Raw genomic sequence first — 55,552 nt, 5'->3', positions numbered from 1 at the left:
GCCTGCCGGGCATGGCCGCGCCACTGGCGCGCCTGCGGCAGGCCATGCTGGCAGCGCGCCCGGCCGTGGCGGCGCTGCCGCCGCACCTGCAATCGCTGGAGTCGCTGGCGCACGCCCTGCTGGCCGGCCCACCCGCGGGCGCCGGGCCTCCCGGCCTGATGCCATCGCTGCCGGCCCAGGCGCCACAGGTGCTGGCGCATGCACGTGCCCTCGCTTCGCGCCTGCGTCCGGCCGCGGCCCCCGCGCGCCAGCAGCGCTGGTGCATGGTCGACGCGTGGCTGGGCGAGCTGCGCACGCCGGCTACCCCCGCGCCTGCGCACGCCACGGCGGACGGCGCAGAGGATGCCTCTGGCACGACCCATGCTGCCCGTCTGGCGCGCCGTCCGCAGGTGCGCCAGGCGCTTCCCGATGAGGACGACGCGAACGGTCCCGGTGCATGGATGGTGCAGACCGCCCAGCCGCACGAGCAGGCCGCGGACCCCATGGGCATGCAGCGCCCGAGCGACCGCGACGCCAGCACGGCGGCGGAGGAGTTCGCCGATGCGCTGTCCGAACTGCCCGAGGCGCGCCTCGTGGCCACGCTCGGCCGTCCGAAGGAGGTGCTGCTGTCCGATGACCCGCCGGAGCATCTGGCGCGCCAGGCGCGGGCGGGCGGCGGTGCGGGCGCCGGGCCGGGCGTCGACGTTCTGTACTACCCCGAGTGGGACGGCGCCAGCGGCAGCTACTGCCGCCCCGGCGCCGCCGTATGGGTGCACGACGCAGCCCCGGGCGCGCCCGATTGGCTGGAAGCCACGCTGCATGAGCGCCGGGCCATGCTGCACGCCGTGCGCAGGCGGTTCGAGCTATTGCGCAGCCGCCGCGTGGCCGTGCGCCGCCAGCTCGACGGCGACGAGATCGACCTGGAGGCTTGCATCGAGGCGCGCGCAGACTTTGCCGCGGGCCTGCCGCTGCCCCAGCGCCTGTACCGCAGCGAGCGCCGCCTGCACCGCGACCTGGCGGTGCTGGTGCTCATGGATGTGAGCGGCTCCACCGACGGCTGGGTGGCGCCGGGCCGGCGGGTGGTTGACGTAGCGCGTGAGGCACTGCTGTTGGTGAGCATGGCGCTGGACGGCATGGGCGCGCCGTTTGCGGTGCAGGCGTTCTCCGGTGAGGGGCCGCAGGGGGTGGTGGTGCGCAACGTCAAGCGTTTTGACCAGCCCTACGGGCGAGACGCTGCGCTGCGCATCGCCGGTCTGGAGCCCGAGCACTACACGCGCGCCGGCGCCGCGCTGCGCCATGCCACCAGCACGCTGATGCGCCAGCCGGCCGCGCACCGCCTGCTGTTGCTGCTGTCCGATGGGAAGCCCAACGACATCGACGCCTATGAAGGCCGCTATGGACTGGAGGACATGCGCCAGGCCGTGACCGAGGCGCGGCTGCAAGGCATTGCGCCGTTTTGCCTGACCATCGATCGCCAGGCGGCCCGCTATCTGCCCACGGTGTTCGGTGCCCATCACTACGCGCTGCTGCCCCGGCCCGAGGAACTGCCGCAGGTGCTGCTGCAATGGCTGCGCCGGCTGGTGGTGGTGTGACTAATTGCTACTGTTTTAGTAGCTATTAGCGCTTGCTGGATGGGCGCTAGAGGCCTTAAACGTTCTGATTCTTCCGTCGGCGCATTTCGCCGCTGTGGCACGCACCAAGCCCGGGCGCGTGCCCTTAAAGCCCCAGCTTGGCCAGGCCGCCGCCACCTTCGCGCACCACGATGGGGTCGCCGCCGGTATTCATGGGCGTGAGGTCCAGTACCGTGGTGGGCTCCAGCGGGCAGCCGCCCGCGTCGAGGATGCCATCGAGCTGCTTTTCAAAGCGCTCGCGGATCTCCTGCGGGTCGTTCAGCGGCTCGCTTTCGCCCGCTGGGATCAGTGTGGTGGCCAGCAGCGGCGCGCCGTGCAGTTCCAGCAGCATCTGCAGGCCCTTGCGGTCGGGCACGCGCAGGCCGATGGTCTTGCGCTGCGGATGGCTCACGCGGCGCGGCACTTCCTTGGTGGCGTCCAGGATGAAGGTGTAAGGCCCGGGCGTGGCCAACTTCAGCAGGCGATATTGGCGGTTGTCCACATGCGCGTAATTGGCCAGCTCCGACAGGTCGCGGCACAGCAGCGTGAGGTGGTGCTTGTCGTTGATCTGCCGAATACGACGAATCCGGTCTACGGCGTCCTTGTCGTCCAGGCGGCAGACCAGCGCGTAGCTGGAGTCGGTGGGCACGGCCAGGATGCCGCCGCTCGACAGCAGCGTGGCGGCCTGCTTGAGCAGGCGCGGCTGCGGGTTGTCGGCGTAGATCTCGAAATATTGGGCCATGGAGGGGCGCGGCGGTCAGCCGGCAGTGGTGCGGGGGGCGCGCAGGATGCGATCGGACAACAGCTCCCACACGGGGGTGAGCTGGCCTGGCAAATCCGGCAGGGCGCCCAGGTCGGTGTGTGATTCGTTCGGGCTGTGGAAGTCGCTGCCGCGCGAGGCGGCCATGCCGAACTCCTGCGCCATGGCGGCGTACACGGGATATTCGGATGGCGTATGGCTGCCGGTCACCACTTCCACGCCCTGGCCGCCGTGCTGCTTGAACTCGGAAAACAAGGCGTATTCCTCATTCGCCGTGAATCGGTAGCGTGCAGGATGGGCGATCACGGCCATGCCGCCGGCCTCGCGGATCCAGCGCACCGCATTGCCCAGCGTGGCCCAGCGGTGGGGTACGTAGCCGGGGTTGCCCTCGGTGAGAAAGCGCCGGAACACTTCGGAGGTGTCGTGGCACACGCCAGTCTCCACGAGGAAGCGGGCAAAGTGCGTACGCGAGACCAGTTCGGGGTTGCCCGCGTAGCGCAACGCCCCTTCGAATGCGCCGCTGATACCCACGTGCGCGAGTTGCTGCGCCATCTCCTGTGCCCGTTCGCTGCGCCCGCCGCGCGTGGCCGCGAGGCCCTGGGCGAGTTGTGCATTGTCCGGGTCGAACCCCAGTCCCACGATATGCACCGTGGTGTCGGCGAAGGTGACCGAGATCTCTGTGCCCGTGAGGTAGTCCATGCCCAGCGCGTGCGCGGCGGCGGCGGCGCGGTGCTGGCCGCCGATCTCGTCATGATCCGTCAGCGCCCACAGCGCTACACCGTTGGCATGCGCACGGGCTGCCAGCGCTTCGGGGGTGAGGGTGCCGTCAGACACCACGGAGTGGCAGTGAAGGTCGGCGTTGAGGAGGATGGACACGATTTCATTTTAGGGGGAGCCCGCAGGGCATGTTGTCGTGGTGGTTACAACCGGGTGACAAAGGCGTTGCGACGCGTTGGCAACCGATGGTTTGTAATCAAATGTGTGTAAATGAGACAATATGAGGGTTTACCCCTGCTGCCGACCATCGCAGCATGGCCCTCAACAGCCCACGGCGCCTGGCGCCCTTGATTGCGTAGACCATGAACTTCAACCACTTGCCCGTTGCCCGCAAACTCTGGGGTCTCATCCTGGGGCTGCTGGTTTCCATGCTGCTCCTATTGGCAGGCCTGATGACCTACACCGCCCAGCTCGATGATGAGGCCGCGCGCATCGTGCAGGCCAATCAAGACCGCATGAGCCTGGCCCTGCGCTGGAAAGGGCTGACCATGCTGGCCGTGGACCAGTCCGTGAGCGCGCTGGCCTCGGCCGACGAGACCCTGGCGTCGGGCCTGCAGAAAAAAGCCAAGCAGGGGATTGAGGCCATCAACGTGGTGCAAAAGCAGGTCGAGGCGGCGGCTGTCACTGCTGAAGGCAAGGCGCAACTGGAGCGCATTGCAGCCGCCCGCAAGGTGGTGTTGGATGCGCTGGCGGAGGCCACCAAGGCCCGGGCCGAAGGCGACTTTGCCCGCACGCTGACCCTGGTGGACAGCAAACTGCTGCCCGCCGTGGAGCGCTACGTGGGCGAACAGGACGCCTATGTCCAACTGCAAGAACGTCAGCGTGACGCCGCCAAGCAAGAGGCCCAGGCCTTGCGCGAGCGCGCCATGTGGATGGGCGCGGGCATCGCCGCGGTGGTGGTGGTCTTGGGCCTGGTGTTGGCGAATCTGCTCGTGGGCTCCATCACGCATCCCCTGGAGCGGGCCGTGGGGCTGGCTGACGCGATTGCCGGTGGCGACTTGACGCAAGACGTGCACGATGACCGTCGTGACGAACTGGGCCACCTGCTGCGCTCGCTGTCGGCCATGGGAGCACGTCTGCGCGGCGTGGTGGGCGAAGTGCGCTCGGGCGTGGAATCGGTCTCGGCGGCGTCCAGCCAGATCGCCACGGGCAACCACGACCTGTCTGCGCGAACCGAGCAGACCGCGGCCAACCTCGAAGAGACGGCCGCCAGCATGGAAGAGCTCACCGCCACCGTCACCCAGTCGGCCGACACCGCGCGCCAGGCCAACCAACTCGCCGCCAACGCCGCGCAGGCCGCAGAGCGTGGCGGCGAAGTGGTGGGCCAGGTGGTCACCAGCATGCAGCAGATCACCGAATCCAGCCGCAAGATCGCCGACATCATCGGCGTGATCGATGGCATTGCCTTCCAGACCAACATCCTAGCGCTGAACGCCGCCGTGGAAGCCGCACGCGCGGGCGAGCAGGGCCGCGGCTTTGCCGTGGTGGCGGGTGAAGTGCGCAGCCTGGCGCAGCGCAGCGCCGAGGCCGCCAAGGAGATCAAGCAGCTCATCACCACCAGCGTGGACAACGTGCAATCGGGCTCGGCCCAGGTGGAGCAGGCCGGCCAGAGCATGCAGGACATCGTGCACAGCGTGCGCCGCGTGAGCGACCTGATCGGCGAGATCACCGCTTCGTCCACCGAGCAGCGCGACGGCATCGGCCAGGTGAACCAGGCCGTGGCGAACCTGGACCAAATGACGCAACAAAATGCCGCGCTGGTGGAAGAGTCCAGCGCCGCCGCCGCCGCCATGCATGAACAGGCGCAGCGCCTGGCGCAGGTAGTGGCCGTGTTCAACGTGGGCAATGGCGCCGTCGCGGCGCCCCGCAGCCCGGCCCGCGTGGCGCCGCCAGCGGTAGCGCCCGCCCCGGTCAAGACACCGGCCGCAACGCCGGCGCGCGCGACGCTGGCCAAGCCCACACCGACAAAGGCTGCCGCCAAGGTGTCCGCCCCCCAGATCGCGCCGGCCAAGACGCCTGCGGCATCGGATGCGGATGGCGAATGGGAGAGCTTCTAAGCTCTAAAAAATAGCGTTATTGGTACGTCCCGTCCCCAGTCGGGACAAAAAAAAGCGCGGCCTGTGCCGCGCCTTTCGCCATCCATACGCCGCTTAGGACGTTACGTGGTCATGGCTTGCTGTCTGCTCCGTACTTGGGAGAGCGAGGCCCATGCAGTAGTCCTCCCGGACGGCCGGCATACAGCAGTCGGCCGTTTGCGACCTCGGCGATCTGCACACTGCGGTCTGACAAGGTTTCCACAATCTGGTCAATGAGCGCAGACACCAGCATGCCCACCAAGCCACCGCTTGAACTCTTGTTTTCTGCACTCGAGGCTGTTGCCTCCCCGGACCACAGTTGCTCGCCCGTGCGCAGATCCATGAGTCGGGCGGCCAGCGTTACCCGGGTTTCACTGCTCACGATGGAGTACACCGAGCCGTACTGCCGCACGTCCAGGTAGAGCGCCGCATCCGCACCAAAAATTTCCCGCAACTTGGCCACGGGCAATTCCTGTGCGTCTTGGGCCGAAATGATGCCGTTGTTCCTGAAAGTCTCTTCGGTCACGGCCACTGGCAGCACGTAATAGCCGGACTCCGCCAGGGGGAGCGTGGCGCGTGAGAGCACGCCCGCCGGCGCAGTCACTTCGGGCGTCTGGTTCAATGGAGGGAGCACCAGAATGGACTGGGGCTTGGCTTGACGCAATGCCGAATAGTCGTAGGGCTGAGGGGTCGCGCAACCACTCAAAAGCAGGATGGCGGCGGCGCCGGCTGCCACGGCAGTGCGAACGCCAATACGGGAAATCATTGCGGGGCCTTTCCGGTGAGTGTGCGCAAAAGGAAGTCCATGAAAGACGCCGATTCGGGGAAGGTGGTCTTTTCCGCGGTAAGGGCCGCGACGCTTTTTTCGTCCTGCCCTGCCTTGGCGTACAGCATGCCCATATGGGCGCGATAGCCAGGGGGCAAGGCTTGGCCGCGCTGCTCTATTTTTTGCTGCGCTTCTTCCAGCTTGGCCACTTGCTGTTCAGCATCGGCATTGCCGCTGCTTTTGAGGTATTCGTACACCTGAGGCTGATAGCCGTCCCAGCCGTACAGGGGCTGATGGGATGTGGTGGCGCAGCCCGCCATGACCAACGCAGCTGCGATGGGAAGCGCCAAGCGGGTGGTGGTGTGGCGGCTCATTGTGCGGGTACCCATGCGCCAGATTCGACACCGCTCACGAGCTTGTCCACGGCTTCGCGGATGGCCAGGTCAAGCACTTTGCCGTTCAGGGTGGAGTCATACCCTGCGCGGCTGCCAAAACCTACAACCTCGCGGCTGGACAGGCTGTATTCGCCGGCCCCCTGGGCCGCAAAGACCACTTCACCGGTCTGTACGCGCACCACGTTCAGGCTGACTTTGGCGTAGGCCACCTGTTCCTTGCCGCGCCCCAGCACCCCGAACAGCTGCCGGTCACCGACTTCCTTGCGACCGAATTCGGTGACATCGCCCGTGATGACGAACTGCGCCCCCTTGAGTGTCTGGGCTTGCTTGAGGAGGGTGGCCTCTTGCTGCGTTTCCGACATATTGGTGCGGTCGAGCACGTTAAAGCGTCCGCTTTGCTGCAGGTGCGTCATCAAAATGGTTTGCGCCTGACCGCCGAGACGGTCCACACCATCGGAAAAGATTCCGCGTTGGAAGTTGGACCGGTTGGCGAACTTGCCAATGGAAATGGGGCTGCGCACCCCCTGGTACGCGCGCGCGGACGCCGTGGGCTTGGGGGTTTCGAGGGTGCGCGATTGCTCGGTGGTCACGCAGCCGGTAGTCAGGGCGGCGACTGCAATGACGAGGGCGTTGCAACGCCAGAGAGAACCATTCATGGGGAAAACCAATAAGAGTCCAAGAATGGCGCAGGATCATACGGTTGAATGCATACAAAATTCACATTTTGTTGCGTTTAGGTTGCTCCGAGCGTCACATTGCAGGCGACTCCAGTCCCTCCACCAGAAACTGCACCCGCCGCTCGCCCCGCCACTCGTTTACGTCCAGCCGGAAGGCCAGCAACGCCCGTTCGGGCAGCGGGTCGGTGTGGCCGAACCAGATGGCGTCCACCGGCTGACCCTGGTGCAGCAGCTTGATGGACAGATGGTTGCGCGCCTCGCCCACCAGGCGCTGGCTCAGCACCTGCACCTCCTCGCTGAAGGTGGGCGGGGCAAAGCCCTGGCCCCAGACCTCGCGGTGCAGCGTGTCCACCAGTTCCGCACGACAGTATTCCGGGGCCAGCGGGCCGTCGGTCTCCAGCCGGCGCGTGAGCGTCGCGGCATCCAGCCATTCCTGTGCGACCTGGGCGAAGGCCTGCTCGAAGAGGTCGAAATGCTCCTCGGCCACGGTGCAGCCGGCCGCCATGGCGTGGCCGCCGAACTTCAGGATCACGCCGGGGTGGCGCTTGGCTACCAGGTCCAGCGCGTCGCGCAGGTGAAAACCGGGGATGGACCGCCCCGAACCCTTCAGCTCATGCTCCTTGCCCGGCGCGCTGCTGGCAGCGAACACGAAGGTGGGGCGGTGCAACTTGTCCTTGAGGCGCGAGGCCACGATGCCCACCACGCCCTCGTGGAAGTCGGGGTCGAACACGCTGATGGCGGGCGGCGGCTCCTCGCCTTCGTCGAACAGGCTCTCGGCCAGCAGCAGGGCCTGCTCGCGCATGCCCCCTTCCAGTTCGCGCCGCTCGCGGTTGATGGCATCCAGTTGCCGGGCCAGGTCTGCGGCGCGCGCCGGGTCGTCGGTCAGCAGGCATTCGATGCCCAGCGTCATGTCGGCCAGGCGCCCCGCGGCATTGATGCGGGGCCCAAGGGCAAAGCCGAAGTCGAAGGTGGTGGCGACGGGGGCCTTGCGCCCGGCGGCGTCGAACAGGGCCTGGATGCCGGCCTGCATCTGGCCGGCGCGGATGCGCTTCAAGCCCTGCGCCACCAGGCGGCGGTTGTTGTTGTCCAGGCGCACCACATCGGCCACGGTGCCCAGGGCCACCAGCGGCAGCAGCGGCTCCAGCTTGGGTTGCGTGGCCTTGTCGAATACGCCGCGCGCGCGCAGCTCGGCGCGCAGCGCCATCAGTACATAGAACATCACGCCCACGCCGGCGATGGACTTGCTCTCGAAGCCGCAGCCGGGCTGGTTGGGGTTGACGATGGCGTCGGCCGCGGGCAGTTCGGAGCCTGGCAGGTGGTGGTCGGTGATGAGCACCGTCAGCCCCAGCGCCTTGGCGCGCGCCACGCCCTCGATGCTGGCGATGCCGTTGTCCACGGTGATGAGCACGTCGGCGCCGCGCTCGTGCACGCGCTGCGCGATGGAGGCGGTGAGGCCGTAGCCGTCCACCACGCGGTCGGGCACCAAATACTGAACATGGCGTGCGCCCAGCAGGCGCAGGCCGCGCACCCCCACCGCGCAGGCGGTGGCGCCGTCGCAGTCGTAGTCGGCCACGATGAGCAGGCGCCGGTCCTGGCTGATGGCATCGGCCAGCAGCGCCGCGGCCTGCCGCACGCCCATGAGGGTGTCCGGCGGTAGCAGGCGGGCGAGGGCGTCGTCCAGCTCCTCCTTGGCGCGGATGCCGCGCGCCGCGTACAGGCGTGCCAGCAGCGGGTGCACGCCGGCCTGCTCCAGCGCCCAGACCACGCGCGGCGGGATGTCTCTAGCTACTATTTTCATAGCTGCTCGCGCACGCTGGAAAAGCGCTGGGGCTTGAAAAGACTCTGAATGCGCTGGCCCAGGCTGCGCGGCGCCGTATGCCAGGACTGTGCACCGCGTTCGCCGCACAGCGTGAGGCGCGCCGCGCCGCCGCCCGCCACATGCGCGGCCAGGCGCGCCACCGGGCCAGCGTCCAGCGCGGCCCAGGCCTGGCGCCAGGCGTGCCAGTCCTCGCGCAGCGCAGCGTCCAGCAGGGTGGTGGGCATCTCGGGCGCCGGCACGGGGGCGGGTGGCTGGGGCAGGGCGCCTGCGCCGTGCACCCAGAAGGCATTGACTGGCGGCAGGCCCTGGGCCGCGCGTGCGTCGTTGAAGGGGTGGGTGTACAGCAGCATCTGCATCTCGCTGTGCAGGCGGTGCAGCAGGCGCGCGCGGGCGGGGTCGGGCATCCAGGCGCGCACGTCGCGCTGGATCACGCGGTCCAGCGACGCGGTGGGCAGGTTGTCGAACACTGCACCTTGCGCGATCCAGCGCGTCGGCTGGTCGTAGGTGAGCGTGATGCCGTCCTCGGCAAACCAGGGCGCCACAATGGCGAGCAGCGCGCGCGAGGCGGCCTCGTCCAGCTGCAGCCGCGCCGGGTCGCCCAGCGTGACATGGTCGGCACCGACCTGCCAGTGGCAAGGGGTGATGAAGGCCCAGGCGCTGGTGGCCGCATGGGGAGCGCTGACCTGCTGGTGCTGGTGCCACGCGGCCCAGGGCGTGGTGCCCTCGCTGGTGGCGGGCAGGCCGTGGTGGCGGGCCAGGGCGCGTTCGTGAGGCGGGGCGAAGTCCGTCTCGGCGCCAGCATCGAGGCCGGTGCTGGACAGGCGGGCCAACAGCCGGTCCAACTGGGGCAGTTCCAGGCCATGGAGGGCCTGCTGGCATCCTTCGGCCGGGCTGATGGCCAGCGGGATGAGTAAATGGGGCATGTCCGACATAGAGGTGTATTGTCCCGGATGCACCCGATGACGGTGGGCGCAAAACCACAGCGTCACGCAAGCGTCACAAGTGCAACAGAGACTGGATCGCTCACTTTTACGGCCAAGGATGCCCATGTCTTCTCACCGTCTTCCCCTGATCATCGCGATGAGTGCCTCCCTGCTGGCGACCGCCTGTGGCGGCGGCGACGACCCCGCACCGCTGCCGACGCTGAGCGGCCAGGCTCCGCTGGTGGTGGGGCACCGCGGCGCCTCGGGCTACCGCCCGGACCACACGCTGGAGAGCTATGCGCTGGCCATCCAGATGGGGGCGGATTTCATCGAGCCCGATTTGGTAGCCACCAAGGACGGCCACCTGGTGGCACGCCACGAACCCAACATCACCAGCACCACCGATGTGGCTAGCCGCCCCGAGTTCGCCAGCCGCAAGACCAAGCGCATGGTCGATGGCGTGGAAGAAGAAGGCTGGTTCGCCACCGACTTCACGCTGGCGGAACTGAAGACCCTGCGCGCCATCCAGCCGCTGGCCGAGCGCGACCAGTCCTATAACGGCAAGTTCCAGATCCCCACGCTGCGCGAGGTGCTGGACCTGGCCAAGACCGAGGGCGGCAAGGTGGGCCGCGTGATCGGCGTCTATCCCGAGACCAAGCACCCCACCTACCATGAAGATGCGGGCCTCAAGCTCGAAGACCGCCTGCTGGCCATCCTGGCCGAGTACGGCTACACCAAGAAGGATTCGCCGGTCATCCTGCAGTCGTTCGAGACGGCCAACCTCAAGTACCTGCGCACCAAGACGCAGGTGCGCCTCATCCAGCTGGTGGATGGCAACGACTACGACTTCAAGACCGGCGCGGTCACCTTCGAGGCGCCATATGACCGCCCCTACGACTGGACACGCGCGGGCCGCAAGGACCTGTTCGCTTCCATGGTCACGCCGGCGGGCCTGGCCGAGATCGCCAAGTACGCCGACGGCGTGGGCCCCTGGAAGCCCTACATCGTGCCGGTCAAGGGCACCTTTGGCGCCGACGGCAAGATGGTCGACGTGAACAAGGATGGCGTGGTCAACTACGCCGACGCTTCCAGCAGCACCCCCACCCGCCTGGTGGCCGACGCACACAAGCTGGGCCTGATGGTCCACACCTGGACCATGCGCAACGAAAGCCGCCGCCTGGCCTTCGACTACAAGGGCGACCCCCAGGCTGAGTACCTGCAGTTCTACCGCCTGGGCGTGGATGGTGTGTTCTCCGACTTCGCCGACACCGCGGTGGCTGCGCGCAAGGCCTATCTGACGGAAACGGGCCGCTGAGCCGCGGGCCGGCGCCGCGCAGGGCAGGCGGCCTTGGCGCGTCAGCTCCTGCGGCACCCGGCTTGCGCTGAGGCCGCCGCGCGTTGCTGCCGTGGGCCCGCGCCGCGGGCCCGGGTCGATGACACAATCGCGCTTCCATGCAAATTCCCTACGAACTGGCCCTGGGCTGGCGCTACACCCGGGCAGGCCGGGCCACGCGGCGCAACGGCTTCATCTCCTTCATCTCGGGCGTGTCCATGCTGGGCATATCGCTGGGGGTGGCGGCACTCATCATCGTTCTGTCCGTGATGAACGGCTTTCAGAAAGAGGTGCGCGACCGCATGCTCAGCGTGGTCTCGCACATCGAGATCTTCGCGCCGGGCGGTGCAGCGCTGCCCGACATGCCGCGCACGCTGGCCGAGGCGCGGGCCAATCCGAACGTGGTGGGCGCCGCGCCCTTCGTCGCCGCCCAGGCGCTGCTGGCGCGTGGTGAGGACATGAAGGGCGCGCTGGTGCGCGGCATCGACCCCGCGCACGAGGCCGAGGTGACCGACCTGGCCGCCGAGAATCTGGAGGGCCTGAAGGCCCTGGTGCCGGGCGAGTTCCGCGTGATCCTGGGCAGCGAGCTGGCGCGCCAGCTGGGCGTGCGCGCGGGTGACGCGGTCACGCTGATCGCCCCGGCCGGCCAGGTCACGCCTGCGGGCGTGGTGCCGCGCCTCAAGCAGATGACGGTGGCGGGCACCTTCAATTCGGGCCACTATGAATACGACTCTGCGCTGGTGATGCTGCACCACGAGGATGCCGAGCGCATCTTCCGCCTGGAAGGGCCGACTGGCGTGCGCCTGAAGCTCAAGAACCTGCATGACGCACCCGAAGTCACGCAGCAGCTGGCGCACAGCCTCTCGGGCAACCTGTTGATCCGCGACTGGACGCAGCAGAACCGCACCTGGTTCGCGGCCGTGCAGCTGGAAAAGCGCATGATGTTCATCATCCTCACGCTGATCGTTGCGGTGGCGGCATTCAACCTGGTGTCCACGCTGGTGATGACCGTGACCGACAAGCGCGCGGACATCGCCATCCTGCGCACGCTGGGCGCCAGCCCCGCCAGCATCATGGGCGTGTTCATGGTGCAGGGCGCCATGGTGGGCGTGATCGGCACGCTGGCCGGCCTGCTGCTGGGCCTGGGCGTGGCCTTCAACATCGACGTGATCGTGCCCGCCATCGAGCGGGCGCTGAACGCCAGCTTCCTGCCCAAGGACATCTACCTCATCAGCAAGATGCCCAGCGACCCGCAAAGCAGCGACATCGTGCCCATTGCCGTCATTTCCCTGATCCTGGCCTTCGTGGCCACCCTGTACCCGAGCTGGCGCGCCAGCCGCGTGAACCCCGCGGAGGCGCTGCGCTATGAGTAATGGGCAAGTGGTGCTGCAGGCGCAAGGCCTGACCAAACGCTTTACCGAGGGCCGGCTGGACGTCACCGTGCTCAAGGGCGTGGACCTGGCAGTGCACGCCGGCGAGACGCTGGCCATCGTGGGGGCGTCGGGCTCGGGCAAGAGCACGCTGCTGCATCTGCTGGGGGGGCTGGACGCGCCCAGCGCCGGCACCGTCACGCTCCAGGGGCAGGCGCTGCAGGCGCTACCGCCCGCGCAACAGGGGCGCCTGCGCAATGCGCACCTGGGCTTCATCTACCAGTTCCACCACCTGTTGCCCGAGTTCAGCGCCCAGGACAACGTGGCCATGCCGCTGCGCATCCGCCGCGAGCCCTACGCGCAGTGCATCGAACGGGCCGTGCGCATGCTCCAGGCCGTCGGCCTGGGCGAGCGTGTGCACCATCGCCCGGCGGAACTGTCGGGTGGCGAGCGCCAGCGCGTGGCCATTGCGCGGGCGCTGGTCACGCAGCCGGCCTGCGTGCTGGCCGACGAGCCCACCGGCAACCTGGACCGCGCGACCGCCGATGCCGTGTTCGCCCTCATGCTGCAGCTAGCGCGCGAGAAGGGCACTGCCTTCGTGATGGTCACGCACGATGAATCGCTGGCCGCGCGGTGCGACCGCGTCGTGCGCTTGGTCTCCGGTGTTTTGAGCTAAAACGGCCTCCAGCGCTTGTTGGGTAAGCGCTGGTAGCTATATTTTCGATAGTAAATCAGGCCGTCGCGGCGGGCGCTTGCGCGGGGGCGCACTCGTCGAACGCGGCCACGGCATTGGCTGCGTACATCAGGGCGGGGCCGCCGCCCATGTACACCGCAATGCCCAGCACCTCGTGCACCTCGGCGCGCGTGGCGCCCAGGCGTGCCAGGGCCTGGGTGTGAAAGCCGATGCAGCCATCGCAGCGCGCGGCCACGCCAATGCCCAGCGCGATCAGCTCCTTGGTCTTGGCGTCGATGGCGCCGCCCGCGAGAGCCGCCTTGCCCAGCGCGTTGAAACCTTGCATCACCTGCGGAACGCTGTTGCGCAGCTCGCTGACGTTGCTAGAGATTTCGCGCGTGAGGGCCTTGTAGTCGGTGGACGAGGTCATGGTGGAACTCCTGGTGGTGAAAGGGATGCGCCCGCTCGGCGCTGTTGACATGTTTATTAGTATCTACTAAATTAGCATACGTTAATTTAGATATTTATCAACAAGGAGTGCAGGTGGCCACTACCGCCGACCTGGAATTCATGCAGCAGGGCGCCGCGCGCGCCGCTGCGCTGCTGCGCGCGGTGGGCAACGAACACCGGCTGCTGGTGCTGTGCCTGCTGATCGAGCAGGGCGAGGCCTCCGTGGGCACGCTGCTGGAGCAAGTGCGCCTGAGCCAGTCCGCGCTGTCGCAGCACCTGGCGCGCATGCGCGATGAGGGGCTGGTGACCTTCCGCCGCGACGCGCAGACTCTGTACTACCGCATTGCCGACCCGGCGGCGGAAAAGCTCGTGGCTGCGCTCAAGGACATCTTCTGCCCCTGAGCGGCCGCGTCGCTGCGCAGAGGTACCGTTTTTTCGTCAACTAGGAGAAGTGTCATGAAACACAACGTTGGGGGTTGGGACCGCGGGCTGCGCATCGCGGTGGGTCTGGTGCTCATCGGCCTGGCGGCCACGGGCACCGTGGGCTGGTGGGGCTGGCTGGGCGTGGTGCCGCTGCTGACCGGCCTGGCGGGCACCTGCCCTGCGTACTCGCTGCTGGGCATGAACACCTGCCCGCTGAGCAAGAAGGGCTGATGGGGCACAGCAGCTCCGGCGGCGCCGATGCGCCGCCGACCGATCCGCAGGACATTGGCGCTGAAACGCACTGAGACACTGCGGACCGGCGCTGGGGGCGTGCGGTGGCATGATCCGGCGCATGGACGTCTGGATCGACACCCATTGCCACCTGGATGAATTTGCAGATCGCGGCGGCGCAGCGCTCGCAGATGCCGAGCGTGCACGCGCCGCGCAGGCCGGCGTGGCCCACTGCGTGCTGCCCGCGGTGGAACTCGCCAATCTGCAGGCCGTGCGGGACCTGGCGCACCGCCACGGCGACAGCTATGCGCTGGGCATCCATCCCCTGTTCACTCCCGTCGCCGGCGACGAAGACTTGCCCGCCCTGGCGCGCGCGCTGGAGCAGTACCAGGACGACCCGCGCCTGGTGGCCGTCGGCGAAATCGGGTTGGACCTCTTCGTGCCCCATCTGGACACGGGGCGCCAGCAGCACTTCTACCGGGCGCAGCTGCAGTTGGCGCGCCGGTTCGACCTGCCCGTGATCCTGCATGTGCGCCGCTCGGCGGACCAGTTGCTCAAGGCGCTGCGCGAGCTGCCGGTGCGCGGCGGCATCGCCCATGCCTTCAACGGCAGCCTGCAGCAGGCGCAGGCCTTCATCGATCTGGGCTTCAAGCTGGGCTTTGGCGGCGCGGTCACCTTCGACCGTGCGCTGCAGTTGCGCCGCCTGGCCACCGAACTGCCGCTGGACGCGCTGGTGGTGGAGACCGATGCGCCCGACATTCCGCCGCACTGGCTCTACGTGACCGCGGCCGAGCGCGCCGCTGGCCGCCCGCCCGCACGCAACACGCCTGCACAGTTACCGCGCATCGGTGCGGTGGTGGCGCAGCTGCGCGGCATCTCCAGCACAGAACTGGCCCATGCCACGCGCGCCAACGCTTGCGCAGCGTTGCCACGGCTGGCTGAACTGTTGGCATAGGTTTGAGTGCTTTCGGTCTCAAAGGCTTATGCAGCAAGCGCGAGCAGCTATACAAACAATAGTAATGGAGGGCCTGTGGCTGCGCAGAAAAAAACGGTAGTGCTGTCTGCCGGTCGTCTGGTCGGCCTGCCGCCCGTGGTGGGCTCCGGCACGCGGGTGCTGGTGCTGGGCAGCTTCCCCGGTGTGGCATCGCTCGCCGCGCAGCAGTATTACGGCCATCCGCAGAACCACTTCTGGCGCATCCTGGCGGCGCTGTGGCCGCAGCATCCGCTGCCTGGCCGCGACCAGTACGCCGCGCGCTGCGACTGGCTGCTGGCCCGCGGCCTGGGCCTGTGGGACGTGTATGCCGCCTGCGAGCGCGAGGGCAGCCTGGATACCAGCATCCGCAACGCGCAGGTCAACGACTTCGCCGGCCTGCATGCCCGCGCGCCGGGGCTGGCCGCCATCGCCCACAATGGCGGGGAAAGCTTCCGCCACGCCAAGGCCGTGCGCGCCAGCCTGGGGTTGAAGGCAGATGCGCCGATGCCATCGCTGCGCCTGCCATCCACCAGCCCGGCCAACGCGTCGTGGAGCTTCGAGAAAAAACTGCACGCCTGGGGCGAGGCCCTGGCGACTTTTGGATTGGTATAACGATTTGACCCGCAAGAAAACCGCCGCCACCGAACTGCCCGAGGTGAGCGTCTCCGATGATGGCGAAGTGCGCCATCTGCACCTGGGCACGCCGTGGATCCAGGGCTCCATGCGCATCGCGCAGCCGTTCGAGATCGAACTGGAATACGTGCAACGCATGATGGCCTGGCTGCTGTTCGTGGAGCCCGCCAGCGTGGCCAAGCGCCACGCGATGCAATTGGGCCTGGGGGCCGGTGCCATCACCAAGTTCTGCCGCAAGAAGCTGCGCATGTGCTGCACCGTGGTCGAGCTGAACCCGCGCGTGGAGGCCGTCTGCCGCGCCTGGTTCAAGCTGCCGCCCGACGGCCCTATGCAGCGTGTGGTGCTGGCCGACGCGGCCCAGGAAATCAAGAAGCCCGAATGGCATGGCACGGTGGACGCGCTGGCGGTGGACCTGTACGACCATGAGGCCGCCGCGCCGGTGCTGGACAGCGCAGAGTTCTATGCCGACTGCCGTGCGCTGTTGACGCTGGACGGCTGCCTCACGGTGAACCTGTTCGGCCGCGCCTCCAGCTACGAGCGCAGCCTGGACAAGCTCGCCGAGGCCTTTGGCGCCGACGCGCTCTGGGCCTTCAAGCCCACGCGCGAGGGCAATACCGTGGTGCTGGCCCAGCGCACGCCCACGCGGCCCAAACGTGCCGAGCTGCTGGCCCGCGCCGAAAGCGTGCAGGCCCGCTGGGACCTGCCGGCCACCAAGTGGCTGCGCGTTTTCAAACCGGTCGCCTGACCTCTGCCGCCACTCGCACCATGACTGCCGAAGCATTGCCCGCATCCCCCCCCACGGCCGCCGGCGGGCCCACCGGCCCGTTGCAGTGGCGGCTCATCGTCGATTGGCTGCGTGCCGATGGCGTGATCACCGCCGAGCAGGCGCAACGCACCATCGCACGCTGCTCGCAGGCCGAAAGCAGCCAGCACCCGCTGGTGCGGCTGGGCAACGTGGCCATGCTGCGCGCCAGCGACGGCAAGCCGCTGGACGTGGACATCCTCACCGAATACGTGGCCCAGCGCTGCGGCCTGGCGTTTCTGCGCATCGACCCGCTGAAGGTGGACGTGGGCCGTGTGGCCGACGCCATGAGCGCGAGCTACGCCGAGCGCCACAAGGTGCTGCCGGTGCAGGTGACCTCCAAGGAGGTGGTGGTGGCCACGGCCGAGCCCTTCCTGCATGACTGGGTGGCCGAGGTGGAGCGCCAGTCTCGGCGCACGGTGCGGCGCGTGCTGGCCAACCCCCAGCACATCACGCGCTACACGGCGGAGTTCTACGCGCTGGCCAAGTCGGTGCGCGAGGCGCAGAAGGCCGGCGGCGGCGCCGCGGGCAGCAGCTTCGAGCAGCTCGTGGAACTGGGCAAGACCAACAAGCAGCTGGACGCCAACGACCAGGGGGTGGTGCGCGTGGTGGACTGGCTGTGGCAGTACGCCTTCGACCAGCGCGCGAGCGACATCCACCTGGAGCCGCGCCGCGAGCAGGGCGTGATCCGCTTTCGCATCGACGGCGTGTTGCATGCCGTCTACCAGATGCCCATGGGCGTGCTCAATGCCATGGTGGCGCGCGTGAAGCTGCTGGGCCGCATGGACGTGGTGGAAAAGCGCCGCCCGCAGGACGGCCGCATCAAGACGCGCAACCCGCGTGGCGACGAGGTGGAAATGCGCCTGTCCACGCTGCCCACCGCTTTCGGCGAGAAGATGGTGATGCGCATCTTCGACCCCGACAACGCCGTGAAGGACCTGGACGCGCTGGGTTTCACTGCGCACGATGCGCAGCGCTGGGAGCAACTCGTCAAGCGCCCGCACGGCATCATCCTGGTGACCGGGCCCACGGGCTCGGGCAAGACCACCACGCTGTACTCCACCCTGAAGCGCGTGGCCACCGAGGAGGTGAACGTGAGCACGGTGGAGGACCCGATCGAGATGATCGAGCCCAGCTTCAACCAGACGCAGGTGCAGCCGCAGCTGGACTTCACCTTCGCCGAAGGGCTGCGTGCCCTCATGCGCCAGGACCCGGACGTGATCATGGTGGGCGAGATCCGTGACCTGGCCACGGCCGACATGGCCGTGCAGGCCGCGCTCACCGGCCACCTGGTGTTCTCCACCCTGCACACCAACGACGCGCCCAGTGCCGTCACGCGCCTCATGGAGCTGGGCGTGCCGCCGTACCTCATCAACGCCACGCTGCTGGGGGTACTGGCGCAGCGCCTGGTGCGCACGCTGTGCCGGCACTGCCGGCAGGTGGACGAGGCAGCCGACCCTGAGGCGCTGGCCGACATGATCCGCCCCTGGAAGATCAACGGGGGCTATCGCGCCTACAAGCCCGTGGGGTGCGTGGAGTGCCGCATGACGGGCTTTCGCGGTCGCATGGGGCTTTATGAACTGCTCACCGTGAGCGAGGCGCTCAAGACCCAGGTGAACCAATCGCCCTCCATCGACGCGCTGCGCCGCCAGGCCGTGCAGGACGGCATGCGCCCGCTGCGCCTGGCGGGCGCGCTGCGCGCGGCCGAAGGCGTGACCACGTTCGAGGAAGTCATCGCCGCCACCCCGCCGCTCGAGTAGCACCCACACCTCTGCCATCGCGGCGCAGCAGATGCGCCGTTCCGCCGCATGCATCAGGCGCGCCCATCCTTCACAACGCGGTGGAAGGCGGTATGTCCGCGCTCCTGCGGCGCAGGCCCGGCCTGACCAGGGCCCTCGCGCCACCTTCGACGCCGCGCAGTGGTCGGTGCCGTGCTGAGGGCAGTTCCGGGGGTGTGGCCTCTAGGGAAAACTTGTATCTACCGGTAGGTGGAATCCACATCGAGAAGCGCTGCCCGACACTCCACAATCGCCCGTCGCGTTCCTTTTGGGAGACATTCGTGAAAATCAAGAGTCAGAAAGATTTCTTTTCCGGCCTCATGTTCCTCGTCGTTGGCGGTGGTTTTGCCTGGGGCGCCACCACCTACAGCGTAGGAACCGGCGCCCGCATGGGCCCGGGCTACTTCCCCCTGATGCTGGGCATTCTGCTGGGCATCATCGGCGCCGCCATCATGTTCAAGGCCACCGTGGTCGAGACGGTGGACGGCGACAAGATCGGCAAGTGGGCGTGGAAGCAGATCTTCTTCATCATTTCCGCCAACCTGTTGTTCGGCGTGCTGCTGGCGGGCCTGCCCAGCTTCGGCGTGCCGGCCATGGGCCTGATCGTTGCCATCTACGGCCTGACTTTCGTGGCCAGCCTGGCGGGCAACCAGTTCCACTTCAAGGAAGTGTTCATCCTGGCCACCATTCTGGCCGTGGGCAGCTACGTAGCATTCATCTGGGGGCTGGCTCTGCAGTTCCCCGTCTGGCCTAGCTTCATCGTGGGTTGATTCGGAGATCTAGACCATGGAATTGTTTGAACACCTCTCGATGGGTTTTGGCGTCGCGTTTACGTTCCAGAACCTGATCTACTGCTTCATCGGCTGTCTGCTGGGCACGCTGATCGGCGTGCTGCCCGGCGTGGGCCCCGTGGCCACCATCGCCATGCTGCTGCCCGCCACCTATGCGCTGCCGCCCGTGGCCGCGCTGATCATGCTCGCTGGCATCTATTACGGCGCGCAGTACGGCGGCTCCACCACCGCCATCCTGGTGAACCTGCCGGGCGAGTCGTCCTCCGTGGTGACCGTGATCGACGGCTACCAGATGGCGCGCGCGGGCCGTGCGGGCCCGGCACTGGCGGCTGCCGGCATTGGCTCGTTCTTCGCAGGCTGCGTGGGTACGTTGATCCTGGCGGCCTTTGCACCCCCGCTGACGGAAGTGGCCTTCAAGTTCGGCCCCGCCGAGTACTTCTCGCTGATGGTGCTGGGCCTGATCGGTGCCGTGGTGCTGGCTTCGGGCTCGCTGCTCAAGGCCGTGGCCATGATCGTGCTGGGCCTGTTGATGGGCCTGGTGGGCACGGACGTGAACTCCGGCGTGGCCCGCTACAGCTTTGACATCCCCGAGCTGACCGACGGCATCAGTTTCACCGTGATCGCCATGGGCGTGTTCGGCTACGGCGAAATCATCGCCAACCTGTCCAAGCCCGACGACGAGCGCGAAGTGTTTGCCGCCAAGGTGCACGGCCTGTTCCCCACGGCACAGGACTTCAAGCGCATGCTCCCCGCCATGCTGCGCGGCACGGCCCTGGGGTCGTCCCTGGGCATCCTGCCCGGCGGCGGCGCGCTGCTGTCGGCCTTTGCGGCCTACACCATCGAGAAGAAGACCAAGCTCCATCCCGGTGAGGTTCCGTTCGGCAAGGGCAACATCCGCGGCGTGGCGGCTCCCGAGTCGGCCAACAACGCGGGTTCGCAGACCTCTTTCATCCCGCTGCTGACGCTGGGCATTCCGCCCAACGCCGTGATGGCGCTGATGGTGGGTGCCATGACCATCCACAACATCCAGCCCGGCCCGCAGGTGATGACCAGCAACCCCGAGTTGTTCTGGGGCCTGATCGCCTCGATGTGGATCGGCAACTTGATGCTGGTGATCCTGAACCTGCCGCTGATCGGCATGTGGATCAAGCTGCTCTCCGTGCCTTATCGCTGGCTGTTCCCGTCCATCGTGCTGTTCTGCGCGGTGGGGGTGTACTCCACCAACAACAACACGTTCGACGTGTGGCTGGTGGGCGGATTCGGTTTCATCGGCTACCTGTTCTACAAGCTGGGGGTGGAACCCGCTCCCTTGCTGCTGGGCTTCATCCTGGGCCCGATGATGGAAGAAAACCTGCGCCGGGCGCTGCTGCTGTCGCGTGGTGACTGGAGCGTTTTCGTGACGCGCCCCATCTCCGCCGGCCTGCTGGCGGCCGCGGCCCTGCTGCTGGTCATTGTGCTGCTGCCCGCGGTGAGCAAGAAGCGCGAGGAAGCGTTCGTCGAGGACTGACGCAGGTGGCCGCCCTGGCATGTGCCAGGGTACCCCTCGCAAGGCGCCCCTTTCCGGGGCGCTTTTTTTATGCGTGGCGGCAACGGGGTAGTGGCGCAGATGCTCCTACATGGGGCGCTGGTGGCGCTTGGGCGACAAGCGCTGGAAGGGTTGGGGATGCTTGGTGGAAGGGCGCATGCCGGCCTGTCGGCGAGCGCGGAGGTTCTGCCTCCAACGCAGCGGCCGGCCAAGTGGCCGTGTATCGCGCCGGCAACGGCCGCTCGGTGCCGCCCGCTGCGATGGCGCGGTCGCCGGTCTTCCTGGCGGGCGGTGCGGTGTATCTCGTCTACAGTGGCGGGCTGGTGCGGCGACGCATCGGGTGAAAACGCAGAAGGAGCAGGTACTGGACGCCAGCGCCGGCTGCCTGGGCGGCACCCGACGGCGCTGCAGCCGCTGCTCAGGCGCGCCTAAGAGAATCGCCTTCCAACACACGGGCCCTGGCATGGTGGCACACAGGAGCATGATCGGTGCAACACCCGTCATGGCCGCGCGCGTCTGACGGTTCGGTTGATGGTCATTCCCTGGGACGGAGGACGGGTTTTCGTGCCCCGCGCGGTGTTCGACGCGGGCGGTGGTCCTGATGCGGGTGTGGGCAGTGTCCACTATGATCGTTTCAAATTGTTTTGCAGGAACCGCCTCCGGCGGCGATGGAGCAAGGTATGGATCTGGGTATCGCGGGTAAATGGGCGCTGGTCTGCGGGGCCAGCAAGGGGTTGGGCCGCGGCTGCGCCGAGGCGCTGGTGCGCGAGGGCGTGAACGTGGTGATCAACGCCCGCAATGCCGGTGAATTGCAGCGCACTGCTTCTGATTTGATAGCTATTGGCGCAGAGGCATCGGGCGTTAGAGGCCAAAATGGTAACCAACCCAAGGTGCTGGCTGTGGCGGCCGACATCACCACGCCCGAGGGGCGCTCAGCCGTTTTTTCCATAGCTGGCGGGCCGGGCCGGGACTTCGACATCGTGGTCACCAACGCCGGCGGCCCCCCGCCCGGCGATTTCCGCGAGTGGGACCGCGATGCCTGGATGCGCGCGGTGGATGCCAACATGCTCACGCCCATCGAACTGATCCGCGCCACGGTGGACGGCATGGCGCAGCGGGGCTTTGGCCGCATCGTCAACATCACCTCCAGCGCAGTGAAGGCCCCCATCGACATCCTGGGCCTGTCCAATGGCGCGCGCAGCGGCTTGACCGGCTTTGTGGCCGGCGCGGCGCGCAGCGCCATTGCCGCGCAGGGCGTCACCATCAACAACCTGCTGCCGGGCAAGTTCGATACCGACCGGCTCGCGGGCACCCTCCAGGCCGCGGCCGGCAAGACCGGCAAGAGCCTCGATGAAGTGCGCCGCGCGCAACAAGGCGCCATCCCGGCGCGCCGTTTTGGTACGCCGCAGGAGTTCGGCGCAATCTGCGCCTTCCTGTGCAGCGTGCACGCGGGCTATATGACGGGGCAGAACGTATTGGCTGACGGCGGTGCCTTTCCCGGCACCTTCTGAGGAACGCGCCAGACCACAACGGGCGAGAACGCGCCGACCGACCGCCATGCCCCGCGCCGCGATGGGGGCGGGCGGCTGCAGGGCTCAGGTGCCGAAAGGGTGTTGCATGCAACTGCTGGGACGACGGATGCGCTGCCCCGCACTGCGCGGGCGGCTGGCCTTGTGGGGCGCTGCGCTGCTGTGCGCGGCCGCGCACGCTGGCGCGCCGGACACGCCCGCGGCCGATGCCGCGCCGTTGCGCCTGCGCGTGGTGGGAGGGCTGGCCGGCGTCACGCAGTACACGCAACTGGAGGCGCCCTTCTGGACGCGCGATTTGCCGCGCCTGAGCGAGGGCCGCTACCGCGCCGATATCGTGCCCTTCGACCGTGCCGGCGTTCCGGGCATGGAGATGCTGCGCCTGTTGCAACTGGGCGTGGTGCCCTTCGGCACGGTGCTCATGAGCTCCCTGTCGGCACAGTACCCCCAGTACACCGCCGTGGACCTGCCGGGGCTGAATCCGGACCTGGCGACGCTGCGCGCTTCGCTCGCGGCCTTCCGTCCGTACCTGGAGAAAGCCCTGCGCGAGGAGCATGGCGTGGAGCTGCTGGCGGTTTACGTTTACCCGGCGCAGGTGCTGTTCTGCAAGGACCCGCTGCTGGGCCTGGATGACCTGCGCGGGCGGCATGTGCGGGTGTCCTCGGCCGCGCAGGGCGACTTTTTTGCGGCACTGGGCGCCAAGCCCCAGCGCGTGCCGTTCGCACAGGTGGTCAAGAGCATGGAGACGGGCGCCAGCGAATGCGCCGTCACCGCCAGCATGTCGGGCAACATCCTTGGTCTGCACGCACATGCGGCCTATCTCTACCCCATGCCCATCAGCTGGGGCATGGCGGTGTTTGCGGCCAATCGCGCGGCCTGGCAGGCGCTGCCCGCCGATCTGCGCCAGCTGCTGCAGGCCGAGCTGCCCAAGCTGGAGACGGCCGTGTGGCTCAGTGCCCAGGGCGAGACCGAGCAGGGCCTGGCCTGCAATGTCGGGAGCCCCAGCTGCACCACGGGGCGCCAGGGCGCCATGGCGCTGGTGCCGGTGCGCGCGCAGGACGAGGCGCGGCGCGAGACCATCTTCAACACCGTGGTGCTGCCGCGCTGGGTCCGGCGCTGCGGAGCCCGCTGCCGTGATATCTGGGATCGCACCATCGGTCCTGCGCGCCGCATGAGTGCGCCGGTGCAGCCATGAAGCCCATGCCCGGCAGGCGCCTGCACCTGATCACCTGGGGGGTGGTGGCTGCGCTGCTCGCAGGGCTGGCGGTGGCGGTGGCCGTGCTGCTGTGGCATACGCGCGCGGACGCGCTGGACGTTGCCGAGGCGCGCGTCACCCGTTTCGCCGCGGGGGCGGAGGCGGGCATGAACCGCACGCTGCTCTCTTTCGACGTGCTGTTGGCGCATACGGAAGAGCTGCTGGCCCTGCGCGCACGCGACCGTGCGGGCCTTGACGTGGCGGCGGCCGACACGCTGCTGCGCGGCGTGGCGCGGCAGAACCTCCTGCTGCGCTACGTGGCGCTGCTCGATGCGCGGGGCGCCGTGCTGGCATCTTCGGCGTCCACCGGCGAACTGGACGGCGTGGAGCTGCCCGAAGGCTTCCTGGCGGCCGCCCTCGCGCCCGCGGTGGCCACGCTGTCCGTCAGCCAACCCGTGGTGAGTCCTACCAGTTCCGAGCGGGTGCTGTACATGGCGCGCCAGTTGCGCATGGGCGACGGCACGCCGCTGCTGGTCGTCGCGCAGGTGCCGACGGAAGCACTGGTGGCGGTGCTGATGCAGGGGCTGGAGGTTCCCGACATGGAAGTGACGCTGGAGCGCACGCAAGGCGTGCTGCTGCTGGGCGTGGAGGCGCCACAGGGGACCGTGGAGCGGCAGGAGCGCGCAGCGCCGGCCCTGCAGGAAGGCAGCGCGGACGATGGCGTGCACGCATGGCAGGCCAGCGCGCGGCTGTCGGGCAAACCGGCCATGGTGGTGGCGCGTCCGCTCATCTACCCCGATCTGTGGGCCACCGTCAGCCTGCCGCGCGACGCGGCGCTGGCGGGCTGGCGGCAGGAGGCGCTGACGGTGCTGTTCGGCGCGCTGCTGTTTGCGGCCACGGTGGTGGCCGCGGGAAGCGTGGTCGCCCTGTACCTGCGGCGCATGCACAGTGCGCGGCGGGTGGTGGCGCGCTCCAAGGCCACGCTGGACCAGGCGCTCGAAGCCATGGTGAGCGGCTTCGTGTTGCTGGACGCACAGCGCTGCGTGGTGCAGTGGAACCTGCGCTTCGAGGAGATGTTCCCCTGGCTCGTCAGCACCATCGGGGAGGGCGTGCCGTTTCGCCGCGTGCTGGAGACGACCGTGCACTACCACCTGCCCGGCGCCAGCGCGGAGGAAAAGCGCGCGTGGGTGGAGGAGCGCCTGCAGCAGCAGTGCACGCCGCGAGGCGGGGTGGAGCAGCTTTTGCCCAACGGCCATTACGTGCAGATCACCGAGCGCGCCACGGCCGATGGCGGCGTGGTCATCATCTACCACGACGTGACCGACCTGCGGCTGGCCACGGCCGAGGTGGAACACCTGGCGTTCTACGACCAGCTCACCGGCCTGCCCAACCGGCGCCTGCTGCTGGATCAGCTGGGCGATGCCAGCGCATCGGCGGTGCGTACGGGCACGCATGGCGCGGTGCTGTTCATCGACCTGGACCACTTCAAGACCCTCAACGACACCCTGGGCCACGAGATCGGGGACTACCTGCTGCAGCAGGTCGCCCGCCGCCTGGAAAGCGGCGTGCGCGTGGGCGACATCGTGGCGCGCCTGGGCGGGGACGAATTCGTGGTGCTGCTGGCCGGCCTGGCGACCGAGGCGGAACGCGCCCGCGAGCAGGTGCGCGCCGTGGCCGAGAAGGTCGTGCAACTGCTGGCGCAGCCCTATCCGATCGCGGGACAGAGCTACCACGGCAGCTGCAGCGTGGGCGCCGCGCTGTTCGGCAGCGTGCTGCAGACCGCGGCCGAAGTACTCAAGCAGGCGGACATCGCCATGTACCAGGTCAAGGCGCAGCGCGGCAACGCGGTGTGCTTCTTCGACCCTCGCATGCAGGTGGCGCTGAGCGCGCGTGCGCGGCTGGAGTCGGACCTGCAGGATGCGCTGCGCGAAGGGCAGTTCCTGCTGCACCTGCAGCCCCAGTTCACGCGCGACGGCGCCGTGGTGGGGGGCGAGGCGCTGCTGCGCTGGCAGCACCCGGAGCGCGGCCTGGTGCTGCCTGCGGAGTTCATCGGCGTGGCGGAGGACAGCGAGCTCATCGTGCCCCTGGGCCGCTGGGTGCTGGCCAGCGCCTGCGAGCTGCTGGCGCGCTGGCAGGCATCGCCGCGGCTGCGCGAACTGTCGCTGAGCGTGAATGTGAGCGCGCGCCAGTTCCGCAGCCCCGACTTCGTGGAGCAGCTGTCGCAACTCTTGCTGCGCAGCGGCGCACCGGCGCACCGGCTGGAGTTGGAACTTACCGAATCCCTGGTGCTGGAGGACGTGGAAGACTCCATCGCCAAAATGCACCAGCTGCGCACCAAGGGTGTGCGTTTCGCCGTGGACGATTTCGGCACGGGCTACTCTTCACTGGCCTACCTCACGCGGCTGCCCTTGCATCGGCTGAAGATCGACCGCACTTTCGTGCACCACCTGGGCGAGAGTCGCAGCGACGATGTGGTGGTGCAGACCATCCTGGGCATGGCGCGCAACCTGGATCTGGAAGTGGTGGCCGAGGGGGTTGAGACAGAGGAACAGCGCAGCTTTCTCGCGCTGCATGGCTGCGACGTGTACCAGGGCTACCTGCTGGCGCACCCCATGCCGGTGGAGGCGCTGCAAGCCCGCTACGGCGACGCGCCGCAGGCGCAACCCGCAGCAGCGCACTAACGCCTGTGCGCGCGCCGGCCTAGGCCCTGCGCGACGACACCACGATGCCACCCACGATCAGCGCGAACGCCAGGGCGTGGTACAGGTGCGGCGCTTCTCCGAGGAAGACCGTGGACAGCACTGCCGCGAACAGCGGTGTGAGGTTGATGAAAAATCCCCCCACCACCGGCCCCGCGCGCTGCGCCGCCACGCCCCAGAAGCGATAGGCCAGGATGGCCGGGCCCACGGCGATGAAGGCCAGGCCAGCAGCCAGCGGCCAGCCCCAGGTGATCTGCGTGGCGCCCAGTGACCATTCCACGCCCGCAAAGGCGCCCGACCAGCCCAGTCCGAAGATCATCTGCGCCATGAGGAAGGCCGCCCAGTCGCCGCGCAGTTCGCGCGGCTCGCTGGTGCGCACCAGCAGCCAGCTGTAGAACGACCAGGAGATGGTGGCCGCGACCATGTACAGGTCGCCCGGCACCAGGCGCAGTGCCAGCAACTGCTCCCAGCTGCCGCGGCTGAGCACCAGCACTACGCCGGCCACCGACAGCAGCACCCCCGCTATTTGCCTGCGCGAGGCCGGCACGCCGAAGCACAGCGCGCCGATGATGAGCATCCATACCGGCATGCCCGAGCCCACTAGCGTCACGTTCAGCGGCGTGGAGGTCTGCAGCGCCAGGTACTGCAGCGCGTTGTAGCTGCCGATGCCCAGCAGGCCCAGCAGCGCATAGCGGCGCCAGTGTGGCCACAGCGGGCTGCCGGGGCGCAGCACCTGCCAGGCCAGCGGCAGCAGCAGCGCAAACGCCAGCAGCCAGCGCACGAAGTTCAGGGTGATGGGCGGGATCAGCGTGTTCAGCGCGCGGCCAACCACGGCATTGCCGGCCCATAGCAGCGGCGCGGCCACGAGCATCGCAATCGTGCCCGGTGAGAGTCGTTGGGTCATAGGGGCAGCAACTGTAAGCGAAAGACGTGACAGTCGGCGTCCTCCCGTGTGTGTCCCGCGCACGGCAAGGGCTGGCAAATCATGGCAGCATCTGCGGCGTTCGCTTGCAATCATTCCAGGAGACCCATTCCCATGACCCTCGCCGTTCAGATCCGCCAGCACGGTGGCCCCGAAGAACTCCAGATCGTTGACGTGCAGGTCGGCGAGCCCGGCCCGGGTGAGGTGCGCATCCGCCACCGCGCGGTGGGCCTGAACTTCATCGACGTGTACCACCGCACCGGCCTGTACCCCTTGAACATGCCGGCCAGCATCGGCATGGAGGGCGCGGGCGTGATCGAGGCGGTGGGCGAGGGCGTCACGCACCTGCGCGTGGGCGACCGCGCGGCCTACGCCAGCCAGCCGCCCGGCAGCTACTGCGAAGTGCGCGTGATGCCCGCCAAGTGCGTGTGCAAGCTGCCCGATGCGATCAGCTTCGAGACCGGTGCGGCCATGATGCTCAAGGGCCTGACCGCCCAGTATCTGCTGAAGAAAACCCGCCCCGTCGAAGGGCTGGAGCCCGGCGACTTCGTACTGTTCCACGCGGCCGCGGGGGGCGTGGGCCTGATCGCCTGCCAGTGGGCCAAGGCCCTGGGCCTGCAGCTCATCGGCACCGCAGGATCGGACGCCAAGTGCCAGCTGGCGCTGGACAACGGCGCGGCCTATGCCATCAACTATGCCAAGGAAGACTTCGCCGCCCGGGTCAAGGAGATCACCGGCGGGCGCGGCGTGAAGGTGGTGTACGACTCCGTGGGCAAGGACACCTGGGACAAGTCGCTGGATTGCCTGCGTCCCTTCGGGTTGATGGCCAGCTTCGGCAACGCCTCGGGCCCCGTGGCGCCGTTCGCACCCGGCATGCTGGGCGCCAAGGGCTCGCTGTACGTCACGCGCCAGACGCTGTTCAGCCACATCACCACGCGCGAGGCCACGCAGGCCATGGCGGACGACCTGTTCGCCGTGGTGGCCAGCGGCCAGGTGAAGATCCACATTGCCCAGCGCTATGCGCTGCGCGACGTGCAGCAGGCGCACCGCGACCTGGAGGCGCGCAAGACCACGGGCTCCACCATCCTCACGCTGGAATGACGGCGCCCAGCCAGCCGGCGCCCGCCTGGGTGGCCGCCGCACGCCGGCAGGCGCAGTGCCCGCCAGTGGCACAGCGCGTGCCGCTGCTGTTGGGGCGCGAGTGCGTGGGGTCGGTGGATGCCGCGGTTTTTGACCAGATTGGCATTCAAAGGTTACTGGACAAGCGCTGGCAGCTATCACAAGTAGAGCATCAAGGGCAACCCGCGTGGGCCCTGCCGGCGCAGGAGGCCACGGCGGCGCTGAATGCGCTGGCCCTTGCGCTGCGCACGGCGGGCTGCTGCGGCCCCTGGCGCGACGAGCAACTGGCCGTGTGCACGCCCGATGGCCGGCGCCTGGCGACCGTGGAGCGCGGGGCCGTGCGCGTGCTGGGCCTGGCCACGCAGGCCGTGCACCTGGTGGGCTGCACGGCGGGGGGCGCCCTGTGGGTGCAGCAGCGCTCCTTCACCAAGCCCAACAACCCCGGCCAGTGGGACACGCTGATGGGCGGCATGGTGTCCGCGGCCGACAGCCTGCATGAAGCCCTGGCGCGCGAGACATGGGAGGAGGCCGGGCTGCGCCTGGAGCAATTGCAGGCCCTGGCAGCCGGCGGCCAGGTGCAGTTTGCGCAGCCCAGCAGCGAGGCGGGTGGCACCGGCTACATGGTGGAGCGCATCGACTGGTTCCACGCCACCGTGCCCGAGGGCGTGGTGCCGGTGAACCAGGATGGCGAAGTGGCGCGCTTCGAATGCCTGACCCATGGCGAGGTGCACGAGCGCCTGGCTCAAGGGGCGTTCACGCCGGAGGCGGCGCTGGTGCTGGCCGGTTTCTATGGTTGGTGATTTGCTATTAAAACAATAGCTGTTACCGCATAATGGACAAGCGTTAGACAGCGATTTCATTCGTTAGTGAAGCGCCGCCGCGGCGGTTGCCTGTGCAGCGGACTGGAGAACATGCGGCGCGCCGACGCCATAGGGGCACATGCCCGACAATCCAGGCCTCATGCCTGCGCCGGCAGGCTCGCCGCACTACGGCACGCTTTCTCCACCGCTCCTCGCACACCATGGCCCGTTCCCGTCTGCTGCCCGACAACTTCACCCTTGCCCTCGTGGCCACCGTCACGCTGGCCAGCCTGCTGCCTGCATCCGGCGCCGTGGGCGCGTTTTTCGAGAAGGCCACCGTGGGCGTGGTGGCGCTGTTGTTCTTCATGCATGGCGCCAAGCTGTCGCGCGAGGCCGTGATCGCAGGCATCGGCCACTGGCGATTGCACCTGCTGGTGGTGGCCAGCACCTTCATGCTGTTTCCGGTGCTGGGCCTGGTGCTGCGGCCGGTGCTGCAGCCGCTGGTGACGCCCGAGCTGTACACCGGCGTGCTGTTCTTGTGTGTGCTGCCGGCCACGGTGCAGTCGGCCATCGCGTTCACGGCGGTGGCCCGCGGCAACATGGCGGCGGCCATTTGCAGCGCTTCGGCCTCCACCCTGCTGGGTATCGTGATCACGCCGCTGTTGGTGGGCGTGGTGCTGCCGCAGGCCTCGGGCACGGTGCAGCAGGATGTGCTGGGCAGCATCGGTCGCATCATGCTGCAGCTGATGCTGCCCTTCGTTGCGGGGCACCTGCTGCGGCCGTGGATCGGCGGTTTCATTGGCCGCCACGCGGCGACGCTCAAGTACGTGGACCAGGGCTCGGTGCTGCTGGTGGTCTACACCGCATTCAGCGCAGCCGTGGTGGGCGGCCTGTGGCACGAGTTGCCGCTGCCTGCGCTGGCCGGCCTGCTGGTGGTGTGCGCGGTGATCTTGGGGCTGGCGCTCACCGCCACCACTTGGCTGGCGCGGCGCCTGGGTTTTTCCAAGGAGGATGAGATCACCATCGTGTTCTGTGGCTCCAAGAAGAGCCTGGTGAGCGGCGTACCCATGGCCAAGGTGCTGTTCCCCTCGGAGGCCGCAGGCGCCATCGTGCTGCCGCTGATGGTGTTCCACCAGATGCAGCTCATGGTGTGCGCGGTGCTGGCGCAGCGCTATGCACGCCGTCCCCAGGCGACAGCGCCTCAGGGGTGATCGTTCAGCGGCGCGGGCGCCGCGCGCAGGGCCTTGAGGCGGCTGGGGGCCAGCGCGCCGGCCGACTCCAGGATGGGGTAGGCGATGGAACAGATGTGCGAGTTGATGCGCTTGAGGTCGCTGATCAGGTCGATGTGCAGCGAGCTGGTCTCCATGGCCGGCACCGTGCCGTCCGACAGCCGTAGCAGGTGGCTGGCGGCGTAGGCGCGCTCCAGGTCGCGAAAGCGCACCTTCTCCTCCAGCAGGCGCTGCGCGTCGCGCAGGTTGCCGTTCAGGAACACGCTCATGCCCAGGCGCAGGTTGTCTATCAGGCGCTGGTGCAGTTCGGTGATCTCGGCCATGCCGGCCTCGGAGAAGTCGCGGCCCTTGCGGATCTTCTTGTCCTCGATGTCCTGCAGCACGCGCTCGATGATGTCGCCCACCTGCTCCATGTTGATGGTGAAGCTGATGATGTCGGCCCAGCGGCGGCTTTCCTCCTCGCCCAGGGCCTCGCGCGAGATCTTCGTCAGGTAGTACTTGATCGCGGAGTACAGCTCGTCCACCTCGTCGTCCATCTTGCGCAGGCGTTCGGCCAGGTCCTGGTCGTTGTGGCGTATGACCTGCAGCACGCCCAGCAACATGGTCTCCACCACGTCGGCCTGGTACAGGGCCTCGCGCGCCGCGCAGGAGATGGCCAGCGAGGGCGTGGACAGCGCGGACGGGTCCAGGTGCTGCGGGCGGCGGCGCTGCGCGCTTTCGGGCTTGGGCAGCAACCACGCCACGGCGCGCGCCACCCATTGCGTGAAGCCGATGAAGCCCACGCTGATGAGGATGTTGTAGGCCAGGTGGAACAGCACCACGCCCTGGGCCGTGCCGGGCATGTGCGGCTGCAGGTGCCGCAGCCACAGCCCGATGAACGGGGCCACCAGCAGCACGCCCAGGACCTTGAACACCAGGTTGCCCACGGTCACCTGGCGCACCTCCACGGCCGACTTGGCGGTGGTCAGTACCGCCACCAGGCCGCTACCCAGGTTGGCGCCCAGCACCAGGCCGAGGGCCACGTCCAGCGGCACCACGTGCGAGGCGGCCATGGCCGCGATCAGCAGCACGATGGCGAGACTGGAGTAGGCCAGCACGGCCAGCACCGTGCCCAGGATGATCTCCAGCGCAATGTCGCTGCGCACCGAGCCCAGCACCATCTTGATGACGGGCGAGGCCAGCATGGGGCCGCTGGCCTGCATCACCATCTCCAGCGCCAGCAGCATCAGCCCCAGGCCGATCAGCACGCGCCCCACGCGCCCGGCGGTGCCGGCCTGGCGCGCGATGAACAGCACCACGCCCACGAAGATGAACAGCGGCGACAGCCACGACAGGTCCAGCGAGAACAGCACGGACATGAGCGCGGTGCCCACGTCAGCGCCGCGCATCACGGCCAGCGCCGCGGGCAGCGTGATCAGCCCCTGGCCCACGAAGGACGAGGTCATGAGCGAGGTGGCGGTGCTGGACTGCACCAGTGCCGTCACGCCCATGCCCGAGAGCGCGGCGGAGAAGCGGTTGCCCATGCTGCGCGCCAGCATGGTGCGCAGATTGGCGCCGAACACGCGCAGCACGCCGGTGCGCACGAGGTGCGTGCCCCAGACCAGCAGGGCAATGGCGGCCAGCAGATTCAGCAGGTGTTTCATGGGTGGGCTTGGGCTCTTCCAACGGGTCGTCGTGCGACCATGAAACAGCGCAGCATACCCGCGAACGGGCGCCGTGGTGGCGCCCAGGCGGGCGTCAGCCGGTGCGGCGCACGCGCAGCAGCTCGTCCAGGATCAGGCAGGCCGCACCCACGGTGATGGCGCAGTCGGCCACGTTGAACGCGGGGAAGTGCCAGCCGCGCAGGTGAAAGTCCAGGAAGTCCACGACGTAGCCATGCTGCAGGCGGTCCACCACGTTGCCGATGGCACCGCCCAGGATGCTGGACAGCGCGAAGCAGAACAGCTTCTGCCCCGGGTGGGCGCGCAGCTGCCACAGGATGAAGACCGCCGTTGCCAGCGCAATGCCCGTGAACAGCCAGCGCTGCCATCCCCCGGCATCGGCCAGGAAGGAGAACGCCGCCCCGGTGTTGTGCGCCCGCACGATGTTGAAGAAGCTGGTCACGTAGGTCGCGTCGCCCAGGCGGTAGTAGCCCAGGATCAGCGTCTTGGTGAACTGGTCGGCAATGACGAGCAGCACGGCCCAGGCCAACCAGGGCCACAGGCTGGCGCTGCGGGATACGGCGGCGCGCGCCATCAGGCGTGCACCCGGTTTTCACCGGCGCCATGCAAGTTGCTGTCGCAGCGCCCGCAGAGCGTGGGGTGCTCGGGATTCTGGCCCACGTCGGCGCGGTAGTGCCAGCAGCGCTCGCACTTGGCATCGGAACTGGCTGCAACGCTGATCTGCAGGGCGCTGCCAGCTATCAAATATGTAGCTGAAACGATGAGCACGAACTTCAGGTCGTCGCCCAGGCTGGCCAGCAGCGCATGGTCTTCGGGCGCGGCAGTGAGCGTGACCACGGCCTGTAGCGACGAGCCCACGGTGCCGGCAGCGCGCACGGTCTCGATCTCCTTGTTCACCGCGTCGCGGATCTCACGTAGGCGTTCCCACTTGGCGGCCAGGCCTTCGTCGGCCGTGGGAATGGTCTGGTAGGTCTCCAGGTAGATGGTCTCGGACTGGCCGAACACCTTCCATGCCTCTTCGGCCGTGAAGGACAGGAACGGCGCCATCCAGCGCAGCATGGCATGGGTGATCTGGTACAGCGCCGTCTGCGCGCTGCGGCGCGCCAGGCTCTTGGGCGCCGTGGTGTACAGGCGGTCCTTGAGCACGTCGAGGTAAAAGCCCCCCAGGTCTTCCGAGCAGTACAGCTGCAGCTTGGCGACCACGGGGTGGAACTCGTACACCTTGTAGTGCGCCAGGATGTCCTGCTGCAGCTGCGCCGCGCGCGAGAGGGCGTAGCGGTCGATCTCCAGCATCTGCTCGAACGGCACGGCGTCCTGGGCCGGGTCGAAGTCGCTCACGTTGGCGAGCAAGAAGCGCAGCGTGTTGCGGATGCGGCGGTAGGCGTCCACCACGCGCGCCAGGATCTTGTCGTCGATCGCCAGGTCGCCCGAGTAGTCGGTGGCGGCACACCACAGGCGGATGATTTCGGCGCCCAGCTTGCCGCTCACCTCCTGCGGCGAGACGGTGTTGCCCAGCGACTTGCTCATCTTCTTGCCCTGGCCGTCCACCGTGAAGCCGTGCGTGAGCAGGCCGCGGTAGGGTGCGCGCCCGAAGATGGCGCTGGCCAGCAGCAGCGAGCTGTGGAACCAGCCGCGGTGCTGGTCATGGCCTTCGAGGTACAGGTCGGCCTCGGGACCCTCGTCATGGTGCATGGTGGGGTGGGTGCCGCGCATCACATGCCAGAAGGTGGAGCCGGAGTCGAACCACACTTCCAGGATGTCGGTGCTCTTGGTGTAGTGCTTGGCGTCCTCCGCGCCCAGGATCTCCTCGGCCGTCACACGGCTCCAGGCTTCGATGCCGCCCTGCTCGACGATCTCTGCGGCCTGGTCGATGATCTCCATGGTGCGCGGGTGCAGCTCGCCCGAGTCCTGGTGCAGGAAGAACGGGATCGGCACGCCCCAGCTGCGCTGGCGCGAAATGCACCAGTCGGGCCGTCCGGCAATCATGTCGCGCAGGCGGGCCTTGCCGTTGTCCGGGTAGAAGGCCGTGTGCTCGATGGCTTCCAGCGCGATCTGGCGCAGGGTTTGTGCGGGTTTCTGCGCCGGGTCGGTGAACACGCCCTCGCCCTCGTCCATGCGCACGAACCACTGCGCCGCGGCGCGGTAGATCACGGGCGTCTTGTGGCGCCAGCAGTGCGGGTAGCTGTGGGTGATGGTGGTGGTGTTCAGCAGGCGACCGGCGACCTTGAGTGCGTCGATGATGACGGGCACGGCCTTCCAGATGTGCTGGCCGCCGAACAGCGGAAAGTCCGCCGCGTAGGTGCCGTTGCCCTGCACGGGGTTCAGGATCTGGTCGTAGGCCATGCCGTGGGCGACGCAGGAGTTGAAGTCGTCCACGCCATAGGCGGGCGAGGAGTGCACCAGGCCCGTGCCATCGCTGGCAGTGGCGTAGTCGGCCAGGTACACGGGCGACAGGCGCCGGTAGCCCGCGTCCATGTCGTACAGCGGATGCTCGAACTCCAGGCCCGCGAGCTTTTCGCCGGGCACCACGGCCAGCACCTGGCCCGTGAGGCCCCAGCGCGTCATGCAGGCCTCGACCAGCGATTCGGCCACGATGAACAGGCCGCGCTCGGTGTCCACCAGCGCGTACGGCAGCTCGGGATTGAGGTTCAGTGCCTGGTTGGCGGGAATGGTCCAGGCGGTGGTGGTCCAGATGACCGCGAAGGCGTCCTTGGACAGGGCGGGCAGGCCGAAGGCAGCGGCCAGCTTGGCCGGCTCATGCGCCTTGAACGCCACGTCCAGCGTCTGGCTCTTCTTGTCCTGGTATTCGATCTCGAACTCCGCCAGCGACGAGGCGCAGTCGAAGCACCAGTACACGGGCTTCAAGCCACGGTACACGAAACCGCGCTCCATGACCTTTTTGAGCGCGCGGACCTCGCCGGCCTCGCTCGCAAAATTCATGGTCTTGTACGGGTTGTCCCAGTCGCCCAGCACGCCCAGGCGCTTGAAGTCCACCATCTGCTGCGCGATCTGCTCGGTGGCAAACGCGCGGCCCTTGGCCTGCATCTCGTCGCGCGGCAGGTTGCGGCCGTGCAGCTTTTCGATGGCGTTTTCGATCGGCAGGCCGTGGCAGTCCCAGCCCGGCACGTAGATCGCGTCAAAGCCCTCGAGCTGGCGCGCCTTGATGATCATGTCCTTCAGGATCTTGTTTACCGCGTGGCCGATGTGCAGCTGGCCGTTGGCGTACGGCGGGCCGTCGTGCAGGATGAACTTCGGCGCGCCGCTGCGGGCGTCGCGCAGCTTCTTGTAGATGCCCTTGTCGTCCCATTCCTTGACCCAGCCCGGCTCGCGCTTGGGCAGGTCGCCGCGCATGGGGAAGGGCGTGTCGGGCATGTTCAGCGTGCCGCGGTAGGCACTGGCGGGGGCGTTCTTGGGGTTGGAATCGGACATGGGAACCTTCAGGTCAAGGGCGTTCCGGGCGTGGCCCGAAAGGCAAACACGGGGGCAGGACAAGGGCGGGGCTGGCGCGGCCCGCCAAGCGCTGGCGGGGCGAAGGCGGCCCCGTCAAATTCGGTCGCGGGTGGTCTGGCGACGGGTCTCTGCGTGGGAGGATGCGAAGTACGCGCGGGCGTCATCGCAGTCCTTGGCGATGCCGGTTGTGAGGGCGCCAAGGCTGTCGTACTTCAGCTCGTCGTGCAGTTTGTGCAGGAGTTCCACGCGCACGATTTTACCGTAGGCCCCCTCGGCTCCCAGGTGAGCGGGCCACTGCAGGCAATGCGTCTCCAGCAGCACGCGCCCGCCGTTCACGTCGCTCGGGTCCAGCGACGGGCGCACGCCCAGGTTGGCCACACCGGGCAGGGGCTCGGCGTCCAGCCCGTGCACCAGTACCGCGAAGATGCCGCTGGCGGCCGGTTTCCAGTGCGCAAAGCGCAGGTTCAGCGTGCGAAAGCCGTCCTGGTGAGGCCCGCTGGCGGCGGAGCGGCCCAGCGACCGGCCCAGCTTGCGTCCATGCACCACGTGGCCAGAGATCGCGTACGGGCGCCCCAGCAGGCGAGTGGCTTCCTCCATGTCGCCGGCGCCCAGGGCGTCGCGCACGGCGGAGCTGGAAACACGCAGCCCGTGCACCTCGTAGCTGTTCATGCGCGCCACCTCGAAGCCGCGCTCGCGGCCGGCGGTGTCCAGCATGGCGTAGTCCCCCGCGCGCTGGGCGCCGAAGCGGAAATCGTCGCCCACCAGCAGGTAGCGCGCCCCCAGGCCGCCCACCACCACATCGTCGATGAAGGCCTGGGGTGCCTGGCGTGCCAGCTTTTCGTTGAACGGCAGCACGATGGTCTGCTGCACGCCGCAGCGCGCCAGCTCGGACAGCTTGTCGCGCAGCGTGCCGATGCGCGCGGGCGCGAGATCCGGGCGCTTGTGCACCCCGGCGAAGTAGTCGCGCGGATGCGGCTCGAAGGTCAGCACGCAGCTTTGCACGCCGCGGTGCTGCGCCTCGCTGTTCAGCAGGGCCAGCATGGCCTGGTGGCCGCGGTGCACGCCGTCGAAATTGCCGATGGTGAGGGCGCAGGCCGGTGCCACGTCCGGGTGATGGAAGCCGCGGAAGATCTTCATCGCAGTGCTTTTCTTTTGATAGCGGCTGGCGCAAGTCCATCAAGCGCTTGACGCCAATTTGTCATGAAAAAGAGTATATTGTGCGCTACCGGCTGCGCTGCACAGTGCGACCGGCGAGACATCAACGTTCCGATTCTTGTGTTCCATGGCAGGAGGCGTGTTGTGAAGGTCTTGAAGCTGTCGGCCCAGGGGCTGCCGCAATCCTGGATAACGCTGGAGCAGGCGGTCACGCACTACGCCGCGGGCGAGGTGCGCTGGGAGATCGGCGCGCAGGTCGCGCTGTTTCGCGGTGGCCATAACGCCATCACCGGCGAGCAGTCACAGATCGCGGTAAGCAGCATCATCGGTACGCGTGGCGTGCCGAACATCAACCCCTTTGACCTCTACCCCAGCCTCACCAACGCCAAGCTGTTCGCACGCGACCGCAACGTGTGCGCCTACTGCGGAGGGCATTTCCAGGAACAGGACCTGACCCGCGAGCACATCGTGCCGTTTGCCAGGAACGGCGTGGACCACTGGATGAACGTGGTCACCTCCTGCCGCCCCTGCAACCACCGCAAGGGCCCGCGTACGCCCGAGCAGGCGCATATGCCGCTGCTGTACACGCCTTACGTACCCAGCCTGTGGGAAGACTTCATCCTGCGCAACCGGCGCATCCTGGCCGACCAGATGGAGTTCCTCATGGCCCACGTGCCCAAGTCGTCGCGGCTGTTGAGCTGACGTTGGCGGTAAGAAAAAACGCGGCCTTGGCCGCGTTTTTTGATGAGGCCGGCTGGGCTTTCTTAAGCAGCCGCCTTGCGGGCCTTGACCAGGAAGCCTTGCACAGGCTCGCCGCCTTCGTAGCGCAGCGTCAGGTCTTCGATCTCCACCGATTCAAAGCCCGCTTGGCGGCACAGCGCCTGCACATGGCTGCGCTTGTGGGCATAGCGGCCATTGGACTGCAGCACGAGGTCGGCGCCTTCTTCCGGGGCGGCCTCGCAGGAGAAGTAAAAGTCCCCGGCCGGCAGCAGAATGCGGTGCGCGTTGGGAATGGTTTCCCCCAGCTCGCCGGTGTAAATGAAGACGTCCAGTGCGGTGATTACCTCATAGATGTCGCCCGGCGTCTCGCGCAGCGCATCCAGCAGGTTGACGGTGTGAAACCGGTCGTACACGCGGTGGCGATGGGCCTGCTCGATCATCTTGGTGGAAACATCCACGCCGATCAGGAATCCGTCGATGCGGCCCAAGCACACACCCAGCAGCCCCGTGCCGCAGCCCAGGTCCAGCACATTCAGGTGCTTATCGGGGTAGCGGGCCAGGATCTTGTCGGCCACGATTTTCGGCAGTTGGTACCGCAGACCGCGTACCGTGTGCTGGTCGTAGACCTCGGCCAGGCCATCAAACAGATGGCGGTTCAACTCGACAGGCTGGTGCGGCGGGGTAACGCCATGGGCCAGCGCGCTGTAATAGGCATACACGGAATCGCCGGGCGCCAACTCAAGCAACGTGGTGGTATCGGCCGCGGCCTGGGCGGGCTTGCCTGCCGCCAGCAGGGTCTTCACGCGGCCCAGCAGCGCCTGTTGGTCCTTGGGATCCTGCGCGATCAAGCCGTTCCATACATCCAGTGCTTCGGCGTGTTGCCCCAGGCCTTCCAGGTCGGCGGCCAGGAGGCGGCGCAACTGCACGTCGCCCGGCACCAGCTCCAGACCGCGACGCAGATGGCGCACGGCCATTTCAGCGTGGCCCGCACGGTGCGCAATGTCCACCACCCCGGCCAGCACCAACAGGTTCTTGGGCTCCAGCTTGGCCACCTTCTCGGCCGTCTCCACGGCTTCCTGGAACTGGTTCTGTCGCGCCAGCAGCAGCGCCAGCTCCAGCAGACCCGGGCCCCATGTAGGTGCCAGGGCGACGCTCTTGCGCAGGGCTTCGAAGGCGCCCTTGACGTTGCCTGCCTTCTCCGCCATCAGGCCGGCCAGCATGAAGACGCGCGCGTCGTTGGGCGACTTCTTCTGGGCCTTGTTCAGGGTCTCGGCAGCCTGGCGGAGTTCACCTTTGGCGATCTGGGTGCGGGCGGTCTCGAGGTACTGGCGGATGGGGTCAGCGTGGGGGGCAGTGGCGCTCATGGCAAAAAGGTGCTGCGCGTTAGGGCGCTAAACGGAAAACCCGTCATTATCCGGGAAGCGTGGAAGCCGCCGGCGGCGGAGCGTAAAGCGCGTTTCGCCGACGCCAATGCGGCCGCCTGCACGTCTGCGCGGTGCAGGTGGGCCATACGCTGTGCGGCTTCCTGGTTCAAGCCAAAAACTGCGCGCATGGCACTGGATTCGGCGGCGGTGTCCAGAAAGGCAGCGATCTTCGTGCCGTGCAAGGCACGCGTTCGTAGAGCGCTATGCACGCAAGCAGAGCATCCGCACACAGCAGCATCCCCGCAAGCGCTAAGCCAGCGGAGATGCTTCCGAGAAGCGCTGCTTGGGGCCCTTAGGCAAACACCCCCGCCGTGTCCTGCATGCGCGCGCCCACCTCGCCCAGGTGGTGCAGCGTGTCGCCCCACGACATCTCCAGCTGCGTGAGCGTCTTGAAGTAGTGGCTGATGATGTACTCGTCCGTCACGCCGATGCCGCCGTGCAACTGCACCGCCTGCTGGCCGACGAAGCGCATGGACTGGCCCAGTTGCACCTTGGCGCGGGCCAGGGCGCGGTGGCGCTCGCCGGCTTCCTCGCCCAGCTTCAGGCTGGCGTAGTAGCTCATGGAGCGCGCCAGCTCCAGCTGCATCTTCATGTCGGCGATGCGGTGGCGCAGCGCCTGGAAGCTGGCGATGGGCACGCCGAACTGCTTGCGCTGGTTCATGTAGTCGGCGGTGATGGCCAGGGTCTGCTCCATGGCGCCCACGGCGTAGGCGCAGGCGGCGGCAATGCCGGTGTCCACGGCCAGCTCCAGCGCGGCCAGGCCGTCGGCGGTGGCGAGTGTGGCGGGCGCCTGGGTCAGCGACAGTTCGGCGGCGCGGCTGCCGTCCTGCGTGAGGTAGCCGCGCGTGGCCACGCCGGCGGCGCTGCGTTCCACCAGGAACAGCGCGATGCGGCCATCGAGCTGTGCGGGCACGAGGAAGGCGTCCGCCTGGTCGCCCGCCGGAACTACGCTTTTAATAGCTGTGAGCGCATATCCACCGGGCGCTGCAGCCGCTTTTGCCTCGCAAACATCGAGGCGGTAGCGGGCCTTGCGCTCCTGGTGGGCCAGCACCACCAGGGCTTCGCCGCTGGCGATGCGCGGCAGCCAGGCGGACTGCACGTTGTCGTCGGCGCACTCGCTGAGCACGCGGGCCGCAATGAACGCATGCGCCAGCGGCTCCAGCACGATGCTGCGGCCCAGCTCTTCCATGGCCACCATGGCATCCGCGGCGCCCTGGCCCAGGCCGCCGTGGGCCTCGGGCACGGTGAGGGCCGTGAGGCCCAGTTCGGCCAACTCGTTGTAAGCGGCGCGGTCAAATCCACCTGCGGCCACGATGGCGCGCCGGCGCTCGAAACCGTAACCCTTGTCCACCCAGCGGCGCACGGCGTCGCGCAGTTGCTGCTGGTCGTCGGAGAAGTTGAAATCCATGGTCTTGTCTCCTTAACCCAGCACGGTCTGAGCGACGATATTGCGTTGCACTTCATTGCTGCCGCCGTAGATGGTGGTCTTGCGCAGGTTGAAGTAGGTGGAGGCGAGCGGGGCGTTGGCGGCCACGCCGCCAGGGAAGTCGCCCTGCCAGCCGGCTTCCATGGCTTCCTCGATGAAGGGCAGGGCGAACGGGCCGGCAGCCAGCATCATCAGCTCTGCATAGCGCTGCTGGATCTCGCTGCCGCGGATCTTCAGCAGGCCGGCGATGTCCAGCGGGTTCTTGCCGCTCTTTTCCATCGACAGCACGCGCAGCACCAGCATCTCCAGCGCGACGATGTCCACCTCCAGCAGCGCGATCTGGTCGCGAAAGCGCATGTCGTCCCACACGCCCTCGGCCTTGGCGATGCGCTTCAAGCGCTCCAGCTCGCGCTTGGCGCGGTTCACGTCGGCGATGTTGGTGCGCTCATGGCTGAGCAGGTGCTTGGCGTAGGTCCAGCCCTTGTTCTCCTCGCCGATGAGCTGGTCGGCAGGCACCTCGACGTTGTCGAAGAACACCTCGTTGACCTCGCACTCGCCATCCAGCAGCTTGATGGGCCGCACGGTGACGCCGGGCGACTTCATGTCCAGCAGCAGGAAGCTGATGCCCGTCTGCGGCTTGCCCTCCGTGCTGGTGCGCACCAGGTTGAACATCCAGTCGCCGTACTGGCCGAGCGTGGTCCAGGTCTTCTGGCCGTTGACGATGTACTTGTCGCCCACGCGCTCGGCGCGGGTCTTGAGGCTGGCCAGGTCCGAGCCCGAGCCCGGCTCGCTGTAGCCCTGGCTCCACCACACCTCGCCGCTGGCGATGCCGGGCAGGAAGCGCTGCTGCTGCTCCTTGCTGCCAAAGGCCATGATCACGGGCGCCACCATCACCGGCCCGAAGGGCACGATGCGCGGCGCGCCGGCGAGGGCGCATTCCTCTTCGAACAAGTGCTTTTGCACGGCATTCCAGCCGGGTCCGCCGAACTCCCGGGGCCAGCCGTAGCCCAGCCAGCCCTTGGCGCCGAGGATCTTGGCCCAGCGTTGCATGTCGTCCTTGGTCAGGCGCAGGGCGTTGTGCACCTTGTGTGCGATGTCCTGGGGCAGGTGGGTGCGCACCCAGGCGCGAATTTCCTCGCGGAATGCCTGCTCTTCGGGGGTGAATGCAAGGTCCATGTGCTGTCTCCTGTGAAGCCGCCGTTGTAGCACGGGCGTGCTTTTCAGCCCTGTCCGAACCGTGACAGGGGCGGGGTCTTGGCGAGGTCAGTGCTCGGCCACGCCCAGTTGCTCGCACAGGCGCTGCACGGTGGCGCGCAGCGCGGCCACCTCATCCTCCAGGGCCTGTACGCGCTGGGCCAGTGCGCCGTCTTCCTCGCTGCGTGACGCGGGCGATGCGCTGGCCATCTGGACGGGGCTGGCATCCACAGGGCCGCACAGCAGGTGAGCCCAGCGCGGCTCGCGCGCGCCCGGTGCGCGCGGCAGCAGCGTGACCAGCGGCCCGCCCTTGTCATCGGAGCGCGACTGCAGCTCGTCCAGGAAGGCCTCGACCGAGGAGATATCGGCAAACCGGTGCCAGCGCTCGGCATTGATGCGCAGCTCGCCCGCGGTCTGCGGGCCGCGCAGCATCAGCAGGCCCAGCAGCGCGGCGGACTGGTCGGGCACGCCCACGCCGCGGGTGAAGTTGTGCTCCCAGCGCGCCACGCGCGCGCCGCCGATCTCCAGCACCAGCGTTTGCTGGCGCAGATCATCCAGCGCCTGCTGCACCTCGCTCTCGGTGAGTTGCATGACCGGATCGCGGCTGCTCTTTTGGTTGCAGCCGGCCAGCAGGCTGTTGAGGGTGAGGGGATAGCTGTCGGGCACGGTGCGGGACTTTTCCAGCAGCGTGGCAAGCACGCGCGCTTGCGGCGCGGTCAGGGGGCGGGTGCGGGCGTCAAAGGGCATGGGCAGGGGATAATTTCCGTCAAATGAAGAACATCGTGATTTTGATCTCCGGCGGCGGCTCCAACATGGCGGCCATCGTGCGCACCGCGCAGCAGCAGGACTGGGCGGGCCGCCACGGCATCCGTGTGGCCGCGGTGCTGAGCAACAAGGCCGATGCCAAGGGCCTGGCGCTGGCGCGCGAACAGGGCATTGCCACCCAGGTGCTGGACCACAAGGCCTATCCCTCGCGCGAGGCGTTCGACACCGCGCTGGCCCAGGCCATCGACGCTTACGAGCCGTCCCTGGTGGTGCTTGCCGGCTTCATGCGCATCCTCACCCCGGGGTTCGTGGACCACTTCGCGGGCCGGCTGGTCAACATCCACCCCTCGCTGCTGCCGGCCTTCACGGGCCTGCACACGCACCAGCGCGCCATCGACGCGGGATGCAGGTTCGCCGGCTGCACGGTGCACGAGGTCACGGCAGAACTGGACGTGGGCCCCATCCTGGACCAGGCGGTGGTGCCCGTGTTGCCGGGTGATACGGCCGACGCGCTGGCCGCCCGCGTGCTCACGCAGGAACACCTGATCTACCCACGCGCCGTACTGGCGCATTTGCTCGCGAATCGATAGCTGTTAGCGCTGATGGGGTGTGCGCTGGAGCATGATTTGCTTGCAATCTGCCCGGCCGGCACGCTCACAGCGTGCGCGCCACCTGCGCGCCGCCGCCATCCTGCAGCAACGCGCGCGCCTGCCGTGTCTGCGCGGTGTGGGTCGGGTGCACCACCACCGCCCAGCGGCCCTGCTCCAGGGCTTCCCGCACCTCGGTGATCAGCCCCACGTGGTCGGGGCGCATGGTGACGAGGCCGCCGGCCAACAGGCCGAAGGTGGTGCAAAAGCCCACCACGGCGATGAAGGCCAGCAGTGGGCTGCTGAGGATCAGCGGGGTGCCCGAGCGCAGCAGCCACGCGTAGAGCAGCAGGCCGAATACGCCGCCCGCGAAACCGGTCACCACGTGGGCGCGGATCATCGTGCGGAAGATGCCACGCTGCTCCGGCTCCAGCGTGCGGCCGAAGTGCTCGGCATGGTCTTCCCGCGCATCCTCCGGCCCCAGCATGCGCACCTGGCCGGGCGCCATACCGGGCAGGCTTTGCAGCCGCGCCACCATCGCCTGTGCGTCGGCCCGGTCGTTGAACACGGCGGCCACCTTGGTCAGCGACCGCTCGCCAAACATTCCCTGTAGCAGATAGTCCATGAAAGGCTCCTTTCCGCGGCGCACGGCTCGCCTGCGCACGCCGCCGCTTGTCGTCCTGACTACACCGTAGTGCCCGCCTTTGGGCACCGGCGTAGGACAAGGGAGGGCAGGGGTGCCGGGCCGCGCGCGCAGCCAGTAGGTGGTATTTGCTATTGAAAGAGGAGCTGCTACCGCTTGATGGACAAGCGCAAGGGCCGTATTTGGCTTCAATCCTCGGGTGTGCCCGCGCACGCGGCGAAGCGCGGCTGCTCGCGGCCATCGACCACCACCGTCCCGTTGAACATGGCGGCCGGGCGCACCCACAGGCCCTGCTCGCCGTACAGCGCGCGGTACAGGGTCATGGGCTCCAGCGTCTCGCTGTGGCGTACCGTGCCGAGCACCTCGTACAGCCCGCCTTTGTAGTGGCGATAGCGGCCGGGGGGTGTGCAAACCAGGGGTGGCAGTTCATCGTTCATGGATAGCATTCGCGGTGGAAAAAATACGCATCACAACGGGAGGGCGGTTGATGGAGAAGGCGGACTTCATACACATGGTGCGCATGAGCGAGATGGCCAGCGCCGACGACAGCCGTGCCTACCGCCGCGGCGTGGCCGCCTTTGCGGCGCTGGGCTACGCCTGGGTGCTGGGCTGCCTGGCGCTGGCTGTGGGCATGCTGGTGTGGGTGGTGCCCCAACTCCTCCACGGCAAGTTCCGCTTCGCCTGGGTATGGATTGTGATGGCCGCGTGCGGCCTGTTATGGCTGAGCCTGCGTGCGCTGTGGGTGCCGCGCAGCCCGCCCCACGGCGTACAGATCACCGCGCGTGAGGCGCCGGCGCTGTTCGATGCGCTGGAGCGCATCCGCCGCAAGATCAAGGGGCCGCCCATCCACGAGGTGTATCTGGACGACGACTTCAACGCCAGCATCCGCCAGGAGCCTCGCTGGGGTGTGCTGGGCGGTGCGCGCAATCAGCTCACGCTCGGTCTGCCGCTGCTCATGGCGCTGGACAAAAAGCGCCTGCTGGCGGTGCTGGCCCACGAATACGGCCACCTGCGTGGCGACCACGGGCGCTTTGCGGCCTGGATCTACCGCACCCGCCTGAGCTGGCACCGCCTGCACGAGGGCATGCAGGACGATGCCGGCCCCATGGCCGTGGCCACGCGGGCGTTCCTGGACTGGTACTGGCCGCGCTTTGCCGCCAAGACCTTCGCCCTGGCCCGCCAGGACGAATACGAGGCCGACCGCATCGCCGCGCGCCTGCTGGGCCAGGATGAGGTGGCCGCCGCGCTCACCGAGGTCGAGATCAAGGGCGCCTGGCTGGGCGAGCAGTTCTGGCGCCAGCACTGGCAGGGCGCGCTGTCCCAACCGCTGCCCGCCGGGCCCTACGGCGCCCTGCAGCGCCTGCTGGCACTGCCGCCGGAGCCGGCCTTCGCCCAGATGGCGCTGCGCGACGCGGTACGGCGCCTGAGTGGCGTGGACGACACCCATCCCGTGCTGCGCGACCGGGTGGAGGCGCTCACGGGTGGGCGCCCCACGCTGCCGCCGTGGTCGCAGCGCGGGGCGCTGTCGCTGCTGGGGGCGCAGGCGCGCGGCTGGCTGGCGCACTTCGATGATCAGTGGTGCAAGGCCAACGCCACGGTGTGGAAGCAGCACCACGCCCGCCTGCAGCGGGCGCAGGAGCGCGTGCGCACCCTGCAGTCCACCCAGGCCGGCAACAGCGCCACCGAGACCGTGGAGCTGGCGCGGTTGATGCGCCGGCTGGACCCGCAGGCCGCCGTGCAGCCGCTGTACGAGCGCGTGCTGGCGCGCGAACCCGCCCATGTGGGTGCGCTGCTCGGGCTGGCCGACAGCCTGGCGCCACAGGACGTGGCAGGGCGCCTGCGCTGCTGTGAGGCGTTGTGGGACTGCAGTCCCACCCATCGCTGGGGTGCGGCCCGGGGCGCGGTGCAGGCGCTGGAGCAGCGTGCCGAGGCCGGTGGGGACTATGACGCCGAGGCCCTCAAGCGCTGGCGCGAGCGCGTGCGCCAGGCGGAGGAGGTGGAGGATGCCGCCCTGGAGGAGCTGTACGACACGCCCTTCTTCCAGCGCGTGACGCGCCACGATCTGAGCGCGTTCGAGCTCGGCGAGCTGCAGGCCGAATTGGCCCTGCACCGCGCGGTGGCGCGCGCCTGGCTGGTGTGCAAGCAACTGCGCGCCATGCCCCAGCGGCGCACCTACCTGCTGTTCGTGCAATTGCGCGGTCTGGATGCGCAGGCGCGCTTTGCCCTGTGCCGCCGTCTGGAGAGCGAGTTGGAACTGCCGGGACAGGTGCTGGTGCTCGCGGCCGGTGACACGGCGGCGCTGGAGGACATCGAGCGCCAGGCGTTCGAACCTGTGCACGCCGGGCCCGGAGGGGCTTGAGGCGGCGTCGGATGATGCGGGCGCGAGATGGGACAATCACGCCATGCATCCCAAAGCCCTTGTGGACGCCTGCGCGGAACTCGTCAGGCTGGTCCTTACTTTTGAACACCCGGCCGACGCCGTGGTCTCGCGCTACTTCCGCGAGCACCGCGGCCTGGGCCCGCGCGAGCGCGCCACGCTGGCCGAAACCGTCTACAACGTCCTGCGCAAGAAGCTGTTGTTCGAGCAACTCGCGCGCTCGGGCGCGGGCCCCAAGGAGCGGCGCCTGGCCATCCTGGGCTTTCACGGCCCGCGCGACTTCGTCAAGAGCGCACTGACCGAGCAGGAAAAGTCCTGGCTGGACCAGTGCGACGCCGTGCGTCCTGAAGACCTGCTGGCGCCGCACCGCCACAACCTGCCCGAGTGGCTGGTGGCGCCGCTCAAGGAGCAGCTGGGCGAGAGCGGCTTCTGGGCCCTGGCCGACAGCCTGGCGCAGCCTGCGCCATTGGACCTGCGCGTCAATGCCTTGAAGGAAAAACGCGACCAGGTGCAGAAGGAGCTTGCGCAAGCAGCTATCAAATCCGTAGTGACACCTTACTCTCCCTGGGGACTGCGCATCGCCGGCAAGCCTGCGCTCACCAAGCTGGACGCGTTCACGCGCGGCGCCATCGAGGTGCAGGACGAGGGCTCGCAGTTGCTCGCGCTGCTGCTGGACGCCAAGCGCGGCGAGATGGTGGTGGACTTCTGCGCCGGTGCCGGCGGCAAGACGCTGGCCATCGGCGCGGCCATGCGCAGCACGGGGCGGCTGTACGCCTTCGACGTGTCGGCCCACCGGCTGGAGGCGCTCAAGCCCCGCCTGGCGCGCTCGGGCCTGTCCAACGTGCACCCCGCGGCCATCGCCCACGAGCGCGACGAGCGCGTCAAACGCCTGGCCGGCAAGATCGACCGCGTGCTGGTGGATGCGCCCTGTTCGGGCCTGGGCACGCTGCGCCGCAACCCCGACCTGAAGTGGCGCCAATCGCCCGAGGCGCTGCGGGAGCTGGCCGGTAAGCAGACCGCCATCCTGGAAAGCGCGGCGCGCCTGGTCAAACCTGGCGGGCGGCTGGTCTATGCCACGTGCAGCGTGCTGCCGCAGGAAAACGAGGCCATCGCCGAAGCCTTCGGCGCGGCGCATGCCGATTTCGAGCCGCAGGACGCCGGCGCGCTGCTCACGCAGCTGAAGGTGCCCGATGCCGCACGCCTGTGCCATGGCGGCGCCAGCGGCACTGGATATCTGCGGCTGTGGCCTCATCTGCACCAGACGGACGGTTTCTTCGCTGCCGTCTGGATCCGCCGCGCGTAACTTTCCTACGCGCTGGCACGCAACGCGAAGCCATCCTGGCGGCCGGGCATGTTCCGGTCCGCGGAGACGGCGCCCGACAATGTGGAACGTCGCCGGCTGCGCGGCGGTATTGGATAGTGGATCGAGGTTTGTATGTTGTTTGATAGCGCCGCGTGGAATACCGCGCTCGACTGGCTGGCGCATGGCGCGTGGGACCTGGCCTGGTGGCAGATCGTGCTCTACACCCTGGCCACCACCCACATCACGATCGCGGCGGTGACGATCTTCCTGCACCGCTCGCAGGCGCACCGTGCGCTGGACCTGGGGCCCGTGCCTGCGCATTTCTTTCGCTTCTGGTTGTGGCTGGGCACGGGCATGGTCACCAAGGAATGGGTGGCCATCCACCGCAAGCACCACGCCAAATGCGAGACGCCCGATGACCCCCACAGCCCGCAGACGCGCGGCCTGCGCACCGTGATGTGGCGCGGGGCCGAGCTGTACCGTGCCGAGGCGGCCAACGCCGAGACGCTGAAGAAGTTCGGCCATGGCACGCCGGACGACTGGATGGAACGCAACGTCTACAGCCGCTTCACCTGGCAGGGCGTGGGGATAATGCTGGTCATCAACCTGGTGCTGTTCGGCGCCGTGGGCGCCGCCGTGTGGGCCGTGCAGATGGCGTGGATCCCGTTCTGGGCCGCGGGCGTGGTCAACGGCGTGGGCCACTACTGGGGTTACCGCAACTTCGAGGCGCAGGACGCCTCTACCAACCTCGTGCCCTGGGGCCTTGTGATCGGCGGTGAAGAACTGCACAACAACCACCACACCTATCCGACGGCCGCGAAGTTCTCGGTCAAGCCGTACGAGTTCGACGTGGGGTGGCTCTACATCAGCGCGCTGCAGCGCCTGGGCTGGGCCAAGGTCAAGAAGGTGCCGCCCAAGCTGCGCCTGGGCGCCGCGAAGCCGGTGGCCGACGAAAAGACGCTGGAGGCGCTCATCGCCAACCGCTACGAGGTCATGGCCGGCTATGCGCTCGGCGTGCGCCAAGCCTGCAAGGAAGAGATCGCCGCGCTCAAAGCGCGCAAGGCCGACGTGTCGGCCCTCAAGCGCGCCAAGCGCTGGCTGCACCGCGACGCCGAGAAGGTCCCTGCGCAGGCCCAGCCGACGCTGGCCGAAGTGCGTGCAGCGCACCCCGTACTCGACAAGATGGTCACCATGCGCGAGGAGTTGCGCCAGCTCTGGCTCAACACCTCGCAGTCGCGCGATCAGCTGACCGCAGACCTGCAGGCCTGGTGCCAGCGGGCCGAGGCCAGCGGCATCGCGGCGCTCAAGGAGTTCTCGCTGAAGCTGCGCGCGGCCCACGCCTGAGCGACGCGGCGGCTGGCTGTGACCGCAGTACCGCGGCAACCCGGAAGGGTGCCGCGGTTTTTTATGCCCACGCTGGACATGAAAAAAGCCGCCGGGCGCAACGCCGGGCGGCTTTTTGACAGGAGCCGGGCCGAATTACTTCAGCTTGGCTTCCTTGTACTCGACGTGCTTGCGAGCCTTGGGGTCGAACTTGATGATCGACATCTTCTCAGGCATCGTCTTCTTGTTCTTGGTGGTGGTGTAGAAGTGACCGGTTTCGGCCGTGGACACCAGCTTGATCTTTTCGCGTCCGCCTTTGGAAGCCATGGTTGTTCTCCTTGAGGAAATTAGGCTTGGCCACGGGCACGCATGTCTGCGAGCACGGAGTCGATACCGTTCTTGTCGATCAGGCGCAGAGCGGCGCTGGACACGCGCAGGCGCACCCAACGGTTCTCGCTTTCCACCCAGAAACGGCGGTACTGCAGGTTGGGCAGGAAACGGCGCTTGGTCTTGTTGTTGGCGTGGGAGACGTTGTTTCCCACCATGGGCTTCTTGCCCGTTACTTCACATACGCGTGCCATCAGGACACTCCGATAGTTGCAACGGCTGCCGGCGCTGAAGTCCCGCGAGAGCAGGAGCGTGCCGGTCAGCCTCACCTCGCCAGTTTGAACGGGTGGCGGTAACCCGGTCGCCGCAGCCTTTGCGCTGCAATTTGCAGGCACAGGATTTGGCAAAGCCGCGCATTATAGCCCGAATATCAAAAAACCCCTGCATGCCGAAACCTGCAGGAGCCGGGTGGGCAGGGCTTAGTGCGTTATTCCTGCTGTTCCAGGAAGCGCTGCGCGTCCAGCGCGGCCATGCAGCCCGTGCCGGCGCTGGTGATGGCCTGGCGGTACACATGGTCCTGCACGTCGCCGGCGGCGAACACGCCCGGCACGCTGGTCTGCGTGGCAAAGCCCTTGAGGCCGCCCTGGGTCACGATGTAGCCGTTTTCCATCGCCAGCTGGCCCTGGAAGATGTCGGTGTTGGGCGCATGGCCGATGGCGATGAAGCAGCCTTGCAGCGCGATGTCCTCGGTGTGGCCGTCTTCGGTGTGCTTGAGGCGGATGCCGGTCACGCCGGTGGCGTCGCCCAGCACTTCGTCCAGCGTGAAGAAGGTCTTGAGCTCGATCTTGCCGGCCGCCACCTTCTCCATGAGCTTATCGATCAGGATGGGCTCGGCGCGGAACTTGTCGCGGCGGTGCACCAGCGTCACCTTGCGGGCGATGTTGGACAGGTACAGCGCTTCCTCAACGGCGGTGTTGCCGCCACCGACCACGCACACGTCCTGTTCGCGATAGAAGAAGCCGTCGCAGGTGGCGCAGGCGGACACGCCCTTGCCCATGAAGGCTTCCTCGGAGGGCAGGCCCAGGTACTTGGCCGATGCACCCGTGGCGATGATGAGGGAGTCGCAGGTGTAGGTGCCGCTGTCGCCCGTAAGGGTGAAGGGGCGCTTGGACAGGTCCACCTGGCTGATGTGGTCGAACACGATCTGCGTTTTGAAGCGCTCGGCATGTTCCTGGAAGCGCTGCATCAGTTCGGGGCCCTGCACGCCGTGCACGTCGGCGGGCCAGTTGTCCACCTCGGTCGTGGTCATGAGCTGGCCGCCCTGGGCCAGGCCCGTGATGAGCACGGGGTTGAGGTTGGCACGGGCGGCATACACCGCGGCGGTGTAGCCCGCCGGGCCGGAGCCGAGGATCATGACTTTGGCGTGTTGGGTAGTGGACATGGCTGAAAAGTAAGGTTTTGTTATGCCGGGCGACCGGCGTGCCCCGTAAGAACCTGGGGCCGGGCCCCCCAGTATCAACCGGTCCGCGCGGGCGCCTGCGGTCGGGTTTTCAATCGCGGCCATTGTAAGAAGCCATGAATAACACGGCCGGGGCGGGCGTATCGGCCTTTGCGCTGGCGCAGCGCAGTGACAAAAAGGCGCGCAGCCGGCAGGCCTGGGGCGGGCTGCCGCACGCAGCGCACGGCGCACAGACGCGTCGTCGGCATGGGGTAAGCTTGCGCGCTCTTATCCCATGACGTACTCCCTCAACACCCTGAACGCTTCTTCCTCCAGCAAGTCGGCGCCACGCACCGGCGCGGCGCGCTTCGGCCATGAGATCGGCCTGGTGCTGGGCCTGCTGGGCCTGGTGTTCTGGCTGCTGGCCCTCGTGAGCTATTCCGCGCAGGATGCGGCCTGGTCCACATCGGGTGCGGGCAATGGACAGCCACTGTCCAATTGGGTGGGCAGGCTCGGGGCGTGGCTCGCCGACGGCAGCTACTTCGTGCTGGGCTTTTCCGTCTGGTGGTGCGTCGCCGCGGGCGTGCGCGCCTGGTTTGCGTCGCTGGCGCGCTGGATGCGCGGCGATGGCGCCGCAGGCCACGCGCCGTGGCAGCGCCGCGGCGTATTCTGGGGCGGACTGGCGCTGCTGCTGTGCGCCAGCACGGCACTGGAATGGTCGCGGCTGTACCGGTTCGAAGCCCTGCTGCCCGGCCATGCGGGCGGCATGCTGGGCTATATGACGGGGCCGCTGGCCGTGCGCTGGCTCGGGTTCACGGGCTCGGGCCTGGCTGGCGTGGTGGTGGTCGTGCTGGGCGCGGCGCTGGTGTTCCGTTTCTCCTGGGGGCATCTGGCCGAGCGCCTGGGTGGGCGCATCGATGCGCTGGTGCAGCGCGGCCGGGCGCGGCGCGAGAAGGCCAAGGACGTGGCCGTGGGACGGCGCGCCGCGCGCGAGCGCGAGGAAGTGGTGCAGGAAGAGCGCCACGAGATTGAGGTGCAGCACCCGCAGCCTGTCACCATCATCGAGCCCGTGCTGTCCGATGTGGCGCAGAGCACCCGCGTGGTGAAGGAGCGCCAGAAACCCCTGTTCAGCGAGATGCCCGACAGCAACCTGCCGCAGGTGGACCTGCTGGACGCCGCGCAGGCGCGCCAGGAGACGGTGTCGCCCGAGACGCTGGAGATGACCAGCCGCCTGATCGAGAAGAAGCTCAAGGACTTCGGCGTGGACGTCACCGTGGTGGCCGCCATGCCCGGCCCGGTGATCACGCGCTACGAGATCGAGCCCGCCACGGGCGTGAAGGGCTCGCAGATCGTGAACCTGGCCAAGGACCTGGCGCGTTCGCTGTCGCTGGTGTCTATCCGCGTGATCGAGACCATTCCTGGCAAGAACTTCATGGCGCTGGAACTGCCCAACGCCAAACGCCAGACCATCCGCCTGTCGGAGATCCTGGGCTCGCAGGTCTACCACGACGCCAAGAGCCTGCTGACCATGGGCCTGGGCAAGGACATCGTGGGCGCGCCCGTGGTGGCGGACTTGGCCAAGATGCCGCACGTGCTGGTGGCGGGCACGACGGGCTCGGGCAAGTCGGTGGGAATCAACGCCATGATCCTCTCGCTGCTCTACAAGGCCGAGGCACGCGACGTGCGCCTGCTGATGATCGACCCCAAGATGCTGGAAATGTCGGTCTACGAGGGCATCCCGCACCTGCTCGCGCCGGTGGTCACCGACATGAAGCAGGCCGCCCACGGGCTGAACTGGTGCGTGGCCGAAATGGAGCGCCGCTACAAGCTCATGAGCAAGCTGGGCGTGCGCAACCTCGCGGGCTACAACACGAAAATAGATGACGCCAAGGCGCGCGAGGAACACATCCCCAACCCCTTCAGCCTCACACCGGAGAGCCCGGAGCCGCTGGAGCGGCTGCCGCACATCGTGGTGGTGATCGACGAGCTGGCCGACCTGATGATGGTCGTGGGCAAGAAAATCGAGGAGCTCATCGCCCGCCTGGCGCAGAAGGCGCGCGCTGCCGGCATCCACCTGATCCTGGCCACGCAGCGCCCCAGCGTGGACGTGATCACCGGCCTGATCAAGGCCAACATCCCCACGCGTATCGCTTTCCAGGTCAGCAGCAAGATCGACAGCCGCACCATCCTGGACCAGATGGGCGCCGAGGCCTTGCTGGGCATGGGCGACATGCTCTACATGGCCAGCGGCACGGGCCTGCCCATCCGCGTGCACGGCGCCTTTGTCTCCGATGACGAGGTGCACCGCGTCGTCAGCTACTTGAAGGAACAAGGGGAGCCGGACTACATCGAAGGGGTGTTGGAAGGCGGTACCGTCGAGGGCGACGACAGCGGCTTCGGCTTTGGCGACAGCGAAGGCGGCGGCGAGAAGGACCCCATGTACGACCAGGCCGTGGAGGTGGTGCTGAAAGACCGCAAGGCCAGCATCTCCTACGTGCAGCGCAAGCTGCGCATTGGCTACAACCGATCCGCGCGCCTGCTCGAAGACATGGAGAAGGCCGGCCTGGTGAGCGCACTCACCGCCAGCGGCCAGCGCGAGGTGCTGGTGCCCGCGCGCAGCGAGTAAAGCTGCCTGGGCACGCTCCCTGGCCCGCTGTCCACGCAACCGCTTGCATGGAGAAATGGTGTTGAAGAAAATATTTGCTGCGATTTTGATAGCTGCTGGCGCTGGTTGCGCCTGGGCTGACGGCCTGAAAAGCCTTGAAACCTTCATGAAGTCCGCACAGAGCGGCCGGTCCGAGTTCACGCAGACCGTGACCTCGCCGCCCAAGGACGGCCAGGCGGGCCGCACCAAGACCTCCAGTGGCAGTTTTGAGTTCCAGCGTCCGGGGCGCTTCAAGTTCCATTACCGCAAGCCGTTCGAGCAGCTCATCGTGGCCGATGGGCAGACCCTGTGGCTGTACGACGCGGACTTGAACCAGGTGACCCAGCGCACGCAATCCAAGGCGCTGGGCAGCACGCCCGCGGCGCTGCTCGCGTCCGCGCCCGACCTGGCGGCGCTGCGCGCCGACTTCGCGCTGGAGTCGGCGCCCGAGCAGGACGGCCTGCAGTGGGTGCTGGCTACGCCCAAGGCCAAGGATGGCCAGCTCAAGAGCGTGCGCGTGGGCTTCGCGGGGGAGCAACTGGCGGCGCTGGACATCCTGGACAGCTTTGGGCAGCGCTCGCTGATCCGCTTCACCGGCATGCAGCTCAACCCGGCGCTGCCGGCAGGCACCTTCCAGTTCAAGCCGCCCGCGGGGGCGGATGTGCTCTCGCAGTAGATGCTTCTGTTTCGATAGCTGCTAACGCTTATGGGGTAAGCGCTAGAGCCCTGTTTTGCTCTAAACCGCCAGCACGGTCGCCACGCGTGCCCGCACCAGCGGCAGCAACTCGGACTCGAACCACGGGTGGCGCTTGAGCCAACCGTTGTTGCGCGGGCTGGGGTGCGGCAGGGCCAGGACGGGCGCATCCGGCAGGGTGCAGGTGCCGCGCACGGTTTCCCCCAGCGGCCGGCCACGGCAGGCGGCCAGATGCCAGGCCAGCGCGTATTGGCCCACGGCCACGGTCAGCGCGATGTTCGGCAGCCGCGCCAGCAGCGGCATGCGCCACGCGGGGGCGCATTCGGGACGGGGCGGTGCATCGCCCGAGGCGCCACGGCCCGGATAGCAAAAGCCCATCGGCACGATGGCCACGCGCGCCGGGTCATAGAAAGTCTCGCGCGTCAGCCCCAGCCACGTGCGCAGGCGCTCGCCGCTCGCGTCATCGAAGGGGATGCCCGAGGCATGCACCTTGCGCCCCGGTGCCTGCCCCACGATCAGCAGGCGCGCGCGTGCATCGGCCTGCAGCACGGGGCGTGGGCCCAGCGGCAGGTAGGGCGCGCAGATCGTGCAGGCGCGCACGCGGCGCAGCAGCGCATCCAGCGGCTCGTCGCGGCGTGTTTCGTCGCGCGGCAGTCCGTTGCGCGGCAATGCATGACCCGGCAATTCGTTGCGCGGTGGCTTCGCCATCAGTCCGCAATGCGTGCGCCGGCTTCGGACAGCAGCGCGCGCAACACCGAGCGGTGGCAGTGCGCCTCGTCCTCGCAGTAGCAGCCCACCGAGAAATTGTTGTGCTGCGACAGCGCGGCCAGCAGCGCGATAGTGTGGCGGTTCTCCGGCGTGGCCATCTCCTGGCGGAACTGCTGGGTGAAGGCGGCCCATTCCTTGGGCGTCTGCGCGGCCTGGGCGAGCTTGACGGTCTCGGGACTGGGCGAGAGGTTGGGGTACCACACGTCATACCAGTCCTGCGCCGCGAACTGCTCCTTGGGCACGCCGCGCGGCGGGCGGCGCACGGTGCCGATGCGCGTGCCTTCGTCGCGTGCGCGGGGAGTGCCGAGGCGGACGATGCGGATGGGCATGGTGGGTACAGATACGGGCGACAGGAAGAGCTAACACCTGAACTCAGCCGCGCTGCACAGTGGCGGCAACGCTGCTAGCGTAGCGCGTGCACGCGACCGCTGCCACGAACCAACGTCTGATACTCGCGGTAAGCCGCGCCGGATTGAGAAGCACGGAGGGCAGCCGCAAGCGGAGTTTGCCGGCGTCGGCTTGACCAATTGGTCAGGCAGCCCCAGCCATGCCAATTGTTAGGCATACGCTACCCAACCACGGAACGTAAGAGCGGCGTAGAACAAGGAAACGCGCTTGAAGCCGGCTTTGCGCATCAGTTCTTCGTCCTGCATCGGCGACAGGATTTCCAGCCGCTCACCTATTGCTCGCGCACCAGCTTGAGCCTTCGCAGGGTCTACGCCCGAAGAGGTCGCAAATGCTGCGTAGCGGGAAAGCCAGGCGTTTCGTAATTCGGGCTCTTGATCAAAGCTCAGATGCATGACAACCAGCGGCGCTCCTGGTTTCAAACGCCGGTGGATCTCTTGCAACGTTCTCAGCCGCTCTGGTGCTGATGTGAAATGCAGTGTCTGAAGACAGGATGCAGCGTCGAAGGGATCTTGGGGCGCAACATCAACATAACCCTCGTGCAGTCGGATGCGTGACATCAGTTCGCCAAGGGTTGATCGGGCCAGCTGAAGCATCTCCGAAGAGGGGTCGACGCCTTCGAAGTGCCAGCCTGGCTGGGCTTCGGCAAAACACTTGAGCTCTAAACCACCGCCTGCACCCACAACAAGAACTCTGCCGTTGAATGGCGTATGTTCTGCAAGCAGCAGCGCAGCCATACGCCGCATGTCCAATAGCCCAGGAACGAGGCGACACGTGTTTTGCGCGTAATCAGCAATGTTGTGCGGGTCAGCGTTGGTGGTCATATGCGGGTATTGAGGCGGCCTACGTTGGCGATGAAAGGCGGCGCCCGGTTTGCCGGGTGACGTTCTCTCCATTGAGGCTTAGAGCTCACTTGGCACGGCTGCTACTTCATCTGGGCAATAGCCCCATGAAGATCGGCGTTGCCCCAGTGCTCAACGTATTGGCCATTCTTT

General features: G+C 67.7%; 53 protein-coding genes (2 of these 53 only partly in view). 26 read left to right on the top strand and 27 right to left on the bottom strand.

Features of this window, described 5'->3' with window-relative positions; all coding sequences use genetic code 11:
- Positions 1-1,571 carry the 3' portion of a nitric oxide reductase activation protein NorD gene (locus QY917_RS10340; RefSeq protein WP_123676236.1) on the top strand. It extends 499 nt beyond the left edge of the window, so only the last 1,571 of its 2,070 coding nucleotides appear in the window; its start codon lies beyond the left edge, outside the window; its stop codon occupies positions 1,569-1,571.
- A gap of 124 nt (positions 1,572-1,695) precedes the next feature.
- Here the strand turns inward: QY917_RS10340 and QY917_RS10335 are convergent, their stop codons facing one another.
- Together QY917_RS10335 and QY917_RS10330 are read right to left on the bottom strand one after the other, a co-directional pair.
- Entirely contained in the window at positions 1,696-2,331 is a 636-nt protein-coding gene (locus tag QY917_RS10335; RefSeq protein ID WP_123676237.1) for an L-threonylcarbamoyladenylate synthase, read from the bottom strand.
- A 15-nt stretch (positions 2,332-2,346) separates the two neighbouring features.
- Entirely contained in the window at positions 2,347-3,225 is an 879-nt protein-coding gene (locus QY917_RS10330) for a 3',5'-nucleoside bisphosphate phosphatase (protein ID WP_123676238.1), read from the bottom strand.
- Positions 3,226-3,428: 203 nt separating this feature from the next.
- Between QY917_RS10330 and QY917_RS10325 the strand changes: the two genes are divergently transcribed.
- Positions 3,429-5,183 (top strand): methyl-accepting chemotaxis protein, encoded by a 1,755-nt coding sequence (locus QY917_RS10325; RefSeq protein WP_123676239.1) that lies wholly within the window; start codon positions 3,429-3,431, stop codon positions 5,181-5,183.
- Positions 5,184-5,292: 109 nt separating this feature from the next.
- Here QY917_RS10325 and QY917_RS10320 read toward each other — a convergent pair whose 3' ends face one another.
- The 5 genes from QY917_RS10320 to QY917_RS10300 form a co-directional block, all read right to left on the bottom strand.
- On the bottom strand, positions 5,293-5,967 hold the full coding sequence (locus QY917_RS10320) for a DUF799 domain-containing protein (RefSeq protein ID WP_015914081.1): 675 nt from the start codon (positions 5,965-5,967) through the stop codon (positions 5,293-5,295).
- Positions 5,964-6,341, bottom strand: coding sequence for a DUF4810 domain-containing protein (locus QY917_RS10315; RefSeq protein ID WP_123676240.1), 378 nt, complete (start codon positions 6,339-6,341; stop codon positions 5,964-5,966). The genes QY917_RS10320 and QY917_RS10315 overlap by 4 nt, the downstream gene beginning before the upstream one ends.
- On the bottom strand, positions 6,338-7,018 hold the full coding sequence (locus QY917_RS10310; protein WP_123676241.1) for a CsgG/HfaB family protein: 681 nt from the start codon (positions 7,016-7,018) through the stop codon (positions 6,338-6,340). The genes QY917_RS10315 and QY917_RS10310 overlap by 4 nt, the downstream gene beginning before the upstream one ends.
- A gap of 94 nt (positions 7,019-7,112) precedes the next feature.
- Positions 7,113-8,837: a single-stranded-DNA-specific exonuclease RecJ gene (recJ, locus tag QY917_RS10305; protein ID WP_123676242.1), complete on the bottom strand. Its 1,725-nt coding sequence runs from the start codon at positions 8,835-8,837 to the stop codon at positions 7,113-7,115.
- Complete coding sequence (locus QY917_RS10300) at positions 8,834-9,790, bottom strand: phosphoglycerate mutase (RefSeq protein WP_123676243.1); 957 nt, start codon at positions 9,788-9,790, stop codon at positions 8,834-8,836. The genes recJ and QY917_RS10300 overlap by 4 nt, the downstream gene beginning before the upstream one ends.
- A gap of 115 nt (positions 9,791-9,905) precedes the next feature.
- Here QY917_RS10300 and QY917_RS10295 point away from each other — a divergent pair, with 115 nt between their 5' ends.
- From QY917_RS10295 to lolD, 3 genes are all read left to right on the top strand, one after another.
- Entirely contained in the window at positions 9,906-11,096 is a 1,191-nt protein-coding gene (locus QY917_RS10295) for a glycerophosphodiester phosphodiesterase (protein WP_123676244.1), read from the top strand.
- Positions 11,097-11,233: 137 nt separating this feature from the next.
- Positions 11,234-12,487, top strand: a complete 1,254-nt coding sequence (locus QY917_RS10290; protein ID WP_015914075.1) for a lipoprotein-releasing ABC transporter permease subunit — start codon at positions 11,234-11,236, stop codon at positions 12,485-12,487.
- Positions 12,480-13,160, top strand: coding sequence for a lipoprotein-releasing ABC transporter ATP-binding protein LolD (lolD, locus tag QY917_RS10285; RefSeq protein WP_123676245.1), 681 nt, complete (start codon positions 12,480-12,482; stop codon positions 13,158-13,160). The genes QY917_RS10290 and lolD overlap by 8 nt, the downstream gene beginning before the upstream one ends.
- A 55-nt stretch (positions 13,161-13,215) precedes the next feature.
- Here lolD and QY917_RS10280 read toward each other — a convergent pair whose 3' ends face one another.
- A complete protein-coding gene (locus QY917_RS10280; protein WP_011806524.1) occupies positions 13,216-13,587 on the bottom strand; it encodes a carboxymuconolactone decarboxylase family protein in 372 nt (123 codons plus the stop codon).
- A 140-nt stretch (positions 13,588-13,727) separates the two neighbouring features.
- Between QY917_RS10280 and QY917_RS10275 the strand changes: the two genes are divergently transcribed.
- The 11 genes from QY917_RS10275 (at position 13,728) to QY917_RS10225 (ending at position 26,165) form a co-directional block, all read left to right on the top strand.
- Positions 13,728-14,009, top strand: a complete 282-nt coding sequence (locus QY917_RS10275) for a helix-turn-helix transcriptional regulator (protein WP_172209352.1) — start codon at positions 13,728-13,730, stop codon at positions 14,007-14,009.
- Between the two features lie 54 nt (positions 14,010-14,063).
- Positions 14,064-14,261, top strand: coding sequence for a DUF2892 domain-containing protein (locus QY917_RS10270; protein ID WP_011806522.1), 198 nt, complete (start codon positions 14,064-14,066; stop codon positions 14,259-14,261).
- Between the two features lie 121 nt (positions 14,262-14,382).
- Positions 14,383-15,216 (top strand): TatD family hydrolase, encoded by an 834-nt coding sequence (locus QY917_RS10265; protein WP_302076719.1) that lies wholly within the window; start codon positions 14,383-14,385, stop codon positions 15,214-15,216.
- A 99-nt stretch (positions 15,217-15,315) separates the two neighbouring features.
- Positions 15,316-15,846 carry a DNA-deoxyinosine glycosylase gene (locus QY917_RS10260; RefSeq protein ID WP_103737203.1) on the top strand — a complete coding sequence of 177 codons (531 nt, stop codon included), beginning with the start codon at positions 15,316-15,318 and terminating at the stop codon, positions 15,844-15,846.
- A 4-nt stretch (positions 15,847-15,850) separates the two neighbouring features.
- Positions 15,851-16,612: a hypothetical protein gene (locus tag QY917_RS10255; protein WP_011806519.1), complete on the top strand. Its 762-nt coding sequence runs from the start codon at positions 15,851-15,853 to the stop codon at positions 16,610-16,612.
- A 20-nt stretch (positions 16,613-16,632) separates the two neighbouring features.
- Positions 16,633-18,429 (top strand): GspE/PulE family protein, encoded by a 1,797-nt coding sequence (locus tag QY917_RS10250; RefSeq protein ID WP_011806518.1) that lies wholly within the window; start codon positions 16,633-16,635, stop codon positions 18,427-18,429.
- A gap of 299 nt (positions 18,430-18,728) precedes the next feature.
- Positions 18,729-19,217, top strand: a complete 489-nt coding sequence (locus QY917_RS10245) for a tripartite tricarboxylate transporter TctB family protein (RefSeq protein ID WP_123676247.1) — start codon at positions 18,729-18,731, stop codon at positions 19,215-19,217.
- Between the two features lie 16 nt (positions 19,218-19,233).
- Positions 19,234-20,745, top strand: coding sequence for a tripartite tricarboxylate transporter permease (locus QY917_RS10240; RefSeq protein WP_123676248.1), 1,512 nt, complete (start codon positions 19,234-19,236; stop codon positions 20,743-20,745).
- Between the two features lie 698 nt (positions 20,746-21,443).
- Positions 21,444-22,274: an SDR family oxidoreductase gene (locus tag QY917_RS10235; protein ID WP_123676249.1), complete on the top strand. Its 831-nt coding sequence runs from the start codon at positions 21,444-21,446 to the stop codon at positions 22,272-22,274.
- Between the two features lie 127 nt (positions 22,275-22,401).
- Positions 22,402-23,484: a TRAP transporter substrate-binding protein gene (locus tag QY917_RS10230; RefSeq protein ID WP_047349868.1), complete on the top strand. Its 1,083-nt coding sequence runs from the start codon at positions 22,402-22,404 to the stop codon at positions 23,482-23,484.
- Positions 23,481-26,165 (top strand): EAL domain-containing protein, encoded by a 2,685-nt coding sequence (locus QY917_RS10225; RefSeq protein WP_123676250.1) that lies wholly within the window; start codon positions 23,481-23,483, stop codon positions 26,163-26,165. Before QY917_RS10230 ends, QY917_RS10225 begins: the two co-directional genes overlap by 4 nt.
- 19 nt (positions 26,166-26,184) lie before the next feature.
- On the opposite strand, the gene QY917_RS10220 is transcribed toward QY917_RS10225, so the two are convergent.
- Positions 26,185-27,087: a DMT family transporter gene (locus tag QY917_RS10220; RefSeq protein ID WP_041838882.1), complete on the bottom strand. Its 903-nt coding sequence runs from the start codon at positions 27,085-27,087 to the stop codon at positions 26,185-26,187.
- Positions 27,088-27,219: 132 nt separating this feature from the next.
- Between QY917_RS10220 and QY917_RS10215 the strand changes: the two genes are divergently transcribed.
- The 3 genes from QY917_RS10215 (at position 27,220) to QY917_RS10205 (ending at position 30,235) form a co-directional block, all read left to right on the top strand.
- The gene (locus QY917_RS10215) at positions 27,220-28,206 is read left to right on the top strand and encodes a quinone oxidoreductase (RefSeq protein WP_103737068.1); all 987 of its coding nucleotides are present in this window, start codon (positions 27,220-27,222) and stop codon (positions 28,204-28,206) included.
- Positions 28,203-29,024, top strand: coding sequence for an NUDIX domain-containing protein (locus tag QY917_RS10210; protein WP_123676251.1), 822 nt, complete (start codon positions 28,203-28,205; stop codon positions 29,022-29,024). The genes QY917_RS10215 and QY917_RS10210 overlap by 4 nt, the downstream gene beginning before the upstream one ends.
- A 221-nt stretch (positions 29,025-29,245) precedes the next feature.
- Positions 29,246-30,235, top strand: coding sequence for a bile acid:sodium symporter family protein (locus QY917_RS10205; RefSeq protein WP_123676252.1), 990 nt, complete (start codon positions 29,246-29,248; stop codon positions 30,233-30,235).
- Here the strand turns inward: QY917_RS10205 and QY917_RS10200 are convergent.
- From QY917_RS10200 to QY917_RS10185, 4 genes are all read right to left on the bottom strand, one after another.
- On the bottom strand, positions 30,226-31,896 hold the full coding sequence (locus QY917_RS10200) for a Na/Pi cotransporter family protein (RefSeq protein ID WP_123676253.1): 1,671 nt from the start codon (positions 31,894-31,896) through the stop codon (positions 30,226-30,228). The genes QY917_RS10205 and QY917_RS10200 overlap by 10 nt on opposite strands.
- 94 nt (positions 31,897-31,990) lie before the next feature.
- Positions 31,991-32,488 (bottom strand): signal peptidase II, encoded by a 498-nt coding sequence (lspA, locus tag QY917_RS10195; RefSeq protein WP_103737064.1) that lies wholly within the window; start codon positions 32,486-32,488, stop codon positions 31,991-31,993.
- The gene (gene ileS, locus QY917_RS10190; RefSeq protein ID WP_123676254.1) at positions 32,488-35,343 is read right to left on the bottom strand and encodes an isoleucine--tRNA ligase; all 2,856 of its coding nucleotides are present in this window, start codon (positions 35,341-35,343) and stop codon (positions 32,488-32,490) included. The genes lspA and ileS overlap by 1 nt, the downstream gene beginning before the upstream one ends.
- A 114-nt stretch (positions 35,344-35,457) precedes the next feature.
- Positions 35,458-36,501 carry a bifunctional riboflavin kinase/FAD synthetase gene (locus tag QY917_RS10185; protein WP_088886164.1) on the bottom strand — a complete coding sequence of 348 codons (1,044 nt, stop codon included), beginning with the start codon at positions 36,499-36,501 and terminating at the stop codon, positions 35,458-35,460.
- A 162-nt stretch (positions 36,502-36,663) separates the two neighbouring features.
- On the opposite strand from QY917_RS10185, the gene QY917_RS10180 reads away from it, so the two are divergent.
- Complete coding sequence (locus QY917_RS10180; protein WP_011806507.1) at positions 36,664-37,221, top strand: HNH endonuclease; 558 nt, start codon at positions 36,664-36,666, stop codon at positions 37,219-37,221.
- Between the two features lie 62 nt (positions 37,222-37,283).
- On the opposite strand, the gene QY917_RS10175 is transcribed toward QY917_RS10180, so the two are convergent.
- From QY917_RS10175 to QY917_RS10155, 5 genes are all read right to left on the bottom strand, one after another.
- Positions 37,284-38,603 carry a tetratricopeptide repeat protein gene (locus QY917_RS10175; protein ID WP_123676255.1) on the bottom strand — a complete coding sequence of 440 codons (1,320 nt, stop codon included), beginning with the start codon at positions 38,601-38,603 and terminating at the stop codon, positions 37,284-37,286.
- Positions 38,600-38,845, bottom strand: coding sequence for a hypothetical protein (locus QY917_RS10170; protein ID WP_123676256.1), 246 nt, complete (start codon positions 38,843-38,845; stop codon positions 38,600-38,602). Before QY917_RS10170 ends, QY917_RS10175 begins: the two co-directional genes overlap by 4 nt.
- Before the next feature lie 110 nt (positions 38,846-38,955).
- Positions 38,956-40,071 (bottom strand): acyl-CoA dehydrogenase family protein, encoded by a 1,116-nt coding sequence (locus QY917_RS10165; RefSeq protein WP_123676257.1) that lies wholly within the window; start codon positions 40,069-40,071, stop codon positions 38,956-38,958.
- Between the two features lie 12 nt (positions 40,072-40,083).
- Positions 40,084-41,265, bottom strand: coding sequence for an acyl-CoA dehydrogenase family protein (locus tag QY917_RS10160; RefSeq protein ID WP_015914057.1), 1,182 nt, complete (start codon positions 41,263-41,265; stop codon positions 40,084-40,086).
- An 87-nt stretch (positions 41,266-41,352) separates the two neighbouring features.
- Positions 41,353-42,030, bottom strand: coding sequence for a YceH family protein (locus QY917_RS10155; protein ID WP_123676258.1), 678 nt, complete (start codon positions 42,028-42,030; stop codon positions 41,353-41,355).
- A 23-nt stretch (positions 42,031-42,053) separates the two neighbouring features.
- On the opposite strand from QY917_RS10155, the gene purN reads away from it, so the two are divergent.
- Positions 42,054-42,638: a phosphoribosylglycinamide formyltransferase gene (purN, locus tag QY917_RS10150; protein WP_015914055.1), complete on the top strand. Its 585-nt coding sequence runs from the start codon at positions 42,054-42,056 to the stop codon at positions 42,636-42,638.
- A gap of 64 nt (positions 42,639-42,702) precedes the next feature.
- Here purN and QY917_RS10145 read toward each other — a convergent pair whose 3' ends face one another.
- Positions 42,703-43,260: a hypothetical protein gene (locus QY917_RS10145; protein WP_123676281.1), complete on the bottom strand. Its 558-nt coding sequence runs from the start codon at positions 43,258-43,260 to the stop codon at positions 42,703-42,705.
- Positions 43,261-43,466: 206 nt separating this feature from the next.
- The gene (locus tag QY917_RS10140) at positions 43,467-43,715 is read right to left on the bottom strand and encodes a DUF1653 domain-containing protein (protein ID WP_041836404.1); all 249 of its coding nucleotides are present in this window, start codon (positions 43,713-43,715) and stop codon (positions 43,467-43,469) included.
- 50 nt (positions 43,716-43,765) lie between these two features.
- On the opposite strand from QY917_RS10140, the gene QY917_RS10135 reads away from it, so the two are divergent.
- The 3 genes from QY917_RS10135 to QY917_RS10125 all read left to right on the top strand — a co-directional run bounded on the left by QY917_RS10135 (position 43,766) and on the right by QY917_RS10125 (position 48,302).
- Complete coding sequence (locus QY917_RS10135; RefSeq protein WP_123676259.1) at positions 43,766-45,637, top strand: M48 family metalloprotease; 1,872 nt, start codon at positions 43,766-43,768, stop codon at positions 45,635-45,637.
- Positions 45,638-45,680: 43 nt separating this feature from the next.
- Positions 45,681-46,958: an RsmB/NOP family class I SAM-dependent RNA methyltransferase gene (locus tag QY917_RS10130; RefSeq protein ID WP_123676260.1), complete on the top strand. Its 1,278-nt coding sequence runs from the start codon at positions 45,681-45,683 to the stop codon at positions 46,956-46,958.
- Between the two features lie 132 nt (positions 46,959-47,090).
- Complete coding sequence (locus QY917_RS10125; RefSeq protein WP_123676261.1) at positions 47,091-48,302, top strand: fatty acid desaturase; 1,212 nt, start codon at positions 47,091-47,093, stop codon at positions 48,300-48,302.
- 135 nt (positions 48,303-48,437) lie between these two features.
- Here the strand turns inward: QY917_RS10125 and rpmG are convergent, their stop codons facing one another.
- The 3 genes from rpmG to trxB all read right to left on the bottom strand — a co-directional run bounded on the left by rpmG (position 48,438) and on the right by trxB (position 50,049).
- The gene (gene rpmG / locus QY917_RS10120) at positions 48,438-48,608 is read right to left on the bottom strand and encodes a 50S ribosomal protein L33 (RefSeq protein ID WP_011806495.1); all 171 of its coding nucleotides are present in this window, start codon (positions 48,606-48,608) and stop codon (positions 48,438-48,440) included.
- A 20-nt stretch (positions 48,609-48,628) separates the two neighbouring features.
- On the bottom strand, positions 48,629-48,862 hold the full coding sequence (gene rpmB / locus QY917_RS10115) for a 50S ribosomal protein L28 (protein ID WP_003058229.1): 234 nt from the start codon (positions 48,860-48,862) through the stop codon (positions 48,629-48,631).
- A gap of 233 nt (positions 48,863-49,095) precedes the next feature.
- The gene (gene trxB, locus QY917_RS10110) at positions 49,096-50,049 is read right to left on the bottom strand and encodes a thioredoxin-disulfide reductase (RefSeq protein ID WP_011806494.1); all 954 of its coding nucleotides are present in this window, start codon (positions 50,047-50,049) and stop codon (positions 49,096-49,098) included.
- A 292-nt stretch (positions 50,050-50,341) separates the two neighbouring features.
- Here trxB and QY917_RS10105 point away from each other — a divergent pair, with 292 nt between their 5' ends.
- Together QY917_RS10105 and lolA are read left to right on the top strand one after the other, a co-directional pair.
- On the top strand, positions 50,342-52,672 hold the full coding sequence (locus QY917_RS10105; protein ID WP_011806493.1) for a DNA translocase FtsK: 2,331 nt from the start codon (positions 50,342-50,344) through the stop codon (positions 52,670-52,672).
- A gap of 61 nt (positions 52,673-52,733) precedes the next feature.
- The gene (lolA, locus tag QY917_RS10100; RefSeq protein WP_041839072.1) at positions 52,734-53,366 is read left to right on the top strand and encodes an outer membrane lipoprotein chaperone LolA; all 633 of its coding nucleotides are present in this window, start codon (positions 52,734-52,736) and stop codon (positions 53,364-53,366) included.
- Between the two features lie 60 nt (positions 53,367-53,426).
- Here lolA and QY917_RS10095 read toward each other — a convergent pair whose 3' ends face one another.
- The 4 genes from QY917_RS10095 to QY917_RS10080 form a co-directional block, all read right to left on the bottom strand.
- The gene (locus QY917_RS10095) at positions 53,427-54,092 is read right to left on the bottom strand and encodes a uracil-DNA glycosylase family protein (protein WP_123676262.1); all 666 of its coding nucleotides are present in this window, start codon (positions 54,090-54,092) and stop codon (positions 53,427-53,429) included.
- Entirely contained in the window at positions 54,092-54,481 is a 390-nt protein-coding gene (locus tag QY917_RS10090; protein ID WP_123676263.1) for a DUF488 domain-containing protein, read from the bottom strand. Before QY917_RS10090 ends, QY917_RS10095 begins: the two co-directional genes overlap by 1 nt.
- Positions 54,482-54,709: 228 nt before the next feature.
- Positions 54,710-55,381 (bottom strand): class I SAM-dependent methyltransferase, encoded by a 672-nt coding sequence (locus QY917_RS10085; RefSeq protein WP_123676264.1) that lies wholly within the window; start codon positions 55,379-55,381, stop codon positions 54,710-54,712.
- Between the two features lie 101 nt (positions 55,382-55,482).
- On the bottom strand, positions 55,483-55,552 hold the 3' portion of the coding sequence (locus QY917_RS10080) for an ester cyclase (protein WP_103737368.1). It continues 341 nt past the right edge of the window; only the last 70 of its 411 coding nucleotides appear in the window; the start codon falls outside the window, past its right edge — the gene reads right to left on this strand; its stop codon occupies positions 55,483-55,485.

Source organism: Diaphorobacter sp. C33 (genome assembly GCF_030503915.1).
In the GTDB taxonomy this organism is placed as follows: domain Bacteria; phylum Pseudomonadota; class Gammaproteobacteria; order Burkholderiales; family Burkholderiaceae_C; genus Diaphorobacter; species Diaphorobacter nitroreducens.
The sequence above is the reverse complement of the archived record's forward strand: the minus strand, read 5'-3'. Positions and strand labels throughout refer to the sequence as shown.

What these genes read in the sequence shown, in the direction of transcription:
- rpmB (WP_003058229.1), bottom strand. Translation starts at nt 48,862, where the DNA reads ATGGCACGCGTATGTGAAGTAACGGGCAAGAAGCCCATGGTGGGAAAC.
- QY917_RS10230 (WP_047349868.1), top strand. Translation starts at nt 22,402, where the DNA reads ATGCGCTGCCCCGCACTGCGCGGGCGGCTGGCCTTGTGGGGCGCTGCG.
- QY917_RS10130 (WP_123676260.1), top strand. Translation starts at nt 45,681, where the DNA reads ATGCATCCCAAAGCCCTTGTGGACGCCTGCGCGGAACTCGTCAGGCTG.
- QY917_RS10220 (WP_041838882.1), bottom strand. Translation starts at nt 27,087, where the DNA reads ATGACCCAACGACTCTCACCGGGCACGATTGCGATGCTCGTGGCCGCG.
- rpmG (WP_011806495.1), bottom strand. Translation starts at nt 48,608, where the DNA reads ATGGCTTCCAAAGGCGGACGCGAAAAGATCAAGCTGGTGTCCACGGCC.
- lolD (WP_123676245.1), top strand. Translation starts at nt 12,480, where the DNA reads ATGAGTAATGGGCAAGTGGTGCTGCAGGCGCAAGGCCTGACCAAACGC.
- QY917_RS10250 (WP_011806518.1), top strand. Translation starts at nt 16,633, where the DNA reads ATGACTGCCGAAGCATTGCCCGCATCCCCCCCCACGGCCGCCGGCGGG.
- QY917_RS10235 (WP_123676249.1), top strand. Translation starts at nt 21,444, where the DNA reads ATGGATCTGGGTATCGCGGGTAAATGGGCGCTGGTCTGCGGGGCCAGC.
- QY917_RS10215 (WP_103737068.1), top strand. Translation starts at nt 27,220, where the DNA reads ATGACCCTCGCCGTTCAGATCCGCCAGCACGGTGGCCCCGAAGAACTC.
- QY917_RS10200 (WP_123676253.1), bottom strand. Translation starts at nt 31,896, where the DNA reads ATGAAACACCTGCTGAATCTGCTGGCCGCCATTGCCCTGCTGGTCTGG.
- QY917_RS10160 (WP_015914057.1), bottom strand. Translation starts at nt 41,265, where the DNA reads ATGGACCTTGCATTCACCCCCGAAGAGCAGGCATTCCGCGAGGAAATT.
- QY917_RS10265 (WP_302076719.1), top strand. Translation starts at nt 14,383, where the DNA reads ATGGACGTCTGGATCGACACCCATTGCCACCTGGATGAATTTGCAGAT.
- QY917_RS10125 (WP_123676261.1), top strand. Translation starts at nt 47,091, where the DNA reads ATGTTGTTTGATAGCGCCGCGTGGAATACCGCGCTCGACTGGCTGGCG.
- QY917_RS10135 (WP_123676259.1), top strand. Translation starts at nt 43,766, where the DNA reads ATGGAGAAGGCGGACTTCATACACATGGTGCGCATGAGCGAGATGGCC.
- trxB (WP_011806494.1), bottom strand. Translation starts at nt 50,049, where the DNA reads ATGTCCACTACCCAACACGCCAAAGTCATGATCCTCGGCTCCGGCCCG.
- QY917_RS10095 (WP_123676262.1), bottom strand. Translation starts at nt 54,092, where the DNA reads ATGGCGAAGCCACCGCGCAACGAATTGCCGGGTCATGCATTGCCGCGC.
- QY917_RS10310 (WP_123676241.1), bottom strand. Translation starts at nt 7,018, where the DNA reads ATGAATGGTTCTCTCTGGCGTTGCAACGCCCTCGTCATTGCAGTCGCC.
- QY917_RS10090 (WP_123676263.1), bottom strand. Translation starts at nt 54,481, where the DNA reads ATGCCCATCCGCATCGTCCGCCTCGGCACTCCCCGCGCACGCGACGAA.
- QY917_RS10085 (WP_123676264.1), bottom strand. Translation starts at nt 55,381, where the DNA reads ATGACCACCAACGCTGACCCGCACAACATTGCTGATTACGCGCAAAAC.
- purN (WP_015914055.1), top strand. Translation starts at nt 42,054, where the DNA reads ATGAAGAACATCGTGATTTTGATCTCCGGCGGCGGCTCCAACATGGCG.
- QY917_RS10325 (WP_123676239.1), top strand. Translation starts at nt 3,429, where the DNA reads ATGAACTTCAACCACTTGCCCGTTGCCCGCAAACTCTGGGGTCTCATC.
- lspA (WP_103737064.1), bottom strand. Translation starts at nt 32,488, where the DNA reads ATGGCGCGCGCCGCCGTATCCCGCAGCGCCAGCCTGTGGCCCTGGTTG.
- QY917_RS10280 (WP_011806524.1), bottom strand. Translation starts at nt 13,587, where the DNA reads ATGACCTCGTCCACCGACTACAAGGCCCTCACGCGCGAAATCTCTAGC.
- QY917_RS10320 (WP_015914081.1), bottom strand. Translation starts at nt 5,967, where the DNA reads ATGATTTCCCGTATTGGCGTTCGCACTGCCGTGGCAGCCGGCGCCGCC.
- QY917_RS10210 (WP_123676251.1), top strand. Translation starts at nt 28,203, where the DNA reads ATGACGGCGCCCAGCCAGCCGGCGCCCGCCTGGGTGGCCGCCGCACGC.
- QY917_RS10205 (WP_123676252.1), top strand. Translation starts at nt 29,246, where the DNA reads ATGGCCCGTTCCCGTCTGCTGCCCGACAACTTCACCCTTGCCCTCGTG.
- QY917_RS10185 (WP_088886164.1), bottom strand. Translation starts at nt 36,501, where the DNA reads ATGAAGATCTTCCGCGGCTTCCATCACCCGGACGTGGCACCGGCCTGC.
- QY917_RS10140 (WP_041836404.1), bottom strand. Translation starts at nt 43,715, where the DNA reads ATGAACGATGAACTGCCACCCCTGGTTTGCACACCCCCCGGCCGCTAT.
- QY917_RS10295 (WP_123676244.1), top strand. Translation starts at nt 9,906, where the DNA reads ATGTCTTCTCACCGTCTTCCCCTGATCATCGCGATGAGTGCCTCCCTG.
- QY917_RS10105 (WP_011806493.1), top strand. Translation starts at nt 50,342, where the DNA reads ATGACGTACTCCCTCAACACCCTGAACGCTTCTTCCTCCAGCAAGTCG.
- QY917_RS10275 (WP_172209352.1), top strand. Translation starts at nt 13,728, where the DNA reads ATGCAGCAGGGCGCCGCGCGCGCCGCTGCGCTGCTGCGCGCGGTGGGC.
- QY917_RS10165 (WP_123676257.1), bottom strand. Translation starts at nt 40,071, where the DNA reads ATGGATTTCAACTTCTCCGACGACCAGCAGCAACTGCGCGACGCCGTG.
- QY917_RS10175 (WP_123676255.1), bottom strand. Translation starts at nt 38,603, where the DNA reads ATGAGCGCCACTGCCCCCCACGCTGACCCCATCCGCCAGTACCTCGAG.
- QY917_RS10225 (WP_123676250.1), top strand. Translation starts at nt 23,481, where the DNA reads ATGAAGCCCATGCCCGGCAGGCGCCTGCACCTGATCACCTGGGGGGTG.
- QY917_RS10145 (WP_123676281.1), bottom strand. Translation starts at nt 43,260, where the DNA reads ATGGACTATCTGCTACAGGGAATGTTTGGCGAGCGGTCGCTGACCAAG.
- QY917_RS10155 (WP_123676258.1), bottom strand. Translation starts at nt 42,030, where the DNA reads ATGCCCTTTGACGCCCGCACCCGCCCCCTGACCGCGCCGCAAGCGCGC.
- QY917_RS10270 (WP_011806522.1), top strand. Translation starts at nt 14,064, where the DNA reads ATGAAACACAACGTTGGGGGTTGGGACCGCGGGCTGCGCATCGCGGTG.
- QY917_RS10315 (WP_123676240.1), bottom strand. Translation starts at nt 6,341, where the DNA reads ATGAGCCGCCACACCACCACCCGCTTGGCGCTTCCCATCGCAGCTGCG.
- QY917_RS10290 (WP_015914075.1), top strand. Translation starts at nt 11,234, where the DNA reads ATGCAAATTCCCTACGAACTGGCCCTGGGCTGGCGCTACACCCGGGCA.
- recJ (WP_123676242.1), bottom strand. Translation starts at nt 8,837, where the DNA reads ATGAAAATAGTAGCTAGAGACATCCCGCCGCGCGTGGTCTGGGCGCTG.
- ileS (WP_123676254.1), bottom strand. Translation starts at nt 35,343, where the DNA reads ATGTCCGATTCCAACCCCAAGAACGCCCCCGCCAGTGCCTACCGCGGC.
- QY917_RS10335 (WP_123676237.1), bottom strand. Translation starts at nt 2,331, where the DNA reads ATGGCCCAATATTTCGAGATCTACGCCGACAACCCGCAGCCGCGCCTG.
- QY917_RS10300 (WP_123676243.1), bottom strand. Translation starts at nt 9,790, where the DNA reads ATGTCGGACATGCCCCATTTACTCATCCCGCTGGCCATCAGCCCGGCC.
- QY917_RS10240 (WP_123676248.1), top strand. Translation starts at nt 19,234, where the DNA reads ATGGAATTGTTTGAACACCTCTCGATGGGTTTTGGCGTCGCGTTTACG.